Source organism: Devosia sp. Z6_126 (genome assembly GCF_058133495.1).
In genome coordinates, this window is record NZ_JBYUNO010000001.1 from 1,066,596 (window position 1) to 1,123,737 (window position 57,142).

A 57,142-nucleotide genomic window follows, 5' to 3' on the forward strand; every position below is an offset into this window, starting at 1 on the left:
TCTGGAGCTCACCAAGGTCATCAGCGAACACTATGAACGCGAGATCCAGGCGGTTTCAGCCCCCGGCGCCACGGCGGGCGCGCGGCTGGCATTCCTCGCGCTTGAGGGCATGCGCTCGCTCGAATGGTTTGGCACCCATAGCTGGCCCGATGGCGAGCGGCAGGAGCTGCTCGCCGAGATCGGCAAGCTGGCGCAGCTGGACGATCTCGACCCCCACTGAACCCCATCCACCACCATCATCTGACCAATCAGGACTACAACTCCCGTGAACTTTGTGAAACGCGTATCCGGGGCCGCCTTGGCCATCGGGCTGGTAGCCGTTCTTGCCGCTTGCAGCGATGCTGATGGACAATCTGAAGCGGCGGCTCCGCCGGCGATGCCGCCGGCCGGGGTGAGCGTTTTGACGGTCAAGCCCGAGCGGGTGGCGCTGGTCAATGAGTTGCCCGGCCGCATCGTGCCCACCCGGATCGCCGAGGTGCGGCCGCGGGTGTCGGGGATTGTCGTCGAGCGGGTGTTCGAGCAGGGCAGCCAGGTGGAACGGGGCGATGTGCTGTACCGCATTGATCCAGCCAGCTTTGCGGCGCAGGTCGCGAGTGCCGAGGCCAACCTGGCCAGCGCCAAGGCGGGGCAGTTGCAGGCGAGCCAGCAGGCCGAGCGGCAAAATACGCTGCGCGAGCGAAATGTGGCCAGCCAGCAGGTGCTGGAAAGCGCAACGGCCGCGCTGGCGCAGGCCAATGCCAATGTTGCGGCGGCCGAAGCCAATCTGGCGGGTGCCCGGCTTAATCTCGAATATACCGAAGTGCGTGCGCCGATCAGCGGGCGCATCGGGCGGGCCTTGATCACCGAAGGGGCGCTGGTCACGGCCAATAGCCCCGAGAGCCTCGCGACCATCCAGCAGTTCGATCCGGTTTATGCCGATTTCACCCAGTCCTCGGGCGAACTCATCGCCCTGCGCCGTGCGCTGGAAGATGGCACGCTGGTCAGCGCCGGCGAGGACGCAGCCAGGGTCACGCTCAAGCTCGATGATGGCAGCCAATATCCCCATGAGGGCAAGCTGCTGTTCCAGGAAGCGGCGGTGGATGCCAGCACTGGCCAGGTGACGATGCGGGCCGAGATACCCAATCCCGATGGCGATCTGTTGCCCGGGCTTTATGTGCGCGTGCTGATCGAACAGGCGTTCGACCAGGATGCGATCACCGTGCCGCAGCAATCGCTGCTGCGCGATGCCGGTGGCAATTCGCAGGTTTACGTGGTGGGCGAAGACAATGTTGCGCAGCTGCGGGTGGTGCAGGTCGGCCGCTCGCTCGGCAACCGCTACCTCATCGCGCAGGGTCTTGAGGTCGGCGACAAGGTCGTGGTGGAGGGCTTCCAGAAGATCGGGCCGGGCGCGACGGTCAACCCGCAAGAATGGCAAGCGCCGGTGGCTGACGCCGCCAAGGCGAACTGAGGACTGATATGGCTGGGTTTTTTATTGAGCGGCCGGTTTTCGCCTGGGTCGTCGCGATTTTCATCGTGGTGGCCGGCGTGCTCGCCATCCCCAATCTGCCAGTGGCGCAATATCCCAATGTGGCGCCGCCCCAGGTCTCGGTTTACGCCACCTATCCCGGCGCTTCGCCCGAAGAAATCTACCAGAGCGTAACGCGCCCGCTCGAGGACGAGCTCAATGGCGTCGAGGGGCTGATCTATTTTGAATCGACGTCCGATGCGTCGGGCATGATCACGATCAATGCCACTTTCGAGACCGGCACCGAGCTGGCCAACGCGTCGATTGACGTGCAGAACGCGGTGAGGCGGGTGGAATCCCGGCTGCCCCAGATCGTGACCCGGCTGGGCGTGCAGGTGCAGGAAGCCAGTTCGGGCTTTTTGATGATGGTGGCGCTCGTGTCCACCGACGGCAAGATGGATGCCGTGGGGCTGGGCGATTATCTCAGCCGCAATGTGACCAGCGAAATCGCCCGCATCGAAGGCGTTGGCCGGGCGCAGGTGTTTGCTTCGCAGCGCGCCATGCGCGTTTGGCTCGACCCCGACAAGATGCTGGGGTTGAACCTGACCTCGGCCGATGTGACCGCGGCGATTGCCAGCCAGAACGCCCAGGTGGCCGCCGGCCGGATCGGGGCGCAGCCCAATCCGCTGACGCAGCAGATTTCCGCCAGCGTCCTGGTGAGCGGGCAATTGTCGACGCCCGAGGCTTTTGGCTCGATCGTGTTGCGCGCCAATCCTGATGGCTCTTCGGTGCGGCTGCGCGATGTGGCGCGGATCGAGATCGGGGCGGAAAGCTATGGCTTTTCCACCCGTATCAACGGCCAACAGGCGGCGGCCTTTGCCGTGCAGTTGGCACCCAGCGGCAATGCCATGGCGACCGCCGAAGCGGTGGAACACAAGATGGAAGAACTCGCCCAGTTCTTCCCCCCGGGGGTCGAATACCGCATCCCCTACAACACCGCGCCCTTCGTTGAAGTCTCGATCGAAAAGGTGATCCACACCCTGATCGAGGCCATGGCGCTGGTCTTTGTGGTGATGTTCATTTTCCTGCAAAGCTTCCGCTACACGCTGATTCCGACCCTGGTGGTGCCGGTGGCGCTGGCGGGCACCTGCGCGGTGATGCTGGCGGCGGGTTTTTCCATCAATGTGCTGACCATGTTTGCCATGGTGCTCGCCATCGGCATTCTCGTGGACGACGCGATCGTCGTGGTGGAAAATGTCGAGCGCATCATGGCCGAGGAAGGGCTGCCGCCCCTCCAGGCCACGCGCAAGGCGATGAAGCAGATCTCGGGTGCCATTATCGGCATCACGCTGGTGCTGTCGGCCGTGTTCGTGCCGCTGGCGTTTACGTCGGGCGCGGTGGGCGTGATCTACCAGCAGTTCAGCCTGACCATGGTGATCTCGATCATCTTTTCGGGCATTCTGGCCTTGTCGCTGACCCCGGCGCTGTGCGCGACGCTGCTCAAGCCGATCAAGCCGGGGCACCACGAAAAGCGCGGGCCCTTTGGCTGGTTCAATCGCACCTTCAACCGCGCGACGGGCGGTTATTCCAAGGGCGTGGGTTGGATGGTGCGGCGCACCGGCCGGTTCATGGTGATCTACCTGGCGCTGATTGTCGGGCTGGGCTGGGCCTATATGCAATTGCCCACCTCGTTTTTGCCCAGTGAAGACCAGGGCTTTTTGATCGCCGACATGCAGGCGCCTCCAGGGGCCAGCAATAACCGCATGGCCGAGATCACCAAGCAGGTGGAAGGCATTTTCCTCGCCGAAGACGCGGTGGAAGACATTATTGCCATCAACGGCTTCAGCTTTTCGGGCGCCGGCGACAATGCGGGCCTGGCTTTCATCACGCTCAAGGATTGGAAGGAGCGCGACGAAAACAACTCCGCCGACGCCATCGCCAATCGGGTCAATGGCCAGTTGTTCGGCCTGCGCGACTCCATCTCGTTTGCGCTGTCGCCCCCGCCCATTGCCGGGCTCGGGACCTCAAACGGGTTCACCTTCCGCTTGCAGGATCGTGGATCGCAGGGACAGGCGGCGCTTGCCGCCGCCGGTCAGCAGTTGATGGGGCTGGCGTCGCAAAGCCCGGTGCTGCGGGGATTGCGCGTCGAGGGCATGCCCAACACGGCGCAGATCAATTTGATCGTGGATCGTGAAAAGGCCAATACCTTTGGCGTCAGCTTTGCCGATATCAGCTCGACCATCTCCACCAATCTGGGGTCGGCCTATGTGAACGACTTCCCCAATGCGGGGCGCATGCAGCGCGTGACGGTGCAGGCCGATGCCGGGCAGCGCATGGATGTGAGCGATCTGCTCAACCTCACCGTGCGCAATTCCAACGGGGGCATGGTGCCGCTGTCGACCTTTGCCAAGGCCGATTGGCGGCTGGGGCCGGCGCAGATCGTGGGCTATAATGGCTATCCGGCGGTGCGCATCGCGGGCTCGGCGGCCCCGGGCTTTACCTCGGGCGATGCCATTGCCGAGATGGAGCGGCTTGCCGCCCAGTTGCCGGCCGGCTTTGGTTTTGAATGGACGGGCCAGACCCTCCAGGAAATCCAGTCGGGCTCGCAAAGCATGTTCCTGATGGCCCTGACCGTGGCCTTTGTGTTCCTGCTGCTGGCCGCACTCTATGAGAGCTGGTCGATCCCGCTGTCGGTGATGCTGGTGGTGCCGCTGGGGGTGATCGGGTCGGTGCTTGCCGTGATGCTGCGCGGCATGGCGAGCGACGTGTATTTCACCGTGGGCCTCATCACCATTATCGGCCTTTCCGCCAAGAACGCGATCCTGATCATCGAGTTCGCCAAGGATAGCTGGGCCGAGGGCAAGCCGTTGCTGGAGGCCACGATCGAGGCGGCCCATCTGCGGTTCCGGCCGATCATCATGACCTCGCTGGCCTTTACCCTTGGCGTGGTGCCGCTGGCGATCGCCACGGGCGCCAGCTCCTCGAGCCAAAACGCCATCGGCACGACGGTGCTGGGCGGCATGATCGCCGCCACGCTGCTGGCAGTGCTGTTTGTGCCGGTGCTGTTCGTGTTCATCATGAAACTGGTGCGGGCCAAGCCCAAGCGCATCGGGGTTGATGAGCCCATTGCGCCAGCGGCGGCCAGCGCGCCGGCTGTTGCGGCCGAATAAGACAGGAAGGGGCAGGCAAGACCTGCCCCTTTGTTGTTGCGATGGGCTGCTAGGGCTGGTTGCGCAGCTCGCGGAAGGTGAGGGAAAACCGGGTTTGCTCCACGGGTGGAATGGAGTGCTCCCATTCGGTCCGGGCCGCGCCCGAGAGCAGATAGGCCGAGCCGGGCTCGGCGGTGATCGAGACGCGCTCCCATTTGGCGCCCGCCCTGCGCCGGAGCCTGAAGGTGCAGGCCGACAGCAACGATACCCCCACGATCGATCCGAAGACGGCCTTGTCCTTGTGCCAGCCGATGGGTGCACCCGGCCCATATTCGGTGACGAGAACCTGTTGCAGCCGGTCCGGCTCGATGCCGGCAAAGGCCGCCGCCTGATCGCGCAGCGGCAAAAGGAAAGGGGGAATAGGGTCAGTCCGCGCCAGCCGCTCGGTCGAGAAATCATAGCGCCAGCCAAAGGAAACCACCCGGCGCTTGCCCTCAAAGCCATGGAAGTCGAAGGCCTGGAACTGCAGTTGCCGCACCTGCCCGAGGACCTCCTCCTGCATGGCAGGCGGGATGGCCTCGGGGAAATAGCGGAAGCCCTCAGGGAGCATCGGCCCAGGCGAGCCGAAAAGGTCGGGTTGCGAGATCATGGGCGGAGGCTACCCGTAACGGCGGTGTGCGTCCATTGCAGCCACAATGAGGGCGGGCGAGCAAGCCCCGCGCCCAGCTCGCGGTGAAGGACCTCAACTGCTGGGGATCGAAGCTGGCGCCTCGGGGGTTCAGTACGCACGCTCTTGGCAGCAGCTGCGGAAGGCGAACCGAAAAGGGCTCCATCGATGTCGAGACAAGGCATTCAAAACATCAGCTTCGTGGCCTTGGTGGTCGCGATCACTGCAGCCTTTGTTTGGCTGCTCCTGCCCTATTACAGCGCCATTTTGTGGGCGGTGATCCTGGCCATCCTGTTTAATCCGCTGCAGCGGCGCTTGAGCGTTTGGTTCGGTGGCCGGCGCAGCCTTGCGGCCGTGGTCAGCGTACTGGCCTGTATATGCGTGGTTTTGATCCCGGCCAGCCTGGTCATTGCGTCCTTCTCGATTGAAGTCTCGTCCTTGATCCGGCGGCTCCAAGAAAGCGATTTTAGCCTCGCCGATGCCTTGGCGCAGGTACAAGCGGTTTTGCCTGATTTTGCCAACAAGGCCCTGGCCGACATGAATCTGGGCAATCTGCGCGAGATCCAGGACGGTGTGCTTTCAGCCCTTTCCAACACCGGCCAAACCATTGCAAGCGGCGCCCTTGGCATCGGGCAAGGCACGCTGCAGTTCGTTATTGGCCTGGCGATTATGCTTTACCTGTTGTTCTTTTTGTTCCGGGATGGCCGGTCCCTGGTGCTGATGATCCGCAACTCAGTTCCCCTTGACCGCACCCGGACCGACGACATTGCCGCCAAGTTCGTTTCGGTGGTCAAGGCGACGGTGCGGGGCAATGTGCTGATCGCCCTTGCCCAGGGTGGGATTGGTGGGGTTACGTTCTGGTTGCTTGGCATCGAAGCGCCGCTTCTTTGGGGCGTGGTGATGGCGGTGCTGTCGCTGCTGCCGGCGGTTGGCGCCTTTCTGGTTTGGGCGCCGTTTGCTGTTTATCTCGGCCTGACCGGCGAGATCACCAAGGCAATCATCCTCGTCCTTGTTGGTGCGCTGGTGATCAGCATGATCGACAACTTCCTGCGGCCCGTGCTTGTGGGCCGCGAAACCAGGCTGCCTGACTATGTGGTGCTGATTTCCACCATCGGGGGTTTGTCCTTGTTTGGGGCAAACGGCTTTGTGCTGGGGCCACTGGTTGCGGCGCTGTTTATGGCGGTGTGGTCGCAGTTCACCGATGATCGGCTGAGCGAGAGCAGCGAGGACACAGCCGAGACGGTTTGAGCGGTGGCGACATGGGCGACCCTGCCGGGGTTGCCGCCCTTAGCTACCGAGCTTGTGGAAGGAACGATCCCAATGGACCAGCGCGGCGGCGGGAGTGGTTGTGCTGGCGAGCACGCGGCCGATCACCAGCATATGGCGACCGAAACGCCGCGCAACAGCAGGACATTCTTGCCCTCGGCCTTACAGCCCGCCTGCAACGGCTGGGCCCCGTCCGGTTGCTGTTCCGGCTGGGCTATCGCGCCATGGCGACGGATAAACCCACTGCGCGCTTGCGGACGCTTACCTGCCGGGGTGTGCCTACCATGTCGATGATCTATGACCGGCAGCCCATTATTGACTCGTTCCGGAGGGTCACCCCTGACCTCCTGCTCGGTATGATGGATTGCCGGGGCTTTGAGCCGCTGTTTTTTGCGTTGCACCGGGACAAGGGCGGCAGGGTCGGGGCCCGGTAAAACCGGGGTTACCCCGTTACCTCCTCGATAGGCCACACCCCATGTGCAACTCGCGCAGGGTCAGGCGGAACTTGCACTCGAGCGGTCGTAGGTTGCTTCGAGTTCCATGGAGCTTGCTAAGTGCCTGACGTAATAGGGCACGCGCTCCGCGGCCATCGGCCTTGCCAACAAATATCCCTGAGCAACATCACAGCTGTTGGTGCGCAGGATGTCCCAGTGCTCAGTCGTTTCCACGCCTTCGGCAACGACCTTGATGCCAAGCGCATGGGCCAAGCCGATGACTGCCTTGACGATGGCCGTTGCGTTGGAATCCACGCCGAGATTTTTGACAAAGGACTGGTCGATCTTGAGCCAGCTCACCGGGAACTTGTTGAGATGGGTCAGGGACGCGTATCCGGTGCCGAAATCGTCCAGAGAAATGCTCACGCCGCCTTCCTGCAGACGCTGCAGGGAACGAGCGACGGTCCCCGAGTCGTCCTCGAGGAACACCGTTTCGGTCACTTCAATCTCAAAGAAACTCGCCGGAAGTCCAGCTGTCTGGAGCGATTTCAGAATGGTGGTCGCCAGGTCCATCCGGAAGAATTGTTGGGCCGAAACATTGATGGCGACGCTGCCAAAATCGATGCCTTGATCCCGCCAAAGCTTCATATCGGCAACGACCCGGTGCAGCATCCGCTTGCCCAAGGCGACCGAAAGCAGCGGATCGTCGAAGGCTTCCTTGATCAGGCCCGGTGGCTGGACGCCGTGGCGGGGCGAACTCCAGCGCAGCAGCGCTTCAAACCCGCACAACTCGCCGGTACTCAGCGAAACCTTGGGTTGATAAAAAGGGAAGACGGCGTCGCGCTCAAGCGCGTCTCGGGCGCATGACAGCGCCGACACACGCCGTTGGAGCCGGTGCCTGGCGGCTGGGTTGAAAAAAGCCAGGCGGTTGCCGCCGGAATTTTTCGCGTCATACAAAGCCATGTCGGCGTTCTTCATCAGCTCGGCCGGCTGCGGGTCGCTCTGGGGATACATTGCAATGCCGAAGCTGGCTTTGCATGACAGTTCGGCCCCCAGGTAGGAAACGGGCTCTGCCAGCACGTCCCGCATCCTCAAGGTCAACTCAGCCAGGGTAGTCTCGCTGACATCGGCGGTTTGCAGAACGGCAAATTCGTCCCCACCAATACGAGCCACGCATCCCGGAACAACGGCTTCAAGCCGTTTGGCGACGGTCGTGAGCAGAGCGTCGCCCGCGGCATGCCCAAGGGTGTCGTTGATGTCCTTGAAGTCGTCGAGATCAAGATAAACCACAGCCACGCTTCCGCCGTTGCGGACAGCAGCATCAAGGTCGCGGTCGAGGCGCTGCAGGAAATGCGCCCGGTTCGACAATCCAGTGAGGGCGTCGTGGTGGGCGAGATGGGCGATCCTGTCTCTCGCCGTCCTCACCTCGGTGATGTCCCGGAAGAATATCGACAGCCCGTCCCCATAGGGGCTGACATAGACCTCGAACCAGACATTGAGCCCTGGAACGAAGGTCTCGAATTCCGCCGGCTGTCTGATCTCGGCTACGGCTTGCAGGCGCTCGCGAAACTCGCTGTCGGGATCAAGCGTAAGCGCCTTCCACAGGGTTTGGCCGAGCCGCAAGTTTTCCGGTTTACCCGTGGCATTGAGCGCCCGCTGGTTGCGATAGGTCACGCGCCAGTTCTCGTCGACAACGACCACGCAGTTGCCGGTACTTTCAAGCAATGCTGCGAGACGTGCTTCGCTCTCCTTGAGTGCGCTGGCCGCAGCCTTGTAGGCCTGGACATCTTCGGCGGTACCATACCAGCGCACCACGTGACCTTCCGAGTCGCGCCGAGGGGCAGCCCGGACGCGGATCCAGGTGTGGTTGCCATCGCGGCGGCGGACGCGATACTCGATGTCGAGCGGTTGCCCTGAGGTTACTGCGGACTGCCAGGATGCCACCGCTGCGTCCACGTCGTCAGGGTGAAGTGCCCTGGACCAGCCTTTCCCCAGCGTTTCTTCGCGGGTCATGCCAATGAGTCTGGGCCAGCGGGGGCCGATTTCCAGCAGGTTGCCTTCAACGTCGGCGGTCCAGGGGATTTGCGGGCTCAGTTCAATCGCATGGCGGTAATGGTCCTCGCTTTCGCGCAGGGCAGCCTCGGCGATCACCCGGGCAGTGACGTCCTGGCAGATCCCCTTGACCTCGATGACCTCTCCGTTGGTGCCCAGGACAGGTTGGGTCCTGGACCACAAGTGCAGGAACTGACCGTCACCCAGAACAACCCGTGCCTGGGTGCTGTGCGGCTGCCGTTTGTCGATTGTTGCCCGCAGGTTCTCCCGGACGGCCTCCCGGTCATCGGGATGGATGCACTCCAAACTGCTTTGCAGCGTGACCTGGAACGTGGCGGGGTCACGTCCCAGCAGGTGAAAAACCTCCTCCGAGCAGGAGAACTTGCCGGTGTGAGGCTCCCAGGACCAAAAGCCCAGCTTGGCCATCCTTTGTGCTTCGGCAATTTCGGACAGCTCAGCGTTCAACTCAGTCGACATGGTCATCGCCTATAGGGGAGGTGCCGTTTCCAATCGGAGACTGCTGTCCCAGTAGGCTCCATGTACGAACAAAACGTACATATTATCGGTAATTTTGTTGATTGCCCGTGTCACCTTGTTGCTGTTTCACGTGAACAATTCAGGACCAACACTGCTGATACAGGTGCTGATGTCCGCAACAGGGAACCATGCCGGGAAGCCGCCGGACGGCTTGGGCCTATCAAGGAAGCAAGTATCCGGCAATCGAGTAGATTTGCTTGCCGGCGATTATGAGTGGTCAAACGGCACGGGCGTAATGAACCGGCTCCATCTGTGTGGAGGCCAGCATGTGCACGCGGTTTGTTTATCTGGGGGGAGACGATCAGGTCGTGACCGGACGCTCCATGGACTGGAAAACCGATATCGCCACCGATCTTTGGGCGTTCCCGCAGGCAATGCAGCGCTCGGGCCAGGCAGGGCCCAATTCGATCCAGTGGACCTCCCGCTATGGCAGCGTTGTCGCTTCGGCCCATGACAACTCGACTACGGACGGGATGAACGAGGCGGGCCTCGTTGCCAATCTGCTGTGGCTGGCCGAATCCACCTATCCCGATTATGACGGCACGCGGCCAGGCCTGACTATCGCCGCCTGGACGCAGTATGTGCTCGACAATTTTGCGTCGGTGCAGTTAGCGGTCGAGGCGCTGGCGCAAGAGCCCTTTGTCATCGTGACGGACAAAGTGCCGGGCGACGACAGGATGGCCACCCTGCACCTGGCCTTGTCGGATGCCAGTGGAGACAGCGCGATCATCGAATATGTCGGTGGCAAGCAGGTCATCCACCACAGCCGCGATTATCAGGTGATGACCAATTCACCGATCTTCGAAAAGCAGCTGGCGATGGAGGAATATTGGGAGCAGATCGGCGGCACCGTGTTTCTGCCCGGCACGAACCGGGCGTCGGACCGCTTCGCGCGCGCTTCCTTTTACGTGCAGGCCATTCCCAAGACCGACGATCCGGTGCAAACCATCGCGGCTGCCTTCAGCGTGATCCGCAATGTGTCGGTGCCCTTTGGCATCAGCACGCCCGATCAGCCCAATATTTCCTCGACGCGCTGGCGCACGGTTTCGGACCACAAGCGCAAGCGCTACTTCTTTGAATCGGCAATGACGCCCAATATCTTCTGGGTCGATATAGCCAAGCTCGATCTTTCAGCCAGTGGTAAGGTGATGAAGCTTGATCTGGGCCCCAACGAGATGAACATCTATTCGGACAGGGCCAACAATCAATTCCAGCCCGCCGAACCGTTTCAGTTCGCTGGCCTTCCCTAGCCCCTTGCGAGGGGGCTGGGTACAGGGCGCCTGATCAGTCTGCGGCCGGCGAGTCGATGACCCAGGTGACACCAAAGCGATCCATCGTCATGCCAAAGCCCGGTGACCATGGCTGCGGCTCGAAGGGCATGAGCGACGTTCCTCCCTCGGACAGCGCCATAAAGATGCGGCGGGCTTGCTCGACGGAATCGGCGGCAATGGTGACGCTGTAGCCGCTGCGGCCTGAAAAATCCTGCATGTCCTGGCCCATCAGAGCCTGATCGCCGATATCGATCCATGCATGCACGATCCGGTCAAGACGGTCCTCGGAGATGCCCGGCGCAAGTTCGGGCATGTCGCGGTGACTGATCATGGCGCGGATCTCGCCACCAAGAATGCTCGCATAGGCGGTGAAGGCTTCTCGGCAATTCCCGTCGAAATCAATGTTGGCAACGACTTTCATGGCATGTTCCTCCTTTCGGTGACGGCCTTAGCAAAGCCATCTGAACACGGATATGACTGTGCTGTCCGCGATGGTCTGCTCATGCAATCGATGACGAACGAGGCCGGCCAGTTACTACGGGCAAGGAACGGGATGCAGTTTCACTTGTTAGTGTGGGACCCCAAGGAGAATAATATGCAGTTGCCCCATGGCACGATTGTTGCCGTTGCTGACGGCGAAAAACTGAACCTGTTCCGGAACACAGGAGATGAAGGCCGCCTGCAGCTGGCCGCCGAGCCAAAGGCGTCCGTGGATGCAAGCGGCTCCGGCTCAGGTGGACATCAAAGCAGCTCGTCCAACCCAGACAACGGTCAGCAGGCAGAAGACGGATTTTCCGCTGGCGTTGTCGACGTGCTCAACGGCATGGCGCTGAGTGGCGCCGCCAAAAACATGGTTATTGTTGCGGCTCCCCGTTCCCTGGGCGAGTTCCGCAAGCGATACCACAAGTCCCTGTCAGCCATCCTGCTCGGCGAGCTCGACAAGGACCTGACCGGACACAGTCTGGCAGAAGTAGAAGCGGCTGTGGGCGCTCACTAGACCCCAGGACGCCTGGTTCAGCTTCGGCATTAATCGTTGGCGGGCGAGCCGAAGTTGGACGGAGTGGCGGGAGCGGAGTTCTTTGAGGCTCCTGAAGGGGTGCGTGCCGAGGTGCGCGCCCCATGTGCTCGCCGTCAACGCCGGGCTCGTTGCCCGATTGGCTTAGGGTGAAAATGCAACGGCCGGGCGGACGCTGCAGACGAGTTTTTCCATTGAGTGTATCCATGGAGCAGGTCCACAAGCTCCTCCGGAGCTAGCGGCCGACGTCGAGGACCTCAACTCTGCCGATTGGTCATGGAGTCTCATGCCCCTTCAGAACCGCGTTACGCCCTATGGTGAAATCGTCGATGATCCATCAAGGGGTGCTTTGATGGGAAACCGTGGAATACTGCACAAGGACGGCAGGGAACTCGGGACTGCACGATGGCGTCACCCCAATTGGGTCACCTGTGTGCTTTGCTTTGGCACTCGGCGCCGTCAGCTGATGGCCCCCGACAGCTATACCGAGCTCTTTTTCCTGGATGAGGCGACCGCCTTGTCGGCCGGGCATCGACCTTGTGCGCAATGCCGCAACAAAGACTATAAGCGCTTCCTTGCAGCTTGGGCGAAGGGGCATGGCCTTGACCAGCCGCCTACCGCAAAGGAACTGGACGCCAAACTCCATGCCGAACGGGTTTCGCCCAAGCGGCAAAAGCTTACACGCAGGGCGCCGGCTGCGTCACTGCCGCAAGGAACAATGATAACCCTCGAGGGGCAGCCGTTCCTGATCTGGGGTGCCGGAATGAAATCCTGGTCTTTTCTGGGCTACGGCGACACCCAAAGCCTGCCTCGCGACAACGTCGAGGTCTTGACGCCATGGGGGACCGTGCTTGCCTTGGCCGCTGGGTTTGTTCCCATGGTTGATGAGAGCGCCGGTCACAGAGGGGACGAGCTTGGCAGCAGTCCTCCCCGAGACTGGGGAGACGACGAGTTTGCGGGCAAGCAAGGTCACCCTCCTGGCCGGTTTTGACGAGCCGATCTCATTCTGCCGGGATTTCGGGCCTGGACCGGAACGGCCCCAGATACGCAGGCGGACTGGCTTGCTTGGACCAGCCACCCCGGGGTGTCGGTCAGTTCTTGTTTGCGCGCCAATCACGCAGGCGATCGACGCCGGCGAGGATGGTTTGCGGCGTCTTGGCAAAGCACAGGCGCAAGAGGCCGCTGGAGCGGCCGTCGCCGCGAAAGGCGGATAGCGGGATGGCGGCAACGCCGGCTTCCCGCACCAGCCGTTGCGCAAAGGCGGCATCGTCCCTGGCGGGATCATAGGCCGAAATATCGATGTTGAGGAAATAGGTGCCCTGAGCATCCAGCACGCTGAAACCGGCTTGCCGGAGCGATCCTGCCATCAGGTCGCGCCGCTGCTGCAGCTTGCTACGCAATCCGTCGAAATAGTCGGCGTCCAATCGCAGGCCGTATGCGACGGCTGTTTGCAAAGCGGGCGGGGTGGTGAAGGTCAGGTATTGATGGGCGTTGGCAATGGGGCCGAGCAGGCGAGCATCGGCGGTGACATAGCCGACCTTCCAGCCGGTGACGGAAAACGACTTGCCGGCCGAGCCGATGCGCACGCAACGCGCACGGGCCTCGGGCAGGCTCATCAGGGGAATGTGCGGGCGGCCATCAAAGGTCAGGTGCTCGTAGACCTCGTCACAGATCGCAACCAAATCGTGCCGGTTGATCAGCTCGCTGATGAATTGGAGGTCATCGAGCCCCATGAGGTGGCCAGTCGGGTTCATCGGCGTGTTGAGCACAATGGCGCGGGTTTTGGCGGTTATGGCGGCTTCAAGCGCCTCGCGCGGCAAGGTCCAGTGCGGCGCTTCGAGGGTGACCGGCACCACATTGGCGCCGGCGCGCTGCACCAGCGGGCGGTAGGAGTCATAGGCCGGCTCCAGGAGGATCACTTCGTCACCCGGGTTGAGCAGCGCAAGAAAGGCGGCGGCGAGGGCCTCGGTGGCGCCTGAAGTGACGATCACCTCGGTTTGCCAATCTACCTCGAGCCCGAAGTGGCGCTGAGCGTTCTCGGCCACGGCCTGGCGCAGCGCCGGGAGCCCCCGCATGGGCGGGTATTGGTGCGGGCCGGCCAGCATGGCCTGGGCGGCGGCCTCGACCACCTCGCGCGGCTCCAGGTCTTCGGGAAAGCCTTGCCCGAGATTGATCGCGTCATGCTCGGCCGCTAGGCGCGACATGGTCTCGAAAATGGAGACGCCGAGTTGGGAGAAGACTTCGTTCATGAACGGGATCCGGATGCCGGGTGCGGCGGCTGTTAAGGGGCGCTACGCACCCCTGCCATGGACCCCGGCTTGGTCGCAAGGGGAAGAGGCCGTCGCCGAGCAAGCCCGGCGACAGCCCTTTGTTCGGCTTACCAGCTCGCCAGGACGGCGCCGTTGAAGGTGGTGTCGACGAACTCTTTAATCTCATCGGAGTGGTAGGCTTCAACCAGCGCCTTGACCCATTCGGCGTCCTTGTCCTCGCTGCGGACAGCAATGATGTTGACGTAAGGGCCCTTGGGGCTTTCGCGCAGGATGGCGCCGTTCACTGGATCAAGCCCGGCCTGTTCGGCATAGTTGGTGTTGATGCCGGCCGCATCGACGTCGGGCAGGGTCCGGGGCAGTTGGGCGGCGTCGATCTCGAGGATTTCGAGGTTCTTGGGATTGTCGACGATGTCAGCGACGCTTGCTGCGGTACCGACGCCGTCCTTGAGCTTGATCACCCCGTTTTCCTGCAGCAGCAGCAGCACGCGGCCGCCATTGGTGGGATCGTTGGGAATGGCGATCGAGCCGCCTTCGGGCAAATCCTCGATGGAGTCGATCTTTTCGGAATAGATGCCGATGGGGAAGTTCACGGTGGTGGCGACCGAGACGATGTCGTAGCCCCGATCCTTGATCTGGTTGTCCAGATAGGGCTGGTGCTGGAACGAATTGGCATCCAGTTCACCCGAGGCCAGGGCCTCGTTGGGCACGACGTAGTCGGAGAACTCGGTGATCTCGAGTTCAATGCCCTTGGGAGCCAGCACTTCCTGAACTGCTTCGAGGATCTGGGCGTGCGGCCCCGGCGTGACGCCGATCTTGTAGGTTTCGGCAAAGGCTGGCGCAGCTGCAAGCGTCAGGGCAAGCGCCAGGGCAGGCAGGAAGGTCTTGGTCATAGAGGCATCCTTGTTGAAAGTCAGAAGCGGGCGCGCTTGTCGAGGCGGCGCGCGAGGAAGTCGCCAAGGCTTTGCACGCCCTGGACGAGAACGATGAGCACCAGCACCACGACGAGCATGACGTCGGGCATGAAGCGCTGGTAGCCAAAGCGAATGCCGAGATCCCCGAGGCCGCCACCCCCCACAGCCCCGACCATGGCCGAGTAGCCGATCAGGCTGACCACCGTCAGCGTCAGGGCCGAAACAATGGCGGGCAGCGCCTCGGGCAGCAGCACCTTTTGCACGATCTGAAGCGGGGTCGCGCCCATGGCGCGGGCGGCCTCGATCAAGCCTTGGTCCACGCCGCGAATGGCCGCTTCGATGACGCGGGCAATAAAGGGCGCGGCAGCAATGGTCAGCGGCACGATGGCGGCGCTGGTGCCGATGGAGGTGCCGGCAATCAGCCGTGTCAGGGGAACGATAGCGACCACGAGGATGATGAACGGGGTGGAACGGGCCGCATTGACCACAAGGCCGATCGCGTTGTTGATCGCGGGGGCGGCAAAGAGTTCGCCACGCCGGCTGGTGGCGAGAAACACCCCGAGCGGCAGGCCGATCAGCGTGCCGATCAGCCCCGCCACGCCGACCATGTAAAGGGTCTGGCGAATCGAGGACAACAGCAGCTTGAGGATCTGGGGGGAAAACACTTCAGGCCACATAGCCAAGCACCTCCACATCCAGACCCAGCTTTTGCGCCGCCTCGCTCAGCGCCGCGACCTGGGTGGGAACGGCCGGGACTCCCACGATCAAGGTGCCAAAGGGTTGCCCCGCGATGTGATCGACCTTGGCCTGGATGATCCCCAGATCCAGATCGAGTTGCCGGGTCAATACGGACAGAAAGGGCTGTGCCGCGTCGCCACCGGTAAAGGTCAGGCGCACCAGCGCCTGCGACGCGCCCGCGGGATCTGAGGCCAGCTTGCTAGCGAGATGGGCCGGCAGTTCGGTGCCCGTGAGACTGGCGACAAAGTTGCGCGTTGTTGGGTGCCTTGGCCGGGTAAAGAGGTCAAAGGTCGACCTTTCCTCCACGATCCGGCCGCCATCGATCACCGCCACTCGGTCCGTGACAGACTTGATGACCGACATTTCATGGGTGATCAGCAGCACGGTCAGGGACAGTTCGGCATTGACGCGGCGCAGCAGCGCCAGGATTTGTTCGGTGGTTTCGGGGTCGAGCGCCGAGGTCGCTTCGTCGGACAGCAGCACTTTGGGGTTGGTGGCGAGGGCGCGGGCAATGCCGACGCGCTGCTTTTGGCCGCCCGACAGTTCGGCGGGATAGCGCTGCGCCTTGTCGGCCAGCCCGACAAGGTCGAGCAGGGGCGTGATCCGCGCCTTGATCTGGGATGAGGGGAGGCCAGCAATCTCGAGGGGCAGCGCAATATTGTCATAGGCGGTGCGGCGCGCCAGCAGGTTGAAATGCTGGAAGATCATGCCGATGGAGCGGCGCTGCTCGCGCAGGGCATGTTCGGGCAGGGCGGAAATCTCGACACCATCCACCACGACCCGGCCACTGCTTGGCCGTTCGAGCCCATTGACCAGCCGGATCAATGTCGATTTGCCGGCCCCCGAGCGCCCGATAACGCCCAAGATGGAGCCTTTGGGAACATCAAGCGTAATGGCTTCCAAGGCACTGACGGCGCCCCCGCCGGAGCGCGCCGGATAGGTCTTTTCGACGTCCCGCAGCGCGATAAGGGGCGGTGCGTTGTCAGTCGCCGTTGGAGCGGGAATGGGATGTAGATGAAGGTTCACTGGGTATCCTGGTAATCAGGGCGTAGATTGGCGACTCGGCACCTCAGAGTCGAGCCAAGGCTTGCTTTGCATCGAGCCGGCAGGAAAACTTCGTTGGCACCACGCCCTAATTCTTAGTTCGGCATTCCTGCGGCTATGTCCAGCTCTGGTGCATATAGCGCTGGGCAGGCTTGTGCCAACCAGAGTTTGCCCCCGTGCTTGCATAACCACGGTGCCGCAGGCGATCACGCCGGCGGAATGCGTCGGCCTAACTGGGTATCAAAGGCGGTTTGCGGAGCCTAATCGATGGCTAAAGCTGAGCCAGCCTGGATGGACTTCATGCCGGGTCTGCTGCTCGGCCGAACGGCGCAGAATGCGGTCCGCCACCTTTGGGACAGCGTAGGAAGTTCGGAACCCCAACCTTGCCGTGTGGGTTTGGACAAGCACCGGCGATACCAGCAGTTGACAGCGGAGCATTTCGGTCGCCTGGCTGATCGCGTTCCTTGTTCCGCTCCTTGGGACAGCAACGGCTTAACCGACCAATCCGCTAGCGCAGCTTGAAGAAAGAGGGGTGCGAAGGTCACTTCGCACCGCCATTGCTTGTGCTGGGGAGTTGCACCCGACCTGAATTCGACCTTTCATGATGGAGAAGATTATGGCCAAAACGGCATTGGTGGTTGGCGCAAGCGGTATCGTGGGAAGCGCGACAACCGCTCTGCTGGTTTCGGAGGGTTGGACAGTCTACGGGCTGGCCCGGCGTCCCCTTGCACAGGCGGGGGTTACACCCGTTACTGCGGATCTGCAGGACGCCGGAGGGACGGCGGCAACCTTGAAAGACCTCAAAGTGGATGCGGTTTTCATCACCACGTGGCTGCGCCAAGACAGCGAGGCGGAGAATATCCGCGTCAATTCAGCCATGGTGCGCAATCTGCTGGACGGATTGCGGTCAAGCAACAGTACCCGCCATGTGGCGCTCGTCACCGGGCTCAAGCACTATCTTGGCCCTTTTGAGTCGTATGGCAAAGGTGTGCTGCCACAAACCCCGTTCCGGGAAGATCAAGGCAGGCTGGACGTCGCTAATTTTTATTATGCACAGGAAGATGAAGTGTTTGCCGCCGCCGCGCGCGACGGCTTCACCTGGAGCGTTCATCGCCCGCATACCGTCATCGGCAAAGCTGTCGGTAATGCCATGAACATGGGAACGACCCTGGCTGTTTACGCCTCGCTCTACCGCGAACTCGGACGTCCTTTCCGCTTCCCGGGATCAGCGGCGCAATGGAACGGACTGACGGACATGACGGATGCGCGCCAGCTCGCGCACCAGCTGCTGTGGGCCGCAACCACCCCGGCCGCCGCCAATCAGGCGTTCAACATTGTCAATGGTGACGTGTTCCGGTGGAGCTGGATGTGGGCTCGGATTGCTGAGTGGTTCGGCCTAGAGCCCGCGCCGTTCGACGGCACAGTGTTGACGCTGGAGCAGCAGATGCAAGGCGACGCCCCCATCTGGAAGCAGCTTGCCGAGCGCCACGGCTTGGTCGAGCCGGAGCTTTCGCGCCTGGCTTCACCCTGGCATACCGACGCTGATTTGGGGCGCCCGATCGAGGTCGTCACCGACATGGGCAAGAGCCGCAGTTTGGGCTTTACCCGCTATCAGCCAACCGATCAGGCCTTTTATGACCTGTTCACCCAGTTGCGCGCTGATCGCCTGATCCCATAGGTGGCACCGGACCAATTTGCTGTTTTGGGGTCAGCCAAGGAGCAGAAGCATGTCTCCCCACCTGCTCTCGACCCTGAACTGATGCATGAAGCGCTTGCCGAGCCGGGCATGCTTACCGCAGGGCAAGGATTGTGGCCTAGCGCGAGCTCCCGGCGACTGCCGGACATTTCGGTCGAGAGGCATCTTGCGCCGGCCGATCAGCGCAGGAAATGAGCGACCCGGAAGGGCCACAGTCCCTGGTGCTGAAAATGGATACTGGGGCTAATTCTACGGGGTACGCAAATGGGGTACGTGTTGGGGTACGCGACTGATTTTGCGGGGCCGCTACTCCCTGAAGTTGCAGGGCTTTCATGCGTCGCCGGAAAATGGTGGAGCTGAGCGGGCGCGCTCGAGGCAAGGATTTTCCTAGTTGTTCTTTAACTAGATGCCCGTTTTCCGGACGCTTGCGGGTACCCTATTGGGGTACGTACAGGGGTACGCGAGAGGCATTATCATGGCCCGCACCGCCGCAGGCGACAAGCGATTTCTGGAACTCCATCACGGCAAGTACCGCGTCGTCATGACGGTACCCAAGGCCCTGCGTAAGGCCATGGGAACGACCAAGCTCAAGCGCCAGCTCGGCACCGACAGCCTGGCTGTCGCAAACGAGACGAAGTGGGCGGTCGTCAAAGACCTCAAGGAGGAAATCCTCGCTTTCGAGCGCCAGACCTTCGGAGCGGGTCGCGCCGACCGGCAAGCCGTCCTGCAGCAGGCTGCGGAATTGGCGAAGACGCTGTCCGACTACGGTCCCGAAGAACGCGGCAGCCTTGCGCGCCCTATCATCGAGGACACGGTCCAAGGCATCCTGGGCAAGCCTGTGGGCTATCGGGAGGTCTCGCCATGGATGGTTCGTACAGGCGAGGCCGGCGATGCCGGAACGCGCATTCCGGTCTACGATCCCCACCGTGAGCGCCTGGCGGACGATTTCGTCAACGTGGCAATGAACGGCGGCCTTCCCATCGCCAATGCCGACGCCGCCTACAAGGAGAAGCGCCTCAGGGTTTCCCCGCGCACCGCAGACGACCATGACCGGGCACTCCGGATGCTGGCGGCCTTCTGCATCCGCCAAGGATTGGGCGACGACGCGGCCAAGGTCGACGAGTACGTGGTAGCCGATTTCGTTGCGCACCTGGAGAACGAACATGGCATGGCGGCGCGTACGATCAAGAAGTACGTGTCCCGGCTCAAACTCTATTTCGACTACCTGAAATCCTTGCGGCAGATCACCGCCAATCCTTGGAAGGAGGCGGTGGTCTATATGCCCACGGCCAAGAACAACGAGTTGGAGCGCCCGTTCACCGAGCAGGAGGTCGTCACGCTGCTGACGGGCAAATGCAAGCAGGCATTGCGCGACGTGATGATGATGGGTGCGCTCACCGGCGCGCGCCTCGATGCCGTGGTCGACCTTAAAGCGGGGGACGTCATCGACAACAAGGCGTTCCGCTTCAAACCGCAGAAGCGCGAAAAGGGCGAACGCTACGTGCCGATCCATTCGGATCTGATGGAAATCGTAGCGCGCCGGACCAAAGGCAAGGGGCGGGGAGACGACCTCTTTCCGGAATATCCGCGGGATCCCGACAAGCCCAAGGTGGAGCGGAGCTTCCGCGCCAGCAAGCATTTCACCACCTATAGGCGCTCTCTGGGGGTCGATGACATGGTGGCCGGCAAGCGGCGGTCCCGCGTGAACTTCCACTCCTTCCGGCGCTGGTTCATCACCAAGGCCGAGCGTAGCGGATCGCCGGAGCCACTGATCGCGGCGATCGTGGGCCATACCCGCAAGGGGATGACGCTCGGTCACTATTCCGAAGGACCGGAGATGATCGCGGCACGGGAGGCGGTGGAGAGGATCAAGCTGCCGCCGCTTGATGGTTCACCAGTCATCCAGCCGGAGGCGATCACGCCGCGGTCATGAACTCTACGAGCTCCGAAAAAAGCTCATCCGACCGACCGGTCGGGTCGCTGATCCGGAAAATGCTCGTTCCCTCCGAGATTCCGTAAGGAAGCAGCGACGCAGAAGCCGCCGAACCCGAAAACCAGCTATATGCCGGCCGCTAACGACCCCATTCCTACCATTCCAGAAAGGCTCTACGGTGGAGAGAAGCGGACTTTCGAACAGGCCAAGATGACGCGCAACTCGAAACAGAAAATCGCCCTACTAGCATTTGTTCTCTGTCCAGCAACCATGATGTCTGCCTCAGGTTCAGAGGCAGACCTGTATGATGAGCTCAGCCAACATCTGACAACGGTGGCGGTTAAGCGCGGGCATGGCCTTCTTCCAGACGTCTCAGCCGAGGTTTGCCCCTTGGTAACCAGCGAGAACCTCGAGCTTCTACGCAACGCCCGCCCAGCGGATGTGAAGCTTAATGTCGGTTTAGCGCACGCAACGGGTTTCCCTCCTGGCACCACTCACTGGATCGTCAGAGGTCATTGGCTAGATATTTGGGAGCGAATGTCTCTCGCCATCAACCTAAACGATGCTGGGTTTTGTCAGGCATTTGCCGGTCCCCTGACCGTGGAAGAGCCCAATTTTGATTTTAATCGCGAGGGTATTTAAGGCCTCTGCGGAACGTCAGACTAACTTCATCTGGCTCCCAAACCGGACAGTCTCCTACCCACCCAAAGGGGCGGTCCGGAGCCGAGCCGGAATGCCGCTCTCATCGCCGCAGGCGCTTGGCTGCGGCACCGTCGTCGCAAATGTGCAAGCGAACCTCCACCAGCTTGCTTCCAGCAAACAGAAACTGCTCGGCCAAATGGATTGTCCCGGCAGAACCGACCAGACCTGCGCGAATGGTGGCGAACACGATATCCCCATCACCGTACACTCCAAGCAGCTCAAAGCGCTCGAAGTCATAGAACGCCCGCACCGCGGGATAGAACTTCTGAAACTCACCTAATCCCCGATATGTCCCCCCGAAGGGCAGGGACGCTGGTTCATGCATGATCAGGTCATCGTCGAAACGATCGGGGTAGTCCTCGAGGCGCCTCTTTGAACTGATCATTTCCTGGATGAACGCCTTGTTCTCGTCGGTTAAGCTCATATGGCAGCACTCCCGATTTCCGCCATCTCTGGCCGCTGTGTCGGCAAACTGTGTGATGCGGCGGGCACGAACAAGTACGCACAAGTTTGGCTGCGAGTACCATTCTTGAAAGTAATGCGATGCGCTGGAAGCGGTCTGAGCAGAGAACGGGATGCCCGATAGAGGCAACCCTTTCCGTTGTGGGCGGGGTGTGGAAGCCACTGATTTTCTATGCACTGCTGAGCGGACGACGTCGCTTTGGCGCACTTCACCATCTGGTCCCCGGATCGACACCGAGGATGCTGACGCTGCAGCTGCGAGAGTTGGAGCAGGACGGAGTCGTCGTCAGGACCGTCTTCGCCGAAGTTCCTTCCAGGGTCGAATACGAACTAAGCCCGCTGGGCCATTCCCTGGAGCCCGTCCTCGCCGGGCTGCATGAATGGGGGATCCTGTATCGTCGGCAACTGCAACCCCCGGAGGAGTAGCATCCATTTGCCAGGACCTGGCCGCCCGTTGTGCGGCTGGTCGGCGTATTGGGCTCGTGTGGGCACAGCAATGAGCTGTACCAGCGCCGCCGACAGTGACAGGAAAGTGCGTCTGAGCATTATGCCCTCCTCTTGCCTGATGAACGACTATCCGTGTCGTGAGCTGACCATGCGCGCCATGACGCCGGCGAAGCGAGGGTCAGCGTCCTGCCCGGTCCATGCACGGCGGCGAACAGCAAGCCGGCCATGAATGTGAGATGGTTGATGAAAAACCCCACCTGCATCGGGTTCCCCTGCCAAGAGGGGGCCCGTAGAATGCAAAGCCGAGGAACAGAACATAAAGGCCTGCCAACGCCGCCGCCTCCCGGAAAAAGGCACCTGTCAAGAAACCGAGGACAAGACCAAGCTGACGAGCAGGGCTTTTCCAAGCAGGGACAAAAATGGAGTGCAGAGCAGAGACTTCCGCCTGTGCTAGCGCACGTCTCACAAGGCCCGAGTATGCCGGGCCTTCTCATAGAGCGGCAGCTTCTGAAACGTGGCCCCCGGAATCTGCCAGTCCGCTACCCACCCCGACTTTGCCGTTAGTATGGTCTGTCGACGATGGCAGCTTTCTGGAAAGCTAAGACGTGGGTAGCGCGACCATGCGTTGGAGCGTGCTCCTGCTCGGGCCGATCCAGAGTGATGATAGCGTGGCGGGGCGCCTGAGCTTTGGCGCCATCACGAGTTGCGCAAGTTGCGCTCCACGCTTTGCAGGTGTTGGCGCATGACGGCAGCAGCGCGGCTGGTATCGCGATCGGCGATGGCGTCGACGAGTTGCTGATGCTCTACAAAGCTGTGGTGATCGCGGGCGGGGCGGTCTGGGCCCCGCAATCGGCCCCAGGTTACTTCGCGTCGCACGGCATTGAGCGTATCGAGAAGCCCAAGTAGCAGACTGTTTTGAGTCGACTCGCCGATCAAGCGATGCAGGCGATTGTCCCATAACTCGTATTGTCGCCACGACGCGGCCTCAAGGGTGCGGGCAATGCAGTTGCGCATCTCGGCAACTTGCGCTGGCGTCGCATTAAGCGCGGCGGCCCGGGCGATTTCAGGTTCAAACACGCTGCGGGCGCCCATTACCTCGATCGGGTTGCTGCGCTTCGCCATCGCCGACACATCCGCGAAGTTGTCGAAGGGGCGGCTGCCCCAAAAGGTGCCCTTGCCAACCTGGCGCCAGATGTGACCCTCGGCCTGCAGCACGGCAAGGCCTTTGCGCAAGGCGGACCGCCCTACACCGAGGGCTTCGGCTAGCTCTCGCTCGGGTGGCAGGCGCCGGTCCCCCGATAACTCGGTTTCGGCAAGAAGCGCTCTGAGCCTCTCGCACACCTCCGCCGCCCCCTTGCCGATCCCTACCTTGCCGGTTGTGGGTTCCAGCGATCTGTTCCCAGTGCACCGCATTTATCATCGTTTTACCCCCACAAGGACCCGACATCGGCTGAATTCCTCCATGAGACACGTAGCAAGCCCGCGATCGAGAGCCTAATCTCCAGGCCGGTCCGAACGAGGCGACAATGTCGATCCTGTCATCTCTGCCTTAACTGCCGGTGCTGCTGCAGCTCAATCGCCACTTACGCCGCGTGCCTTTTGGAGGAACACTGATACCTGCGTTAACAGCTCGGGAGCATCGAATTCGGGGGTGGCGTGACCAGCATTTTCGACCAGCCGGAGCTGGATTTGCTCCTTGCCCGCAATCCTTGAAATCCGGTGGGCCAGCATGACTGAATGCTGGACCGGCACAATGGGGTCGCCCGGCGCATGGAGCAAAAAACTCGGCGGACAATGGGCGGTGACCCAAGTCTCTGGATTCGCGGCAATGACCATTCCCGGCACCGCCGACGGCGCCCCGCCCAACAGCCTGCCTTCGGGGCTCTGCGCCTCGTCATGGTCAGGCTCGCCGGCGCAGGTCTGGTGCAGGTAAAGGTCCATATCATCCAGTTTGGTCGGCCCGTAAAAGCTCACCAGCGCCTGGGTAGCGGAGGACGTGGCGTCGTTGCCCATCGAGAGGTCGTCAAACAGGGGAACGCCGTTAGTCATCGCGGCAAGAGCCGCTAGGTGACCACCTGCGGAGCAGCCCCAAATGGCAAAGAATGATCGGTCCAGACGATAGGGACCGGCGTTTGCCCGCAAATGCCGAATGGCTGCCTTGACGTCGTAGATCTGCGCCGGGAAGAAAGCTTCGCCTGAAAGTCGGTAGTTGATGGAAGCGATCGCAAAGCCATGGTCGCGCAAAGTCAGGGGCGCTGACACTTGGACATCTGACTTGTCGCACATCATCCACGCGCCGCCGTGGACGAATACGATCAGCGGCCAGCCGCCCGTCGGCGCGCTGCCGTCGGGCAGGTAGAGATCTAGCTTCTGGAAAGCGCTCGCATTCGCGTAGGCAATATCCATTTGTCGATTGGTGATGTGGGCTACATCCGCAGGCGGGAGGACAAATATTCCCTTTTCGTTATCAGGAGAATTGGGGTCGGGCATGGCTCAGGCTCCGCAATCTATCTTGTTGTTGTGTGGCGACAGCACCAATGTTCGGCAAGGCTCGATCTCGGCAGGGCGCGTACCCGCGCCCTATGCCGTTCGCCTATTGCGAGACCCGGCATTCATTAGTTCGAGCAAGGCAGGTGCAGTCAGGTCGGGCCCCGACAGCTCGCCGCAAATCGCACCGCGGTAGAAGACGAGGACGCGGTCGCACCCTTGGGCCAATTCTTCGAGGTCGGTAGAAAGATAGAGGGAGATTGTCCCCCGTGAGGCTGCTGCGCGCAGCAGAGCGTTTATCTCCTGGCGCGCGCCGATATCGACCCCCCGCGTCGGGTCGTCGAGCAGCAAGATGGTTGGATGAGAATCCATCCACTTGGCCAGGACCACCTTCTGCTGGTTCCCGCCCGACAGCGACCCAGCGCTCAGATGAACAGACGAAGTCCGCACCCCAAGCTCGCGTGCCAAGGCGGCGGCACGGTCCTGGAGCAATCTGCTATTCAGGAGCAGTCCGTCGCGGGCCATGCCGATCGACTGGACCTGGACAACATTCTCCCAGATCGGCTTGTCGAGCATCAGGCCCAGCTTGCGCCTATCGCCCGAGACATAGGCAACGCCACGATCAATGGCCTGCCGGAAGGACTGCGGCTTCGGGTGCCCGCCTGGCAGCTTTATGTCACCGCTGGTGATCTGGGTGAGCCCGGCAATTGTCGCCAATATCTGTTCTGGACCCGAACCGGCCAGTCCTGCCAGGCCGACAATCTCTCCCGCCGTGACCCGAAAACTAACATTCTTCAGACCACCCCGCGTGGTCAGGTCGGAAACGACAAGCGCTGGCGCATTGTGCGGCGCGCCGTTTCTTGGCACAGCACTGTGAGCGGGGGGGCTGGCCTTGGGTGTTGCCTCCTTGCCTGCCGTTTCCATCTTATCGCGGCCAAGCATCGTGGCGACGATAGTGTCAATAGTCAGGTCGACGAGCTTCCCACCGGCCAGAATGACGTGACCGTCACGCAGGATGGTCACCTCGTCACACAGGTTCATCACCTCTTCGAGGATGTGGGACACATAAACCACCGCGACGTGACGCTCGCGCAGAACACGAAGCACCTGGAGCAGCCTATCACTTGCCCCGGTTTCCAGTGCCGAGGTCGGCTCGTCGAGCAACACGACCCGGGGCTTGGAGACGAGCGCCTTGCCGATTTCGACCAGCTGCCTTTCGGCGAGCGAAAGGTCGGCGACCAGGGTATGAATTGGGCGCTCGAACCCCAATTCATCAAGAACCGGAATCGCCAGGTCACGCATCTTCGCACGATCTATGAAGGGGCCCCGACAGGGTTCGCGCATCGGGAAAAGATTGCTGAGAATGTCGAGATGCGGGAACAGACTGAGTTCCTGCGCAACCACGGCGACGCCGCTTGATACGGCGTCGGCCGTGCTGGTGAACTTCACTGCGCTTCCGTTGAGGTGCAAGGTACCCGCGTCGGGACGGATGGCACCGGTCATGATCTTGACCAGTGTCGATTTGCCGGCACCGTTCTCCCCAAGCAGAGCATGAACGCTGCCCGGCTTGACGGAGAAGTCGGCCCCATGGAGAGCGACGACGCCCCCATAGGTCTTGCGGATGCCTTTTGCCTCAAGCGCAATCATGTTCAACTGTCTCCGAGGATCATTGCGGCGGCCACGGACCCACGATGTACTTGTCCGTATTGGCAAGGATGTCATTGCCGACGGGTGCCAGAGCGGCGGCGACGCTGGCTTCGCTCTTCTGACGGGCAATGATCTCGTCGACGTTCTCGGCGCTCACCAATTCGCCCGGCACCAGCAGGAGCCCCTGGATCAGGTCTTCTCCGCTCAGTGCTGCATTGGCCAGTGCGCGGGTGGCGATATAGCCGCTGAGCCAGTGTCCCGGCGACATGATATAGTCTACCGCACCACTCTGGACCGCCTGCAGGTTGCCGGCCTCAAGATCGAATCCACCCGAGGGCAGGTCGAAATCGGCGCGCTGAGCAAGTAGACCCCATGCCGTCGCATCCTGCGCGCTGGGCGCAAGCACCGCCACGGCATCCGGATTGTTGTTCAGCAACCCCTGCCAGGCCGCATAGACCTCGGCTGAGGAGGCACTCACGCCATTGGTCGCAATCGGTCCTACGATCGTCAGATCTGGCCGCAGTTCCGTGATCTTGTCGATCATGCCTTGGGCGCGCATGTCGAGCGGAGGCACACCCACGCCGGTATTACCAATAATTACAGTACCCTTGGCGTCCGCCGGTACGAGCGCGAGCACCTTCTCGGCAAGTTGGGCGCCAATGCCCACATTATCGGCCGTGATGAATAGGCCAATGCCGGACCCATCAGGTGGCGGCGCATCGATGGCCACCATGGGGATGCCGGAACTGACCGCGTCCGTCGCCGGTCGCGTGACCGGCCCGGGGACCAGGCTCTGCAGCACGATGCCGTCAACCTGGGTCTGTGCGATTGGGCCGAACAGAGCCGACTGCCGCTGCGGATCACCCGTGTCCGGAGCAGCCGTCAATACGTTGATTACGGGATCGAGCCGGCCAACCGCCCGGCCGCCATTAGCCATCTGAACGAAGGCATCGGTCTTGGTTTCCCAATAGACGAAGCCGAGTTCAACCTGCTTGTCCTGAGCGAGCACTGCTCCGCTGGTGGCCATCGCCAGAGCCAGGCTCCCCGCCATGATGGTGGCTCGCCCAGCCGAGGCCCTCGTGATGCTCCTTGAGACTTGATTGTATGTCATTCCAACTCCTCCCTTTCCTTACCAGATGTGACGGCCGCCAGATCTTATGCCGGCAGACCGCGATGCTTCGTGTCGTACTGGTTACTAGCGTGCGATAGCGCGCCGTCGTTGCCGTTGAACCAGGCCGTCCACCGACACCGCGCCTAGGATGACGGCCCCAGTCGCGAACTGGGCCCAGGTCGCCGGGATCTGGAAATAGACGAGGCCGATAGACACCGCGGTCAGCAGGATTGCCCCAATCATCGCGCCAAAGACCGTGGCCTTGCCGCCCGCCAGCGGCGTACCGCCGATCACCGCGCCGGCGACGGCGAACAACTCAATGCCGCCGCCGCTTTGCGGGTCGCCAACGGTGAAAAATGTAAGGGCAATGATGCCCGCGATGCCCGCCATCAGCGCGGCAAGGACGAAGCCTATGGTCTTGGTGGTGCGGATGGGAATGCCGGAAAAGGCGGCCGCGTCCTCATTGGAGCCGATCTGGCGCAAACGGTAGCCGAAGGGCGTGCTGCGCATCACCACCGTGAGGACAATGCAGGCCGCGACCAGGAAAAGCACCGAGACGGGAATTCCGGCTAACTTGCCGCCGCCTAAAACCTCAAACAGCGGGTCTGACATGGGCAGGCCAGTCACCTGGGTACCGTTGGCGAGGGCCAGCGCCAAGCCGCGCAACATCCAGCCCATGGCCAGGGTGCCGATCAAAGACGGAATGCCGATAACCTGGCTGGTAAAGGCGTTGATCAGGCCGACGAGCATGGCCACCAAAAGCGATACGCCCACCGCCAGCCAGGGGTTTAGCCCGGCCCGCATCAACAGGGCTGCGACGATGCCCGTGAGGATGTAGTTGCCACCCACGGATAGATCGATTTCGTTCTGAGGGATAAGAAAAACTAGGCCGGCGGCGATCAGGGCCGCATAGACCGAACTTTGGACGACGTTGACCAGCTGGCCGGGCGCCAGAAAATTCGGATGAAAGAACCCGACGATCGCCACCACGGCCACCAGGGCGAATACGGCGCTGGACCAATCGGCCGTTGCCAAGCGCTGGATCGACCATGGTTGCCGCGCCGCCAGTTTGACCCGGATGCTCGACTGTTCCTGTGGCTCGACGGCCATGTATCCTCCTTGAGCCGCTGCACGCCATGTTGCCAGAAGCGGTAGCGTCCTCCGCCCGAGCGCCCGTATACCTCACCGAGTGCCCAGCGCGCGCTTGCCTGCGCCATAGTGTTCTGCGATCTTAACCGTCACTTTTAGTTCCATATGGAACCAAACAGCAGCACAGAAGCACAGTCAATCTATATTGTGATCCAAATGAAACATTATGAACTGAGCAAGAACGAGCAGCTGATCTTGCGTCTTCTCCGCGTTCAGGGCGCCCAGACCGCCTCGGATCTTGCCCGCAAGAGCGGTCTGGGGAAGGCGACGATTTCGCGGGTGGTGGCTCGGCTGCGCGAGGGCGGGATTGTAGAGGATTTCGGTCTGGCTTTGCAGAAGGGCGGGCGGGGTCGTGCCGGAACGCCGCTACATATTCGTTTGGAAAGCGAGCTATACCTAGGGCTGCACCTGCGTTCCAATGGGATCGAGGCGGTACTGACCAATGTTGCCCGCGAAGTATTGCATCACGGGAGCTTCGATACGAGCTATCCCCCAGACCGGCAGGCCCGGTTGGCGCTGTTGGTCGATGCCTGCCATGAGACGATCGAGAACGCGGGTCGAAGCCGGTCGCGCCTCTGCGGCGTCGGCATCGCCTTACCTGCCCCCGTGCACCCCGTCACCCAGGAAATCGGTTATTCCGTCCGCACTCCCCAATGGCAGGGCGCGGGTTTCGCCGATGAAATCGCCGGTATGCTGGGCGTCCCTGTCGTTGTGGAAAATGACTCAAATTGCGCGGCAATGTTCGAGATTGCAGTGAGCAATCAACAGCACGGCAAGAGCTTTGCCTATATCCACCTTGATCGTGGCGTCGGCGGCGCGCTGGTTCTCAATGGTGCCGTCTGGCGCGGTTCGACCGGCAGGGCGGGTAATTTTGGCCATATGCCCTACGACCCGGAGGGGGACTTCTGCCGGTGCGGTGGACGCGGCTGTTACGAGAAATATGTCTCACTACCTGCACTATTGGCTCGAGTGGAGCCCGTCTGTGGCACCATCGACTTCCGGCAACTGCTCAGCCGACTCAAGCAGGGTGACCACGCCGTATCCCGGGTGGTGGAGGAAACCGGGCTCATTCTTGGCACGCTAATGGCCAGTCTATCGCGCTCGATTGATCCGCCTGCCTTTGTGCTCGGGGGGAGACTGGCCGAAGCGGGCAGCCCTCTGCTGGATGCGGCTCGGACGAGATTAAGCTCTCTCAATAGGTCTGCAGGCAGCGTTCACTGCAGCTCTGTGGCCCCCGAGCAGGCCTCCAAAACCACCGCAATCGGGGCCGCAACAATGCTCCTACAAGGCGACCTGCAGTAAGTTACACTTCCAACAGCATTTCAGTCGGCTCCTTCTCTTCACGCCGTGCGGTACACCGTCGCTGACCGACTTCCGCCGCTCGTTGGAGGGACTCTGGAACCGCAAGTCTGCAGCAGGCGCTAACAAGGTCGGCGGTCTCTTGAGGGCGTTAGTTCCCATTCTGCTAAGCTCTGGCAGAGAAGGCAAAGCATCATTGTGGATACTCAAATTTCTCTTGATAGTTGCTCTATTTGATTTTCGCGCGGAAAAACTAGGCCATCAAATAGTTTACGGGCCGTGCGTATATTGCCAGCTCCAAGAACGACGTTGCCGGCGCCCATCTCCAGGAAGACTTCAACGGCGCCAGTCGGGTGTTCTACTTGGAAACGGCCGTCTGCAGGAGTTGTCGCTAGAGGCCGGGATACACTCCCCTCCAGCAGGCAGGAAGTGGCGACTGTCACTGCTGCAAACACGCCTATGCCAGCATGAACCCGGTGTGGGATAAGGCTACGAGTATTGATCGCCCCACCCGCCGCCGGTGCTGAAACAAGGGTCATCTTCGGAACCGACGCCTCTTTGACGTCGCCGAGGTTCATCAAGGGACCCGCCGCTAAGCGGATAGCCTCCAGCCTTGCCTTGAGTAACGTATTGGACTCGAGCTCTTGGCGGGTTTCTGTGCCCGTCAGCCCGAAGTCTGCCGCTCGCATGATCACGCATGGCATGCCGTTGTCGATGAGCGTGCACTCGGTTCCTTCAACGACATCGAGAGGTCGGCCGGTGGGGAGAAGGTCTCCGCACATCGAGCCGGCGATGTTCTGGAACATTAGCGGTACGGCGGCGTGCGAGCCGGGGACCCCGTCGATCGTTGCTGCGCCCCGGTAGGCAACCCGGCCTGCAGGTGTGGCTATATTGGCGACAGCAATTTCGCCAGAATTGAGCATGTGGATACGCACTCGGGTCATATCCCCCGAGACGGTGACCAAACCCCGCTCGATCGCTGCAGGGCCGACAGCTGCAAGAATATTCCCGCATCCCTGTGCATCCGATACTACAGCCTGGTCAACGAACACTTGCAGAAACAGGTAGTCGACGTCAGCGTCAGGACGGCTCGATGGCGAGAGGACGGCCACTTTGGAGGTCAACGGGTCCGCCCCACCGATGCCATCGATCTGGCGCGGATCTGGACTGCCCATAATGCGCAGGAGCAGTCCGTCGCGGGCTGCGGGGTCGCGGGGCAGGTCCGAAGCAAGGAAGTATGCCCCCTTAGAGGTGCCGCCTCGCATCCAAAGGCATGGAATACCCTCCTCAGACATATTTAAGCCCTTTGCCAGCGAGGCTGTCTCGCATGCCGTAGATGTCGAGCCCCAGTTCACCGGCGGCCAGGCGCTGGCGCTTGCTATCCTCGTTGACCAAGCGCTTGTTGGCAGCAGCGAGCACCGCGTCGGCTTCTTCGCGGCGGACGACGACGACACCATCATCATCGGCGACCACAACATCGCCGGCTTCTATATACGCACCCGCGCACACAACCGGCACGTTTACCGAACCCGGACTTTCCTTGACCGTACCTTGGGCAGAGATCGCCTTAGACCAAACTGGAAAGCCCATGCGCGTCAAATCGCGTATGTCGCGCACGCCGGCGTCGATGATCAGGCCGCAACAGCCACGCGCCATCGCTGATGTGGCAAGAAGATCGCCAAAATAGCCGTTGTCGCATGGAGAAGTAGGCGCGAGCACCAGTAGATCGCCGCTCTTAAGCTGCTCAATGGCCACATGCAGCATCCAGTTGTCGCCCGGAGGCGCCGAGATTGTAACCGCGGATCCGGCAATCTGAGCACCAGAATAGATTGGGCGCATATAGCTGGCGAGCATACCCTTGCGGCCCTGGGCCTCGTGCACTGTTGCAACCCCCGCAGCAGCCAGTCCCGCAACAGTTTTAGCCGACGGGCGGGTGATATTCTGAATGACGATAGCCATGGTCAGTGTCCTTTCTGCGACACAGGTGGCGTGCCATGCGTGTGGAAGGTTTCAATGGTCTTTAGGCCCCAAGCCTGGCCCTTCTTGCGTTCCGCTTCAGTCCAGACCACAGGCTCCCAATCAGGTGCCAGGATGAGACGAGCGCCGGAGTTTGCCAGTTCCACTCGGTTGCCCGCCGGCTCCCAGATGTACAGAAAGAACGTGCCCTGGATGGCGTGTTTGTGCGGACCGGTTTCGATAAAAATGCCGTTCTCGAGAAATATGTCGGCGGCGCGTAAAATGTCCTCACGGGTATCTGTGGCATAGGTCACGTGGTGGAACCGTCCGTGACCACCGCCATGTTCTTCAGTGCAGGCTAGATCGTAGGTCTTGTTGTTGACGGTGAACCAGCAGCCGCCGGTCCGGCCATTGTCCAACTGGATCATCTCGGTCACCCGGCTGCCGAGGCAGGTCTGCATAAAACGGCGGAACTCGTTAACATCGGCAGCAAGCAGGTTGAGATGGTCCAGCCGGCGGGGGCTGGCGCCCCGTCCATGGTAGCGCTGTGCCAGGTTCTTGAGCTTTGGGCGCTCTTGCTCGAGCGGGACATAGCGCACGCTGTCCCAATAGACTTCGAATATGTGACCAAAGGAGTCCTCAAAGCGGAAAGCCCTCCCATGACCGAGGTCTCCCTCCACCCAGCCCAGAACCTTGAAGTCGCTGGCCTCAACCGCGGCGACCCTACGCAATAGCGCCGCTTCCGAACTAGCGCGGTAGGCGATATGACCGACACCTGTAGTGTGATGGCGTGTAAGCTTAAGGGTGTGGAACTCGTAGTCGTCCCAGGCCCGCAGATAGGCGCAGTTCTCATCCTGTGCTGAAACAGAGAGCCCATATACGTGGGTGAAGAACTGCAGGCTCTCCTCGTATTTGTCACTGTAGAGTTCAACATGCGCAAGATGCGCGATATCAAAGCAGGGCTCCATCAAAGTTCATCCACGGTACGAGGGAAGACGGACTGATACCCTTCGGCATATTGGGCTGCCCGTCCACCCGATTGACCGCCGGAATTGCGCTGAAAGTGGTTGGCGCGATTCTGTGCGACCCGGGTATAGAACTCCCAGAGATGTTCCTGGCCTTCCATGCATTCGATAGCGGCACGCTTCTTGTCCCAGACTTCGGTGATGTCCAGAAACACGTCTGGCTTCCAGCCCATCTGCTCGGTCTGATGCGGCTCGAAGAGGTAAAGCTGAGGCGCCCCGAGCACCTTGTCGCCCGGCTTGTGGCCCCAGGCCTGCGCGATCATGCGGGTTTCGAGGGTTACCTGCGTCGCATACATGTGATCGGTGTTGTAGGGGTCATATAGAGAATGGCTCAGCATAAACGCGGGCTGTACCCCTCGGATCACGTCGACGAGGCGGAACTTGTCGTCATCGCTCAGGCGTAGCGGGTAGTCACCAAGATCGAAGCTGACGAGGTCGTGCACTCCAAGGGCCACAGCAGCGCGCTCTGCTTCATTCCGGCGGGCAAATTTGACGCCCTCCAGCGTCGTCCCTGCCTGTTTCCAAAGCTTGGCCGATTCGCCACGTTCCCCAAAGGAAAGGCAAACGACGGTAACCTCGTAACCTTTTGCTGCGTGCAACGCGATCGCACCCCCGCAGCGCCAAACGAAGTCAGCTGCATGCGCACTGATTACAAGTGCAGATTTGCGGTCGCTCACAATTGCCTCCAAGCCGGGATGAACTGCCTTTGTCTCGGGCTTTTCCCTGCCAAATCCAAATCCAAAGAGTAGCAAATCGATAAGGCCGGGCTATAGTGGCGTTGGCTCATCATCTTGAGCGGCGTTCCGAGCCAAGTATAAGCCCACGTTATCAGGCCGGTGCCGTTCGGATTTGTGCGGGCAAGAAAACGCGTGTTTGCTGATGGCCCGAAGGGGGTAATTATGGTCACAGTTGCAGTGGTTGGGTTTGGGGAGGCGGGGCAGGCCTTTACTCGGGGCTGGCAACTCGGCCCCTCCCGGGTGCGAGTCTATGACATCAAAACGCGCGACCCGGCCTACGCCGCAGACATATTGGACGCATACGGGCGCTGCTCGGTTCAAGGCGGGTCAGAGCCGGATGCGGTTTTAAAGGGAGCGGAAACCATATTTTGCCTGGTTCCCACGGACCAGGCCGCTTTGGCCGCCGAGGAGTTGGGACGTCACCTAGACCGCGGGGCTCTGTGGATCGATGGCTCTTCAAGCGCACCAAGCACAAAACGGGCGGCGGCCGACAAGATTACCGGCTGGGGGGCGCGTTATGTTGATATGGCAATCATGGCCCCAGTGCTGCCGAAGCTGCATCGCACTCCAGTTCTGCTGTCCGGCGAGGCCGCAAACGAAGCCGCTGGACGACTGCAGACCTTGGGCATGGATGCGACGGTGGTGGGTAGTGATATCGGCCATGCATCCTCAGTGAAGATGCTACGCTCCATAATGATTAAGGGCATGGAGGCGCTCACCGCCGAATGCTTTCTCGCCGCTCGCAAAGCGGGCGTCGAGCACCTGGTGCTGGAGTCGCTGACCAAGTCTGGCGAGATCGCCGATTGGCGCGAGCGCACATCCTACAATCTTAAAAGAATGCTTGAACACGGCGCCCGTCGTGCGGCCGAAATGCGCGAGGTCGCTGTAACATTGCAGGACATGGAGATGCCCCACTGGATGGCTTCGGCGACGGCGCAGTGGCAGGATCTGCTGGGCGGGCTTGAAAATCCAGGTGCCCATGATTTCGAGCGCATCGTCGACGAGTTGCTGGCTAACATGAAGTGAGGGCAAACCTTCGTCATCTCCGCGCCTTTCTGGCCGTTGCAGACCACGGATCGATAACTAGGGCCGCCGAGCTTTGTTTTGTATCCCAGCCCGCGGTTACGCAGACTATTCGCAAGCTTGAATTACTGGCTGGCATGCCATTGTTCTTGCGTACCCAGCAGGGCCTGTTCGTAACAAAGGCGGGTGAAGTACTGGCGGCGCGGGTTCGTCGAGCCTTTGGTATGCTTGATCCTGCGCTAGACGAGCTGTCTTCACGGATCACATCAACTGCTACGGCAGCACAGCTCGTGGCCTTGGTCGCGGTGGTGGAAACTCAGAATTTCACCTTGGCCGCCCGCCGCTTGCATCTGGCTCAGCCAACAGTTCATCGGGCCGTCACTGATCTCGAGCAAGGAGCAGGCCGCCGATTGTTCGAGCGCACCGCGCAGGGGATGGTAGCCACCCGAGTTGCCGAAGCCCTGGCACGCGCTGCTCAGCTGGCGTTTGCCGAATTGGACCAAGGAGAGGCTGATCTGGCCGATCTGCTTGGCAAGGAAGTGGGGCGGATTGTGATCGGCGCAATGCCCTTGTCCAGGGCCTATATTCTTGCGCGCGCCATCGCACGATTTCGGAAGCGGTGGCCGACGCTGCCGATAAGGGCTGTTGAAGGTCCCTATGACGATCTGATAGCCGGATTACGACGGGGCGAAGTGGACTTCCTAGTTGGAGCATTGAGGCAGCCGGCCCCCATCGGTGACATCGTTCAGGAAGAACTTTTCGAGGACGAGTTGGTGGTTGTCTGCGGCACGCATCACCCGCTGCTACAGGCAAGTGACCGTGCACTCGAAAAGCTCGCCGCGTTTCCGTGGATTGTTGCCCCGGCCAGCACGCCGACGCGACAGCAGTTCGAGCGTATATTCGAGAAACTAGGTACGCCAGGCCCGAAAAGTCTTGTCGAGACGGGATCGATGGTTCTGATGCGCGAGCTGCTGACGATTTCCAACCACTTGGGCTTCATCTCTGGACTGCAGATTGAGTCAGACCTGAAACTTGGCGCAGTCGCACGCCTCCCGGTCCGGATTGAGGGTACCGCACGACCCATCGGGCTGAGCATGCGTGAAGGGTGGCTGCCAACACGGGCCCAGCGAGAGTTCATTGAGGACCTTAGGGCCGCCGTCGCCCTATAGTTGCGGACTATTTCGGCGTTCCCAGCAAAAAACCGTCAAGTGGAGGCGTGCTGTCTCGCCATGCATCGAAGGCCCGCTCTCGGCTCGCGCTACTACCTGCTTCATTGCTGCTGGATGAATGACCGGAACGGACACTAGGCCGCGTGCCACCTGGGTCTCTGAAGCGGACGGTTGTCGCCGCGGTGTTCCCGAGCGAGATGGTGCTGCTATCTGCGGTATAGCCTTCACTTATGGGGAGGCGCAGCCTTATGAATTGCTCGCCATAGAATTTGTGAGCACTGTTACCAAGGCCGGCCGGTAACAGCGAACGGCGTAATAGCACCTCAAACTATGAACAAGCTCTATGTAAGGCGGTCTACGTTGGACGGGCAAATCGAGCAGGACTATAATTCCGTTTATCTTAGCCGGGTCTTCCTCGACGCTAGAACGCACTACTCGTTCCAGCAGCGAGACGTTCCTGATGCGCTGCTGCGGGAGATATACAACATCGCCAAATATGCCCCGACCAGCGGCAATGGCAACCCGATGCGTGTGGTGTTTGTCAAGTCAGCGGCGGGTAAGGAACGCCTGTTGCGCGGTGTTAAGCCGGGCAACGTCGTCAAGGTGGAATCGGCCCCGGTAACTGCCGTTCTCGGTTTCGATAGGGCGTTCTACGAGCACTTCGACCTGCTGGCGCCTCATGCATTGGACAAGCAGGCAGGCTATATCAACGATCCGGATCTAGCCTACCGAGCGGCATTCCGGAACGGAACACTGCAGGGTGCCTACTTGATTTTGGCTGCCCGTGCATGCGGGCTCGACTGCGGCCCAATGTCCGGGTTCTTCCACGACATCGTGGACGAGGAATTCTTTCCCGATGGGCGGGTGAAGTCCAACTTCCTGATAAACCTCGGATATGGCGACATGAGCAAATTGCGCCCGCGCGGCGCCCGGTTCCTGTTCGAACAGGTTTGCCAGATCGTCTAGCGGCAACGTAATTCGGAGACAAGTACATGAACGAGATGCATAGCCCTGTGCTCAGCGATGGGATGGGAGCCGCCAAGGCGGTTTTCCCCGCCAACCGATCGCTGTTTGTGGCTGGGGCCTGGCGTAATTCAACTTCGAAACGGGTGATTGAAGTTAGTAACCCAGCCACGGGGGACTCGCTCGGAAACGTGCCCGACGCCAGCGTCGAGGACGTCGACAATGCAGTTCGGGAAGCGGCTGCGGCATACCAGCGTTGGCGCAGGGTGCCGCCAGCTGACCGTGCCAAGCTGCTGCGCCGAATTGCCGTTATCATCAGGCAGAACGCAGACGACCTAGCCCTCTTGGATGCCATCGACGGCGGCATGCCAGTGCATGAGGCGATGCGAGACGTGCAGAATGCGGCCGCGCAGTTTGAGTTCTTCGCCGGCCTCGTAACCGAGATGAAGGGCGGGTCAGTTCCCATGGGTCCGGACTCCGTGAACTTCTCGGTGCGTGAGCCTCGAGGCGTGGTGGGACGAATTATTCCGTTCAATCATCCCTTCATGTTCGCCGCAGCCAAGTCTGCCGCGCCCTTAGCGGCTGGCAACACTGTGATCGTGAAGCCGCCTGAGCAGGCCCCGCTCAGTGCGCTGCGCTTTGCTGAACTCATTGCGGATGTATTGCCGCCGGGTTGTTTCAGTGTAGTGACCGGCGGTCGCGACACGGGTGCTGCGCTCTCAACGCATCCGGAAGTCGCGATGATTTCACTGATTGGTAGTGTCGCTGCAGGACGGGCCGTTATGCGCGCTGCATCGAACAGCCTCAAGCCGGTTCTGCTTGAACTAGGTGGCAAAAACGCCCTTATCGCCATGCCTGACGCCGATCCCGAAGAAGTCGCTTCCGCTATGGTCGCGGGCATGAACTTCACTTGGTGCGGACAGTCATGCGGGTCGACTAGCCGCGCCTTTTTGCATGAAGCAATCCACGACGAAGTAGTTCGCATTGCCAAGCAAAAGATTGCTGCATTCACCCCCGGAGATCCCACCGATCCGGCCACCACCATGGGGGCGATGATAACTGCCGAGCACATGCAGCGGTCGCTTGACTTTATCGCGTCAGCGCACAGCGAAGGCGCGATCCTTGCTTGTGGCGGCTCGCGCCCGAGCGACCCTGCACTGGCCGGCGGAAACTTCCTCCAACCCACCATGTTCACCGGTGTCACGCAGGCAATGCGCCTGGCGTCCGAGGAGGTGTTTGGGCCCGTGCTCGCCGTTCTTCAATGGTCCGACGAGGCGGCCATGTTAGCGGACGTCAATCGCTTGGAATATGGCCTCACCTGCTCCATCTGGACGAACGACGTTCGTCATGCCCACCGTCTCGCAGCGGATGTGCAGGCCGGTTACGTCTGGATCAACGAAGTATCCCGCCACCTGCTGGGCACGCCCTTCGGAGGCTACAAGCAATCAGGGGTGGGTCGTGAGGAGTGTATAGAAGAGCTAATCAGCTACACCCAAGAAAAGCATATCCACGTCAATCTAAAACGACCCGCGCGATAGGGTGAATTTATCAAACAACAACTAAGTGGGAGGAAATTATATGAACGTGTTGCATCGCAGGTTGATTAGCGGGAGTGGCGTGGCGGTTATGGCCCTGGCACTGATGTCTGGCGTGGCCTTGGGGCAGGGCGCCTATCCGGATCGGCAAGTTACCATCGTAGTCGGATTTGCCGCAGGCGGCTTCGCCGACTCCTACACGCGTATCTTGGGGGAGGAACTTGCCAAGCGCTGGGGGGTGCCTGTGGTGATCGAAAACACGGCGGGTGCAGGCGGTAACACTGCCGCTTCATTCGTGCGCAGCCAGGAAGCGGATGGCTATACTATTTTAGCCACTACCACTGCTATCGCTATAAACCAGTCGTTGTATGACAATCTCGACTACACGACGGAGGATTTCAAGGCGGTGGCGGTTCCGGCTTCTTCCCCTGAGTCCATCGCCGTCCATCCGTCTAAACCGGGCACGCTGCAGGCGTTCCTGGACGAGTTCAAGGATCGCGAGTTCACCTTCGCTACGGCCGGTGTAGGGTCTGGATCCCACATTGCGACCGAATACTTCTTCAAAGTGTTGGCAGGCGCCAAGCCAGTGCATGTCCCATTCCGCGGCGGTGCTCTTTCGGTTCAGGCGGCGTTGGGCAATCAGGTTGACGTGGTTGCCTCGTCCTTCGGAGTGACACCTCAAGTTGTTGAAGGCGCGCTTGTAGGGCTCGCAGTAGCCAGCAAGGACCGGAACCCGATGATGGCGGATGTGCCCACCTACACAGAGTCGGGCTTCCCTTACGAAGCAGAGTCCTGGGTGGGGTTCTTTGTTCCCTCAGACGTGCCGGATGACGTGGCAGAAACGCTCAACACCGCGATCAACGACATCCAGGCCGATCCAGCCATGACAGAACGCCTGTCCGGCCTTGGTTTTGTTCTTCATGCCCGTGATGCTGTCGAAGCGCAGACCTATGTTGGCGAGGAAGTCAAGAAATGGGCAGCCATGGTCGAGGCTATCGGCGTTACTGTCGAGTAAGGCCCTCTGTTTGGGACGGACATCAGTCCGTCCCATAATCTCAGGAAGTTCAATGAGCTTAGCCCAAATTAGAGGACCCCGTAATTTCGTCGGGGGCTTGTGCATTGCTGCGTTTTCGGCGGTTGCCCTTGTAGCGCTTGGCAATCTGCAAATGGGATCAATGCTCATGATCGGGCCGGCGATGATCCCGCGCACGGTGGCCATAATGATCGGAATGGGTGGGCTTGCTCTGATGGCCGCAGGGCTGCTGCGTGACGGAGCTAGTCTCGATCGCTGGCAAATGCGCGGTCCCTTATTGATGACGGCGGCGGTGCTGATCTTCGCAGCCACTATCCGCATGCCCGGATTTCTGATTGGAGCGCCGCTCTCCATCATCGTCGCGGGCTACAGTTCGCCCGAGAACAAGCTCAGAGAGCTAATTCTTTTCGCCGTGCTGATGACGATCTTCTGCATCCTGCTCTTCAAGGTGCTTCTGGGTCAGCCCTTGGTGGTCCTGTATGTCCCCGGCACGTCCATAAGGATTTAGTTTTGTTTGACGTATTCGGAAATCTGGGGCTGGGCTTCAGTGTCGCCGCCTCCATGCAGAACCTGCTGCTGTGCCTCGTGGGTTGCCTCGTGGGCACGCTCATCGGGGTTCTGCCTGGTATTGGCCCCATAGCCACCATCTCTATCCTTTTACCGCTGACCTACGGGCTCGAGCCTACTTCCGCTCTGATCATGCTGGCCGGCATTTATTACGGTGCTCAGTATGGCGGCTCCACGGCGTCGATCCTCCTCAATATCCCTGGCGAGTCCAGCGCCGTGGTCGCCGCACTCGATGGCCATGCCATGGCGCGCGACGGTCGGGCCGGCGTGGCGCTTGGCATTGCCGCCATTGGATCATTTTTCGCGGGTTCGTTTGCGACACTGCTTATGTCCACGATCGCGGTGCCTCTCGCTGCTGTCGCCCTCATTTTCGGCCCTGCAGAGTACTTTTCGCTGATGGTGATGGGGCTCGCCTTTGCGATTCTTCTCGCCCGCGGATCCGTGTTCAAGGCAATTCTTATGGTGCTATGCGGGCTTCTGCTCTCAACGATCGGACCGGACCTCACAACAGGGCAACTGCGCATGACATTTGGCCTGCCCTGGCTCTCTGACGGCATCGAGATTGCGCTGCTTGGTATGGGCCTGTTTGGGATCGCCGAAGTTTATCGCAGCCTGGAGCATGGCGAGGTGCGGACGCGCCACGTGGCCAAGATCGGCCGGCTCATGCCAAACTGGTCCGAATTGCGCCAGTCGGCCCCTTCAATCTGCCGGGGCACGGCACTCGGATCCATTCTTGGGCTTCTGCCAGGCAATGGCGCGGTGCTGGCGCCCTTTGCTTCCTACGCTATTGAAAAACGCATTTCCAAGACTCCGGCCCGTTTTGGGAAAGGCGCGATCGAGGGGTTGGCCGGCCCGGAAAGCGCTAACAATGCCGGGGCGCAGACCTCGTTTGTGCCGCTGCTCACGCTCGGCATTCCGCCCAACGCTGTCATGGCAGTAATGGTGGGTGCCATGATGGTGCATGGCATCGTGCCCGGCCCGCAGATCATTACCCGAACTCCAGACCTGTTCTGGGGTTTGATCGCTTCGATGTGGATCGGCAACTTGATGCTGCTGGTGATCAACCTCCCGGCTGTGGGTCTATGGGTCAAGTTGTTGCAGGTGCCGTACCGCTTCATGTTCATCGGCATTTTGCTTTTCTGCTGCATCGGCGTTTATTCTATCCGCCGGGAGCCGATGGATCTCGTTGTCCTCGCAGCGCTCGCCATGGTGGGCTACGGCCTCGTAAAGCTGGATTTTGAACCCGCACCCTTGACCTTGGGCTTTGTGCTCGGTCGGATGATGGAAGAAAATCTCCGGCAGGCGCTGATCATCTCGCGTGGTAATGCCCTCACCTTTGTTGAGCGGCCCTTGAGCGCTACCTTTTTGGTGCTGGCCGTCGCCATGCTCGCGATCGGCATCCTCCCTTCCATCTCGCGCCGCCGCGAGGAAGTATTCACGGAATAAGGGCCTGCCTTCCTGCTCCAAACCCCGTTTTAGTGGAAAGTCAAAACGATGAACATCCGTGCCGAAGCTCCTGACCTGGGTCCCCCCGAATGGGGCAGTGACGTCATTGCCGACGTGGTGGCGGCTCTGGGTTACCGCTACATCGCCCTCGTGCCAGGCTCGAGTTTCCGCGGGTTTCAGGACAGTCTGGTCAATCGCCTTGGGGCCCATGGACCCACAATGCTCGTCTGTCTGCATGAAGAACACGCTGTCTCCATCGCCGATGGATTTTCACGCGTGGCCCACGAGCCCATGGCGGTGGCCTTGCATGCCAATGTAGGGCTGATGCATGCCTCAATGACGATTTTCAACGCCTGGTGCGATCGGCGGCCCATGCTGATTATCGGCGCCACCGGTCCGGTGGACGCCAGCAAGCGCCGGCCCTGGATCGACTGGATCCACACATCCAAGGATCAGGGCGCATTGGTGCGCCATTTCGTGAAGTGGGATGATCAGCCGGCCTCGGCTTCTGCCGCTGTGGAGGCGGTCGTACGGGCAGACATGATCACCCGCACCGCCCCATCGGCTCCTGTCTATATATGCCTCGATGTGGAAATGCAGGAAAGCAGGATCCAGCCTAGCGCAACCATTCCAGCGCTTTCGAGGTACGCCTTGCCGGAGGCGCCGGTTGCATCTGCGTCAACCTTGCAGCACATCAGCGAAGAACTCGTCACCGCTCAGAACCCCGTTTTCCTATTCGGGCGCGGTTCGCGCACGCAAGAGGCTTGGGACAATCGAGTGCGCCTCGCCGAGAGCCATGGTGCAACCGTGCTAACCACCTTGCACAATGCTTCCGTGTTTCCAACGGAGCACGAGTTGCACATGTTGGCGCCAGTCGGCGAGCGGCCGGCGACAACAGAAGCCGCTGTGCTGGAAGGCGCCGACCTAATCGTGTCGTTTGACTGGCACGATCTTGGTGGCTTTCTCCACTCACGCCTGAGCCGTGGGTTCGTAGGCGGCAAGGTCATTCATTGTTCGCTCGATGAGACTTTGTCCAACGGCTGGAGCATGGACCATCAGCAGTTGGCCCCGGCGGACATCCGCGTGCTGTCACACCCCGATGCGCTCGTCGCGCAGCTGCTGCCCCTGAGCCGGGAGCGACTCGCCGACCGCCCGAGCCAGCGAGGTCACTGGACGCGAGAGGCACCGGCGGGCCCGGAAGCTGGGGCGCCATTCAACTCGGAGCAGATGGCTTTCACGCTGATGCAGTTCGCCCAGGACCGCAATGTGACCTTTGCGCGGTTGCCCTTCGGGTGGCCGCGCTCTGCTAGCCGCTTCCGCTCGCCTTTGGACTTTCTGGGCAAGGACGGCGGAGGTGCCGTGGGCACCGGGCCGGGCCACACCATTGGCGCGGCATTGGCCCTTCAGGGCAGCGGCCGGTTGCCCGTCGGCGTGATGGGTGATGGCGATTTCCTGATGGGCGGCAATGCCCTTTGGACGGCATCAAACCAGAATATCCCCATGTTAATCGTGGTCGCCAATAACCGATCTTACTTCAACGATGAGGTTCACCAGGAGCGAGTTGCACGGCAACGAGGCCGCTCCGTCGAGAACAAGCACATCGGCCAGCGGTTGACCGAACCCTGTGTCGATATAATCGCGATGGCCGCCTCTCAAGGCTTTCAGGGAAGAGCCTCGGTTCGCAACGTGGATGACCTCCGGGCGGAACTTCTCCATGGCGAGGAGATCGTTGCCAATGGTGGCCGGTTCATCATCGATGCGCAGATCGAACCTGGCTACTCGGATCGGTAGAGGCCCATGAAACTCACTGTTGCTTGCGGCGCCTATGACCGCACGTGGCCCCTTATCGCCTCCCTCGTGACGGTGCCGGGTTATCCATTGGACTGGAAGCTCTATCCGACGGAAGAAATATTCCTGCGGGGCATGATACACGGCGAGTTCGACATAGCTGAAATGTCTCTGAGCACCTATTTGTTGCAGCAATCTCGAGGCGAATGCCGGTACCGGGCGCTGCCGGTATTCGTGTCCAAAAAGTTTAGGCACGGTTCGATCTACATCCGCTCGAACAGTGGCATTGATCGCCCAGAACAACTGCGCGGCGCTCGCATTGGCCTTCCCGAGTACCAATTGACCGGCAATGTCTGGGCGCGCGGCATGCTGTCGGACGAGTACGGCGTGGCCGCCAGCGACGTGCACTGGCACATCGGCGGGGTCGATGAGCCCGGGCGCGACGAGAAGGTGCCCGTCGTTCTGCCAACAGAGTTTTCCGTGAGCCGACTGGGCGCTGACGAAACCTTGTGGAATTTGTTGTGCGATGACCGCATTGACGGGATAATTGCGCCTCGTGCGCCAGCCGGCTTTACGGCCGGCGACCCTCGCATCCGGCGCCTCTTCAGCAATACCGTGCACGCCGAGCAGGCCTACTTCAAGAAAACCGGCCTGTTTCCCATCATGCACGTCCTGGGTGTTAAAAACGAGCTGGTGGACAGTGAGCCACTTTTGCCCGCGGCTTTGGTTGCTGCTTTCGACGCTTCACTGAAAATGGCCGGGCACAATCTCAAGCAAAGCAATGTTGATACAACGATGCTGCCTTGGCTAGCGGAAGGTTTACATCAGACGGTAACGCTGATGGGGGAGGATTATTGGCGCTACGGTCTCAGGAACAACCACAAGGAATTGTCGGCAATTCTTCGTTACGTTGTAGAACAGGGCATAGTCCCAGGCCCGCTTACACTCGAATCCTTGTTTGTGGGCGATTTTGAAGTTTGATGAATTTGCGGCGGCTGAATCTTCGTTCAGTGGTTTCATAATTCATGCGGACACTTGTGCGGGGCGCCGGCCGGTGCGCCTTGCTAAGCGTGAACTTCCACTCTTTCAGGCGCTGGATCATCACCACAGGAGAGCGTAGCCATTCGCCCTCGCCATTACCCGTCATGCGCGCACGGTCAGCGGACGGTCTGAAGGGCTTTATGCGACCTTTGCCGGCTCTTCCAATTGATCATCCATGAACCTGTCCAGCACCCCGTTGGCGTCGCCATCAGGCACACCTCTGGCATGTCGTCGCCGAATGTGCCGGTCTGGCTCAATACCGGCGATGCGGAGCTGTTGGCGCCTGATGGCCTCGGGCACGGAGCGACATGTTATGGGGGCCAGCTGGGCGATGTTCGCGTGGCGTCGTTGCCCCATCATGGCCGGACCCAATTCCGACGGCGATCTGCAGGCGTTGTTTTCGCCTGGCAGGGTGCTGACGGCACAGGCCAAGGGGCCGCCCAAAAGCATCCCGGCGGTGTCGTTTCGACGGCTGCGGGTGGCAAGCTTGCGACGGTGACCTGGAACGCGGGCCCTGCAAGACGCCGATGCATGCTGCGCATCGTCTCGGCCCCACCCAGTCAGGCAGCGAGCTGATTTCTCCGATTAACGGATTCACCGTTAAGCGGGTCGGAAAATAGTTTTGGGGCCTCCACCGAAAACGCCGATACTGGGCGTTTCGTAATCCTTCGCGGCCATTACGGGCGATTGCTGCAAGCACGACGGGCGGAGACGCCCGGTTTGCCTGGCTTTATCCAAATTTCATCGGAAACGTAACTTTACTTCCACGCGCGCGCACCCGCGTCCCGACCCCAAAAATCGCCCCGAAAAAATTCGGAGACGGCCAGTTTTACTGGGGTTTCGCGTGATCGCGGAAACTATAGGAATCTACGTCAAGGATAAGTAGCGCTAACCATCTATCGACGAAAAGTAATCCTTCATACGCTTTGCTTTCGTCATCTCCATGGCGGCAGGTGCAATCAACCCGCATTACTCTTGATCCTCTCCCCAAGGCCCTTGATGCTTTGTCGGAGACGCGTTTTCGATGTTCATTGGAGAGTAAAGTCATGAGAGTGAGACGAGGCAAAAATCACGGAGAATCCGTTTGGTGGGCTGTCTATTACGACCCCCAGCGCCACCAGAAACCGTTTCCCATCCCGGCCGATGCTGACGAGGCTGCGATCGACGCCATCAGGCAGCAAGCGCTCATCCATGCCCAGTGCTCGGACACAAGGGTCGATCCCGACCAGAGCTGGGCGGGCTTCCTGCGCTATTTCAGTGCCCATCTGCCTGACGACCTCGGCTACGACCGCACCTCGCGTTCACGCACCCGTCTGCTCAACTGCGCCCGCTTGGTTCCCGACGTGCCTTTGGTCCATGCCAGCGCCGATCACGTCGGGGCCTTCTATCTCGCCATGCTCAAGGCCAAATGCTACGGCGCGGGCACGATGCCCGCCATCATGCATCTCCTGGCCTGGGCGTTCGACCATGCCGTGCTGCAGGGCCGCATGCCAGTCAATCCGTTCGTCGCTTACTACATCAATCCCGACAACCGCCTCAAACGTGTCGAGCGCGATCTCGATCCCTCCCCCGTTCACTGCTTTTCGACCATCCGCCGCGGGTTCTCCTTTTATGGAAGGCTCGTATTCGTGCTTGTCAGCCGCGCGAGCCTGCATACGACCGAAGCCATTGCCCTGCGCTGGCCCGACATCGATTTTGAGGCGCGCACCATCACCGTGCGCGAAATGTTCCGGACCGGAGAAGGCATCGGGGTCGCCACCGCGAACAGGGAAAGGACAGTCACCGGTGTCTGTCCCTGGGTCATGTCACTGCTCGTCATAGCAAAGGCAGCCCACGAGCGTGTCGACAACCCCTATGTAATCAACGACCTGCAGCGGGGCGGAGCCCAGCGGACCCGATCCGGGCTGTTGCGCCACTTCAACCGCCAGATCCAGAAAGTTCAGCTCAAGGCGGGTATCAAGAGCATGGAAACGGGGCTCCCCTACAAGTCCAAGGACTTCCGCCATCGAGGCATCATCGACCGGCTCAACGCCAATCCCCGCGCCTTCCTAATGGTCAAGAGTGAGGCCGGCTACGCCAATCCCCGCTGGTTTCCTGATCGTTTCGAAAGCGAGCTCAAGCACGATGATAGTGCCGAGCAGCTGGCGCGTGCGGTCGCCGGGATGGAAGCGCTGCGCCAGTTCCAGCTGAGCTGGGCCGCCCCCACTCCCACCAGCATCGACTCCGACCGGCCTCCTGTGGCCGATCGTTCCCTGACATCGAAAAGCAAGGAGCCGGAATGATGTCCCGCACCGCAACCAAGCCCAAAATCCATCCTGCCGAGGTCGGCAATCGGCATGACGGTACGCGCCGACGCGTCTACAAGCGGTCCAAAACCGAAGCAAAGGCCGTCTCGATGGACGTCAAGGCCTATCAGGCCCGCATGGTCAAGGCGCTGGGCCGTAGCACCATCGCCGACGCCGCCAGGGCCCGGCTCGACAAGCTCAAGCTGGAAAACGAAACCCGTAAGGTCAAGTCGCTCGATACCGAAATGCGGTTGCGCATTCTGCCTGCGATCGGCGACCTGCAGTTGCGGCGATTGACGCTACAGGATCTGGTCGACTTTCGTGAGCACCTCCAGGGCCGCGGCCTGAGCGGGCCTTGCGTCAAGAACACGATGGTCATTCTCTGCCAGGTCGTGCGCGAGGGGTTCGGCAGTTGGCCGCCACCGGCGCGGTATCCCCGCGAAATCCCTGGTAAGCCGAAAGCTGCGCCCTGCGGCACCCAGGGATTGAGCTACAAGCAGAAGTTCGTTCCGGTGGGGAGCGATAATGACCGCAGGATCGCGGCTTCGAGCGGGTCGCTCAGGATCCTTCTGGTGCTTTTAATCCACTTCGGCCTGCGGATCGGGGAAGCGCTCGCGGTCCGAGTCTGTGACCTAAAGTTCGACGGCGAGCAGAACCTGTCCTGGCTCACGGTGCGCAAATCCCAGGGCGAAAAGGCAGCGCGCAAACGCACCAAAACCCCCAGGGGAAAACGCACGCTGCCGATGACGCCCTTCGCCGAGAAGGTGTTGCGTCAATGGATCGCCGATACCGGCGCGTCGCCGGAGCGGCAGCTGATCAGTGAAAGCGACGACGTGATCCTTCGCTGGGGTCGCATGGCGCGCCTACACAGAAAGCTCCTGGTCGAACTGGGCGGGCCGATCTTTACGTTTCACGGCTATCGGGCCGGTTATGTGACTGCAGCTTTGGTCGGCGGCATGGCCTTGCCGATGCTGATCAAGTGGATTGGCCACAAGCACATCTCCACCACGATCATCTACTATGTCGGCTCCATCGTTCTGGCCGAACAGCTCTGGCGCAAGGTTAAACCCAATAGTGCAGCGGACGAAGCGCCGCTTGCGCGCTTCGAAAAAGAGATGCCGGGCACCGCCGCACTTGAAGACCTGCGTGCGGCTGTCGTCGCATCCGAGGAAGCAGACGTAGTGCTTGCCGCCTAGCGGCATCGACCTAGTAGCCATGCCACACCGCATTGAGGTCAACAACGGTCGCCGGTCGCCCAAGGGCGGTCGGCTTTGGGTCGAAATCATACCGTCCGAGTTGGCGTGGGAAAGCAGTCGGCGGGCATGCTGATAAGTCCGGTTTCTGCGCATGCCGATACGCGTCGGTGCCGGCGGCATCATGCTTGTTGATTGGCACCGAGATCTGACCCTCTGAGGGCAGAAGTTTTCACTGAGATTTGACCCATGTTTTGATCGTCCCCGGGCTGTTGGTCGGGGGACATGGGAGTGATCGACATGGCGTTATTGAGCGTAATCCGGCGCTGGCATTTCCGTGAGGGGGTGTCGATCCGGGAGATCGTGCGGCGCACGGGATTGTCGCGCAACACGATCCGAAAGTACCTGCGGTCCGACACGGTGGAGCCGAAGTTCAAGCTTCCTGCTCGAGCGAGCAAGCTTGATCCGTTTGCCGAGAAGCTTTCGGACTGGCTGCGAGTGGAAGCTGGTAAGTCGCGCAAGCAGCGCCGGACGGCCAGGCAGATGCACCATGACCTTGTGGTCCTGGGCTATGAGGGCTCCTACGAGCGCGTCGCGGCGTTTGTGCGGAGCTGGAAGGCAGAGCGGCAGCGAGAGCAGCAGACCAGCGGGCGCGGCACCTTTGTTCCCTTGGTGTTCGGGCCGGGCGAGGCCTTCCAGTTCGACTGGAGTGAAGACTGGGCCATCCTGGGTGGCGAGCGCACCAAGCTTCAGGTCGCCCACACCAAGCTGTCTCATAGCCGGGCATTCATCGTGCGAGCCTATCTGCTGCAGAGCCACGAGATGCTGTTCGATGCATTGACCCAGGCGTTCCGGGTGCTCGGTGGCGTACCGCGCCGGGGCATCTTCGACAACATGAAGACCGCCGTTGATCGGATCGGCACCGGCAAGACCCGGCAGGTCAACGCCCGTTTCGCTGCCTTGGCCAGCCACTACCTGTTTGAGCCCGAGTTCTGCAATCCGGCATCCGGGTGGGAAAAGGGCCAGGTGGAAAAGAATGTCCAGGATGCTCGCCGGCGCCTATGGCAGCCCTTGCCCAGCTTCCCTGACCTCCAAGCCTTGAACACCTGGCTCGAGGAGCGATGCATCGCGCAATGGAGCCAGATCGTGCACGGCGGCCTTCCAGGCAGCGTCGCCGATGTGCATGCCGGAGAGGTTCCGAGCCTGATGGCATTGGGTCGCCCCTTTGATGGCTTTGTTGAGCAGACCAAGCGCGTATCCCCGACTTGCCTGGTGCACTTCGAGCGCAACCGCTACAGCGTGCCGGCCTCATTTGCCAACCGCCCGGTCAGCCTGCGCATCTACCCCGAGCGGATCGCCATTGCGGCCGAGGGGCAGATCCTGTGTGAGCATGAGCGGATCATCGAGCGGTCCCACCACCAGCCGGGACGCACGGTTTATGACTGGCGGCACTATCTGGCGGTGATCCAGCGCAAGCCGGGTGCCCTGCGCAATGGGGCTCCCTTCGTTGATCTGCCAGAGGCGTTCCGGCGACTGCAGGGTCATCTGCTCAAGCACCCCGGCGGTGACCGCGAGATGGTGGAGATCATGGCGCTGGTGCTGCACCACGATGAGCAGGCGGTTCTGTATGCCGTGGAGCTGGCGCTCGAAGCGGGCGTTCCCACCAAGACCCACATCCTCAACCTTTTGCATCGTCTGGTCGATGGCAAGGTCAGCCAGGTCGCGGCGATCGATGCCCCCCAGGCGCTGGTACTGCGCCAGGAGCCCAAGGCCAACGTTGCGCGCTACGACACGCTGCGCGGCAAGGATGTGCGCCATGCGTCATGACCCTGCCAGTGCCGCCGTCGTGGTCATGCTCCGCAGTCTCAAGATGTATGGCATGGCCCAGGCTGTCGGGGAGTTGGTCGAACAGGGTGCACCAGCGTTCGATACTGCTGTGCCGATCCTGTCCCAACTGCTCAAGGCCGAACTCGCCGAGCGGGAGGTCAGGTCCATTGCCTATCAGCTCAAGGCAGCCCGCTTCCCCGCCTACAAGGATCTGACCGGCTTCGACTTTGCTTCCAGTGAGATCAACGAGGCTTCGGTACAGCAACTTCATCGCGGCACCTTTATCGAAGGCGCTGATAATGTGGTGCTGATCGGTGGCCCCGGCACCGGCAAGACCCATATCGCCACCGCGCTTGGCATCCAGGCCGTTCGCCATCACCACAAGAAGGTCCGCTTCTTTGCGACCGTCGACCTGGTCAATGCACTCGAGCAGGAAAAAGCCGCCAACAAGGCTGGCCAGCTTGCCGATCGCCTGCTGCGCCTCGACCTGATCATCCTCGATGAACTGGGCTATCTGCCGTTCAGCCCGTCAGGCGGGGCGCTGCTGTTCCATCTGCTCAGCAAGCTCTACGAGCAGACCAGCGTCGTTATCACCACCAACCTCAGCTTCAGCGAATGGGCCGGCGTATTCGGCGACGCCAAGATGACAACCGCTCTGCTCGATCGGCTCACCCATCAATGCCACATCCTGGAAACCGGTAACGACAGCTTCCGGTTCAGAGCAAGTTCTGCAGAACCCAAAACGAGAAAGGAAAAACCCGCCACTTGACCATCCCCGCAGCGGGGGAAACTATCGTCCAACCGGGTCACTTCTCAATGACAATCCCGGGTCAGATCCGAGCGACAATCAACATCATGCTGTCAAATCACGCTCCCTATATAGTCGCTGAACAGTTCGGAATCCTGGAGTCTCTGTTTCCGGGGCGCATTGACCTGGGCTTGGGACGCGCTCCGGGCACCGACCAGTTGACATTGCGCGCCTTGCGGCGCGATCCCGCCAATTTCCCGCAGGACGTCTTGGAGTTGCAGGCCTTTCTCGCGCCAGCCGGACCAAACCAGCGGATTGAAGCCGTTCCTGGCTCAGGCAGCAATGTCCCGCTGTGGATTCTCGAATCGAGCCTTTTCGGCGCGCAATTGGCGGCTGAACTGGGTCTGCCCTACGGTCTCGCTTCGCATTTCGCGCCCCAAGCGCTTGATCAGGCTTTGACGATCTATCGCGATCGAGTCAAGCCATCCGAACAGGCCGCTGCCCCCTATGCGCTGGTCGGCGTCAATGTGATTGCTGCCGAGACGGACGAGGAGGCGCGTTTCCTTGCTACGTCGCAGCAGATGTCGTTCGCAGATATCTTCCGCGGACAGCGCCGGCTCATGCAGCCGCCAATCGAGGATATCGACACCTATTGGGGACACCGATGGAGAAGGCGCAGGCCGGGCAGATGCTGGATTTCAGCGTCATTGGCAGCAGGGAAACGGTCCGCCGCCGCCTGCAGCAGATCATCGCGCGCACGCAAGCCGATGAGCTAATGATCGTGTCGGATATGTATGATCCGCAAAAGCGCTTGCGCAGCCTTGAACTCACAATGGATGCCGCAACTTAAGGGCATACCGGCGAAATCACAGGTTTCTGGTGACCGGCAAGAGTAGCGTAAGGTCAATTCGGCCTTAGGTCAGGAAGGGCTGCTTCTGGGGATCTAGAGTGTGACTCCGAACGACTAATTAGGTCGACAGCTGCCGATAAGCAACGCGCCTCATTTGGGCCGTTGTGGCCGTCTTCGCGATTTCCTTGCAGCTGACGGTCCGCTCAATGTCGAGAACGGGGACTGTTGCCTAGCAGCTTCCTGGACCTCGGGAGGGTTAGACGGTCTTTCAACACAGATGGCGTTCGAGAAATGAAATGAGGTGGTCGTGGTGCTCGTTTTCGGCCGCACTTCCGGGAACATGATCTTGACCCTCGTAGTAGTGGACTTCTGGACTGCGCCCGTTCGAACTTAGCTTGACCGCTAAACGTCTAGTCATTTCGACGGACCAGACGCGATCTGCCGTACCGTGGCTGAGGAAAAGCGGGTTGCTGAACCGCTCGATCTCGATGGGGCTTGCAGACCTGCTGCCAAGCAAGAAGAACCGCGCCAAGACCATGCCCTTTGGGCGGGGTCCCACGGCTGCCAGCCCGGATCTCCGCTGTCGCGATAGCTTCGGGCGTCAAAAGCGCCGCATACGACATCTGGCGGGCTGTGCGCAGCAACGGCATCTGGCAGCCCGGCCAAGCCCTCGAGCGCCATAAGGGATGTAAGCAGCAGAGCATATGTTCAGCCCCGCGCGACACTCCGTAAAGCGCCACTCTATTGCTGGTGAACGAAAAGCCACGCAGCGCCGCGAGAGCGTCGAGGCTGCGGTCCAGTGGCACCTCCTCTATGCTTCCCGCATTCCACGCGTTCCCCCTTTGGAATAACTAAAGGGAAAGCCAGGAAGCCATGGGCGGCTAACAGAACAGCGTTCCGGTGGCTCCATCCGGACCAGGCTCCTTCCGAGCCGTGAAATATCATGACCGCAGGAAAAGGACCCTCACCTGCAGGTCCATAAGTGGTCCCCAATCCGGTATCAGTTTTCGAACATCCTTAGTCGCGAGACGATCTCCTGAATATGCGTCAGGTAAAATCAGCCTAGGCGACTGGATGCGCAATCAAAAGGCTCCTTTGTGGCTGTGCGCCAGCAAGACTGATCATTCGGGAATGGTGCAGGCGCAGACAGCATTGCGCCCCATGCACGAACCCGCTGCGCGGGAGGGGTGCATGCGGCTGGTTCAGCGTCATCGTTTAGGCCTTTGAGCAGCTGAGGTCTCAGTCGGAGCATGGAGTTCCCTTCAACGAGAGGAACTCCCCATGGTTACGTCATCGATCGATGCTCCCACCACGCCGCTCCGCCAACGCATGCAGCAGGACATGCTGATGCGTGGTTTGGCATCCACACCCAGCACGATTATGTCCGTCACGTCTGCCGCTTTGCCGTCTTTCTGGGGCAGAGCCCTGATACGGCCACGCCCGATAATATCCGCCGCTACCAGTTCCACCAGCATGAGAGCGGTGTCAGCCCCTCCACGGATCAATGGTGCAGTCTCGGCATTGCGCTTCCTGTTCGACGTGACGCTAAAGCGGCTCGATCTGTCTCGGGCCCTGGTGATCACCCGCTATCAGCGCCAGTTGCCTGACGTGCTCAGCATCGAGGAAGCGGCCCGGCTGCTCGAGGCCACGCCGGGCATCAAGTACAAGGCCGCACTTGGGGTCGCCTATGGCGGGGGCCTGCGCGTCTCCGAGGTGGCGCACCTTAAGGTCGACGATATCGACAGCGCCCGCATGCTGATCCGAATCGAACAGGGCAAAGGGCGCAAGGACCGCAACGCCATGCTCTCGCCTCAGCTGCTGGAGCTGCTGCGACTGTGGTGGCGCGAAGGCAAGCGGCGGGGCGTCGTACTGCCTCACGGCTGGCTGTTTCCGGGGCGCTCCCGCACCGATCCGATCTCATCGCGGCAATTGCATCGTGCGGTGCAGGAAGCGGCCGAGGTCGCCGGCATCCGCAAGAAGGTAAGCCCGCACACCCTGCGGCACAGCTTTGCCACCCACCTCCTCGAGCAGGATGTCGATATCCGGGTCATCCAGGTACTGCTTGGGGACTCCAAGCTCGAGACAACAGCGCTCTATACCAACGTCTCAACCCGCACGATCCAGGCGGTCGCCAGTCCGCTCGACCGGCTGATGGCCCTGATGGAGGACAAGCCCCCGCCCGCCTGATCCGGTGCGCGCCTCCATCTGGCACATGCTCAACTCCAGAGGCCGCAGATCGCGGTCGCCACTCGACTACGCCAACTCCGAAAATCCCATAGCGCAGCGCATGCGGACCGCAGGTTCCTGCATGGGCGGCTTTGCGACGCCAACAGCATCCCAAACCCTTCACCATGTCAGCCGTTCGAGCTACGCCGGCCAGTGCTTAAAAGCGGACAATGCCGCCGCGCGCAACGAGCTCGCTTAGCAATCATGGAAAAGGACAGCCGCCTACATGACAAACGAAGGATCGGCTTGCCGCTCTGCGCATCGAATTGCCGCCCTCCGCAAAGCCGGTGGCACGCTTTTCTGGGAGATCCCCGTAGTCGCGGGCACCCGATCGTTTCGTTTCTGCCGCCGCGTCACGGCTTGACTATAACTTCAAGACGATACTGCTTCGCGTGATAGATATGATGGCGAGCAATCAGTTCGGCCCCCGCCTTGTCCCGGCGCGCGATTGCATCGACAATGGCCTGGTGCTCATCGGCGACCGTAAGACGCCTGGCCCTGGAATTGGAGATGCGGCTTCTGACCAGCCCTAGATTATCCTCCAACGTGGAGACAGCCTCCTGAAGGTATTTATTGGCGCTTTCATCCAGTATCGAGTGATGAAACGTGATATTGGCCTTTGCAAGGACAGCGGGATTATCAATATTGTTTCTGTAGAACTCGGCATGTTGGTACATTCGGTCTATCGCTGCAGTTGATGCATGCTCTGCCGCAAGAGCCGCAGCCATCCCTTCCATTACCGCACGCATGTCGTAAAGCTCAATCACCTGGCGGCTACTGAGCTCCACGAGTTCCAGCCCCCGGCCGGGCACCGCCTGCAATAGGTGCCTGGCCTGAAGGCGCTTCAAGGCTTCGCGCACCGGTGTTCGGCTTACGCCTAGTTGTCCCGCCAGTTCCACTTCGGTCAGTCGCTCTCCAGGCTTGATTTCCCCGCTCCGGATGCGCTCCAGCAAAAGTGTGTATACAACGCCGCTCCGCAACTCGGCCGGAAATTTATCGCTAGGCATCGGAGGGAACTCCGCGGAAGTCATGCATAAAGCTCCCCTAGGGACCCGTTTGCGGTCGCACACTGCTCCCGACTTTGAGGGATTGTAGCTCGTTGCTGGATAGTAGCCAAGGTTCAAGCCGCGACCCGCAGCGAACATTACCATCAGGCCGGCGTGGAGCTGACTGTCAGTGTGCGTTTGACAATACCGGTAGGCTGTATACATTAATCCGCAGTGTGGCGGAGCCGTAGAGCTCCCTGCTCGGAGGATGGGCGTGCGTTTGAACGTAAAGAGTCGAGAGGACTTGTGGGCTGGAATCCTGTTCATAGGGCTTGGAATCCTGGCTACATACCTGTCCAGTGATTATCCGATGGGCTCGCCTCTTCGGATGGGGCCGGGATTTTTCCCGACGGTCCTCAGTATACTACTTGTCGTTTTCGGCAGCATCATTGTTGCGTTCTCGTTCCGACTGGAACTCGAAAACCCAGAGCACGTGCCCTGGGCATTCCGGCCTTGGCTGGTGCTCACCGGATCGCTCGTGCTGTTCGGCGTAATGATGCATTTCGAACTGGGATTCGTGCCGTCCCTAGTCGCGCTTATCGTGGGCAGTTCTCTGGCTCACAAAGACGTTCACATCCTCGAAACCGTGCTGCTGGCCATCCTGATCCCTGCCGCTTCGGTGGCCCTGTTCATCTACGGCCTGGGCCTGCCGTACCGTCTGTTTTGGTGGAGCTACTAGCTTGGACCTGCTTCAGAACCTCGTTTACGGCTTTTCGGTCGCGCTGACGATCGAGAACGTAATGTATTGTTTCATCGGCGTCTTTTTGGGCACGTTGATCGGTGTGTTGCCGGGGGTGGGGTCGCTGGCCACCATCGCCATGCTGCTGCCCCTCACCTTCGTGCTGCCACCCGTGTCGGCCATCATTATGCTGGCTGGTATTTATTATGGCTCCGATTACGGCGGGTCGACCACCTCGATCCTGGTCAATCTACCAGGGGAGGGCTCATCAGTCGTCACCTGCATCGATGGCCACCCCATGGCGCGCCAAGGCCGCGCCGGTCCGGCGCTCGCTATTGCGGCGAGCGCCTCCTTTTTCGCGGGCTGCGTCTGTACACTGCTCATTGCGGTTTTTGCTCCCATGCTCGCCAAGGTGGCGCTCCTTGTCCAGTCGCCAGAATATTTCGCGCTGATGATCATGGCCTTGTCCTGTGCTGCCGTGGTGGGAAGCGGTTCACTGATTAAGTCACTCGCCATGGTCACGCTCGGCCTGCTACTCGGCATTGTTGGTACGGACGTGAACACCGGCACGGCCCGCTTTACCTTCGGCACATGGTCGCTGGCGGAAGGCATCAGCATTGCGGTTGCCGCGATGGGCGTGTTCGGGTTGACCGAAATAATCAAGAATCTCGGTGACGACGAAATTCTACCCACGCTTCTGCAGAAGAAGATTACCGGGCTGATGCCCAAGCGGGCCGACATCAAGCAGTCCTTTCTGCCGATACTGCGCGGCACGGGCATCGGTGCCATCTTCGGACCGCTGCCAGGTCTCGGGGGCACGGCCAGTTCCTTCGCGTCGTACATGGTCGAGAAGCGGCTGGCCAAGGATCCCTCCCGCTTCGGAAAGGGCGCTATCGAAGGCGTGGCCGGGCCGGAGGCGGCCAATAACGCGAACGCGCAGACCTCGTTCATTCCCATGCTGACTCTGGGCCTGCCGGCGAGCGGGACGATGGCCCTCATGCTCGGGGCGATGACGCTGCATGGCATCACTCCGGGTCCCCAGGTGATGACAGCCCATCCGGATCTGTTCTGGGGGTTGGTGGCGAGTATGTGGCTTGGAAACGCCATGCTGCTAGTGCTGAACCTGCCGCTGATCGGGCTTTGGGTCCGCCTGATCAAGGTGCCTTACCGGCTGCTTTTCCCGGTCATCATTACCATGATGGGGATCGGCATTTACAGCATCAACAGCAATCCCGTCGATGTCTTGCTGATGGCCTTTTTCGGCTGTGCCGGCTATGTCCTGCTCAAGGTCCGGGCGTCCTTCCCGCCCTTGATCCTTGGATTGGTGTTGGGCCCGATGCTGGAAGAAAATCTGCGGCGCTCGCTGCTGATTTCACGCGGCGATCCCAGCATCTTTTTCACGCGACCGATCAGTCTGACATTCCTGCTGATCACGGCCGCGGTGCTTCTGCTGTTCCTCATACCCATGCTCAAGCGGCTTTTTGGCGGTGGCCAGGAAGGCGAGCAACCGAGTGGAACGGCAATGAACCGGAACACACCCGACAGGGTGCTGTAGGCACGGGCGCAGCGCCTGCTGCCTGAGGTCGCTCTTCATCGCGGCCTTCAAATCGAAATGGAGGAGTTAGATTATGTTGAGACGTTCGCTGATAACCGGCTTGGCTGCCGGCGTGAGCCTGATGGCCGTGGGTATGGCCTTTGCCCAAGACTATCCGAGCCAGCCGGTGCGCATCATCACCGCTGCTGCAGGCGCGACAAACGACCTGACCGCGCGCAGCATCCAGCAGGGACTAACCGAGTTGCTGGGTCAGCCTGTGGTCATCGAGAACCGTGGTGGCAGCGGCGTCATTCCCATCGAGGCGGTCGTCAGGGCCGAGCCGGACGGCCACACTTTGCTGCTGTTCGGTGCCGGCGTTTGGCAGCTCCCCTTCATGCAGTCGGTGCCCTACGACGCCGCCACCGACCTAGTGCCGGTGACCATGGTGACCACAGCGCCGGTCGTGCTGGTGGTCAATCCGACCTTGCAGGTGGAGTCGCTTGAGGATTTGATCGCGATGGCCAAGGCCGAGCCAGGCAAGTTCCTGTACGGTTCCGGCGCTTCGGGTGGCATCACCCATTTGTCGGCCGAGCTGTTCAAAGAAATGGCCGGCGTCGAGATCGAACGCATCGCCTATGAAGGCGCATCCCAAGCCGCCACCGCGGTCTTGAGCGGTGAAGTGCAGATGGCGTTCGTTGGGGTCAACACTGCCCGCCCGCATGTGGAAGCCGGCGCCCTAA

General features: G+C 60.8%; 47 protein-coding genes and 4 pseudogenes (2 of these 51 only partly in view). 31 read left to right on the forward strand and 20 right to left on the reverse strand.

Features of this window, described 5'->3' with window-relative positions; translation table 11 throughout:
- The 3 genes in view from AC3YOG_RS05225 to AC3YOG_RS05235 are tightly spaced (at most 45 nt apart) and all read left to right on the forward strand, a layout consistent with a single transcriptional unit that may run on beyond the window.
- Positions 1–220: the 3' portion of a TetR/AcrR family transcriptional regulator gene (locus AC3YOG_RS05225; RefSeq protein WP_127754854.1), read on the forward strand. Its footprint begins 344 nt before the window's first position; the window shows 220 of its 564 coding nt (coding positions 345–564); the start codon falls outside the window, past its left edge; its stop codon occupies positions 218–220.
- A 45-nt stretch (positions 221–265) separates the two neighbouring features.
- Positions 266–1,447 carry an efflux RND transporter periplasmic adaptor subunit gene (locus AC3YOG_RS05230; protein WP_489934327.1) on the forward strand — a complete coding sequence of 394 codons (1,182 nt, stop codon included), beginning with the start codon at positions 266–268 and terminating at the stop codon, positions 1,445–1,447.
- An 8-nt stretch (positions 1,448–1,455) separates the two neighbouring features.
- Positions 1,456–4,614: a multidrug efflux RND transporter permease subunit gene (locus tag AC3YOG_RS05235; RefSeq protein ID WP_489889611.1), complete on the forward strand. Its 3,159-nt coding sequence runs from the start codon at positions 1,456–1,458 to the stop codon at positions 4,612–4,614.
- A 49-nt stretch (positions 4,615–4,663) separates the two neighbouring features.
- On the opposite strand, the gene AC3YOG_RS05240 is transcribed toward AC3YOG_RS05235, so the two are convergent.
- On the reverse strand, positions 4,664–5,242 hold the full coding sequence (locus tag AC3YOG_RS05240) for an alpha-ketoglutarate-dependent dioxygenase AlkB (RefSeq protein ID WP_489934328.1): 579 nt from the start codon (positions 5,240–5,242) through the stop codon (positions 4,664–4,666).
- Positions 5,243–5,428: 186 nt separating this feature from the next.
- Here AC3YOG_RS05240 and AC3YOG_RS05245 point away from each other — a divergent pair, with 186 nt between their 5' ends.
- The gene (locus AC3YOG_RS05245; protein ID WP_489934329.1) at positions 5,429–6,508 is read left to right on the forward strand and encodes an AI-2E family transporter; all 1,080 of its coding nucleotides are present in this window, start codon (positions 5,429–5,431) and stop codon (positions 6,506–6,508) included.
- 242 nt (positions 6,509–6,750) lie between these two features.
- Positions 6,751–6,960 carry a DUF4334 domain-containing protein gene (locus AC3YOG_RS05250; RefSeq protein WP_489934330.1) on the forward strand — a complete coding sequence of 70 codons (210 nt, stop codon included), beginning with the start codon at positions 6,751–6,753 and terminating at the stop codon, positions 6,958–6,960.
- A gap of 60 nt (positions 6,961–7,020) precedes the next feature.
- Here the strand turns inward: AC3YOG_RS05250 and AC3YOG_RS05255 are convergent, their stop codons facing one another.
- The gene (locus AC3YOG_RS05255; RefSeq protein WP_489934331.1) at positions 7,021–9,438 is read right to left on the reverse strand and encodes a sensor domain-containing protein; all 2,418 of its coding nucleotides are present in this window, start codon (positions 9,436–9,438) and stop codon (positions 7,021–7,023) included.
- A gap of 371 nt (positions 9,439–9,809) precedes the next feature.
- Here AC3YOG_RS05255 and AC3YOG_RS05260 point away from each other — a divergent pair.
- A pseudogene (locus tag AC3YOG_RS05260) lies at positions 9,810–10,799 on the forward strand (linear amide C-N hydrolase); the annotation flags it as partial.
- A gap of 34 nt (positions 10,800–10,833) precedes the next feature.
- Here AC3YOG_RS05260 and AC3YOG_RS05265 read toward each other — a convergent pair.
- Positions 10,834–11,241 carry a VOC family protein gene (locus AC3YOG_RS05265; RefSeq protein ID WP_489934332.1) on the reverse strand — a complete coding sequence of 136 codons (408 nt, stop codon included), beginning with the start codon at positions 11,239–11,241 and terminating at the stop codon, positions 10,834–10,836.
- A gap of 3 nt (positions 11,242–11,244) precedes the next feature.
- On the opposite strand from AC3YOG_RS05265, the gene AC3YOG_RS05270 reads away from it, so the two are divergent.
- Positions 11,245–11,817, forward strand: a complete 573-nt coding sequence (locus AC3YOG_RS05270; RefSeq protein WP_489934333.1) for a baeRF12 domain-containing protein — start codon at positions 11,245–11,247, stop codon at positions 11,815–11,817.
- 304 nt (positions 11,818–12,121) lie between these two features.
- Positions 12,122–12,826: a hypothetical protein gene (locus AC3YOG_RS05275; RefSeq protein WP_489934334.1), complete on the forward strand. Its 705-nt coding sequence runs from the start codon at positions 12,122–12,124 to the stop codon at positions 12,824–12,826.
- A 100-nt stretch (positions 12,827–12,926) separates the two neighbouring features.
- On the opposite strand, the gene AC3YOG_RS05280 is transcribed toward AC3YOG_RS05275, so the two are convergent.
- From AC3YOG_RS05280 to AC3YOG_RS05295, 4 genes are all read right to left on the reverse strand, one after another.
- A complete protein-coding gene (locus tag AC3YOG_RS05280; protein WP_489934335.1) occupies positions 12,927–14,084 on the reverse strand; it encodes an aminotransferase in 1,158 nt (385 codons plus the stop codon).
- Positions 14,085–14,212: 128 nt separating this feature from the next.
- Positions 14,213–14,995 (reverse strand): MetQ/NlpA family ABC transporter substrate-binding protein, encoded by a 783-nt coding sequence (locus tag AC3YOG_RS05285; protein ID WP_489934336.1) that lies wholly within the window; start codon positions 14,993–14,995, stop codon positions 14,213–14,215.
- 20 nt (positions 14,996–15,015) lie between these two features.
- Positions 15,016–15,693, reverse strand: coding sequence for a methionine ABC transporter permease (locus AC3YOG_RS05290; RefSeq protein ID WP_489934554.1), 678 nt, complete (start codon positions 15,691–15,693; stop codon positions 15,016–15,018).
- Positions 15,683–16,780 carry a methionine ABC transporter ATP-binding protein gene (locus tag AC3YOG_RS05295; protein WP_489934337.1) on the reverse strand — a complete coding sequence of 366 codons (1,098 nt, stop codon included), beginning with the start codon at positions 16,778–16,780 and terminating at the stop codon, positions 15,683–15,685. The genes AC3YOG_RS05290 and AC3YOG_RS05295 overlap by 11 nt, the downstream gene beginning before the upstream one ends.
- A gap of 634 nt (positions 16,781–17,414) precedes the next feature.
- Between AC3YOG_RS05295 and AC3YOG_RS05300 the strand changes: the two genes are divergently transcribed.
- The 3 genes from AC3YOG_RS05300 (at position 17,415) to AC3YOG_RS05310 (ending at position 21,069) form a co-directional block, all read left to right on the forward strand.
- Positions 17,415–18,476 carry an SDR family oxidoreductase gene (locus AC3YOG_RS05300; RefSeq protein ID WP_489934338.1) on the forward strand — a complete coding sequence of 354 codons (1,062 nt, stop codon included), beginning with the start codon at positions 17,415–17,417 and terminating at the stop codon, positions 18,474–18,476.
- A 493-nt stretch (positions 18,477–18,969) separates the two neighbouring features.
- Entirely contained in the window at positions 18,970–20,427 is a 1,458-nt protein-coding gene (locus tag AC3YOG_RS05305) for a tyrosine-type recombinase/integrase (protein WP_489934339.1), read from the forward strand.
- A 129-nt stretch (positions 20,428–20,556) separates the two neighbouring features.
- Complete coding sequence (locus AC3YOG_RS05310) at positions 20,557–21,069, forward strand: hypothetical protein (protein WP_489934340.1); 513 nt, start codon at positions 20,557–20,559, stop codon at positions 21,067–21,069.
- A gap of 100 nt (positions 21,070–21,169) precedes the next feature.
- On the opposite strand, the gene AC3YOG_RS05315 is transcribed toward AC3YOG_RS05310, so the two are convergent.
- Positions 21,170–21,553, reverse strand: a complete 384-nt coding sequence (locus tag AC3YOG_RS05315; RefSeq protein WP_127754465.1) for a nuclear transport factor 2 family protein — start codon at positions 21,551–21,553, stop codon at positions 21,170–21,172.
- A gap of 119 nt (positions 21,554–21,672) precedes the next feature.
- Between AC3YOG_RS05315 and AC3YOG_RS05320 the strand changes: the two genes are divergently transcribed.
- Entirely contained in the window at positions 21,673–22,017 is a 345-nt protein-coding gene (locus tag AC3YOG_RS05320) for a winged helix-turn-helix transcriptional regulator (RefSeq protein WP_127755232.1), read from the forward strand.
- Positions 22,018–22,136: 119 nt separating this feature from the next.
- Here AC3YOG_RS05320 and AC3YOG_RS05325 read toward each other — a convergent pair.
- The 6 genes and pseudogenes from AC3YOG_RS05325 to AC3YOG_RS05350 all read right to left on the reverse strand — a co-directional run.
- Positions 22,137–22,423 (reverse strand): annotated as a pseudogene (locus AC3YOG_RS05325) (hypothetical protein); the annotation flags it as partial.
- A gap of 311 nt (positions 22,424–22,734) precedes the next feature.
- Positions 22,735–23,451: a FadR/GntR family transcriptional regulator gene (locus tag AC3YOG_RS05330; protein WP_489934341.1), complete on the reverse strand. Its 717-nt coding sequence runs from the start codon at positions 23,449–23,451 to the stop codon at positions 22,735–22,737.
- A 159-nt stretch (positions 23,452–23,610) separates the two neighbouring features.
- Positions 23,611–24,528 (reverse strand): alpha/beta fold hydrolase, encoded by a 918-nt coding sequence (locus tag AC3YOG_RS05335; RefSeq protein WP_489934342.1) that lies wholly within the window; start codon positions 24,526–24,528, stop codon positions 23,611–23,613.
- A gap of 90 nt (positions 24,529–24,618) precedes the next feature.
- Positions 24,619–26,172: a sugar ABC transporter ATP-binding protein gene (locus AC3YOG_RS05340; RefSeq protein WP_489934343.1), complete on the reverse strand. Its 1,554-nt coding sequence runs from the start codon at positions 26,170–26,172 to the stop codon at positions 24,619–24,621.
- A 19-nt stretch (positions 26,173–26,191) separates the two neighbouring features.
- Positions 26,192–27,283 (reverse strand): sugar ABC transporter substrate-binding protein, encoded by a 1,092-nt coding sequence (locus AC3YOG_RS05345; protein WP_489934344.1) that lies wholly within the window; start codon positions 27,281–27,283, stop codon positions 26,192–26,194.
- An 84-nt stretch (positions 27,284–27,367) separates the two neighbouring features.
- On the reverse strand, positions 27,368–28,393 hold the full coding sequence (locus tag AC3YOG_RS05350; RefSeq protein WP_489934345.1) for an ABC transporter permease: 1,026 nt from the start codon (positions 28,391–28,393) through the stop codon (positions 27,368–27,370).
- Positions 28,394–28,588: 195 nt separating this feature from the next.
- On the opposite strand from AC3YOG_RS05350, the gene AC3YOG_RS05355 reads away from it, so the two are divergent.
- Positions 28,589–29,734 carry an ROK family transcriptional regulator gene (locus AC3YOG_RS05355; protein WP_489934346.1) on the forward strand — a complete coding sequence of 382 codons (1,146 nt, stop codon included), beginning with the start codon at positions 28,589–28,591 and terminating at the stop codon, positions 29,732–29,734.
- Positions 29,735–29,937: 203 nt separating this feature from the next.
- Here the strand turns inward: AC3YOG_RS05355 and AC3YOG_RS05360 are convergent, their stop codons facing one another.
- The 4 genes from AC3YOG_RS05360 to AC3YOG_RS05375 are packed head-to-tail and all read right to left on the reverse strand — an operon-like array spanning position 29,938 to position 33,389.
- Positions 29,938–31,026, reverse strand: a complete 1,089-nt coding sequence (locus AC3YOG_RS05360; protein WP_489934347.1) for a 4-oxalomesaconate tautomerase — start codon at positions 31,024–31,026, stop codon at positions 29,938–29,940.
- Positions 31,019–31,690: a 4-carboxy-4-hydroxy-2-oxoadipate aldolase/oxaloacetate decarboxylase gene (locus AC3YOG_RS05365; RefSeq protein WP_489934348.1), complete on the reverse strand. Its 672-nt coding sequence runs from the start codon at positions 31,688–31,690 to the stop codon at positions 31,019–31,021. The genes AC3YOG_RS05360 and AC3YOG_RS05365 overlap by 8 nt, the downstream gene beginning before the upstream one ends.
- Before the next feature lie 2 nt (positions 31,691–31,692).
- Positions 31,693–32,655, reverse strand: a complete 963-nt coding sequence (locus tag AC3YOG_RS05370; RefSeq protein ID WP_489934349.1) for a VOC family protein — start codon at positions 32,653–32,655, stop codon at positions 31,693–31,695.
- Positions 32,655–33,389, reverse strand: a complete 735-nt coding sequence (locus tag AC3YOG_RS05375) for a PIG-L deacetylase family protein (RefSeq protein WP_489934350.1) — start codon at positions 33,387–33,389, stop codon at positions 32,655–32,657. The genes AC3YOG_RS05370 and AC3YOG_RS05375 overlap by 1 nt, the downstream gene beginning before the upstream one ends.
- A 222-nt stretch (positions 33,390–33,611) precedes the next feature.
- Between AC3YOG_RS05375 and AC3YOG_RS05380 the strand changes: the two genes are divergently transcribed.
- From AC3YOG_RS05380 to AC3YOG_RS05445, 14 genes and pseudogenes are all read left to right on the forward strand, one after another.
- Entirely contained in the window at positions 33,612–34,475 is an 864-nt protein-coding gene (locus tag AC3YOG_RS05380) for an NAD(P)-dependent oxidoreductase (RefSeq protein ID WP_489934351.1), read from the forward strand.
- Positions 34,472–35,641 (forward strand): LysR family transcriptional regulator, encoded by a 1,170-nt coding sequence (locus AC3YOG_RS05385; RefSeq protein ID WP_489934352.1) that lies wholly within the window; start codon positions 34,472–34,474, stop codon positions 35,639–35,641. The genes AC3YOG_RS05380 and AC3YOG_RS05385 overlap by 4 nt, the downstream gene beginning before the upstream one ends.
- A gap of 330 nt (positions 35,642–35,971) precedes the next feature.
- Complete coding sequence (locus tag AC3YOG_RS05390; protein ID WP_489934353.1) at positions 35,972–36,607, forward strand: malonic semialdehyde reductase; 636 nt, start codon at positions 35,972–35,974, stop codon at positions 36,605–36,607.
- A 26-nt stretch (positions 36,608–36,633) separates the two neighbouring features.
- Positions 36,634–38,142 carry an aldehyde dehydrogenase family protein gene (locus tag AC3YOG_RS05395; protein ID WP_489934354.1) on the forward strand — a complete coding sequence of 503 codons (1,509 nt, stop codon included), beginning with the start codon at positions 36,634–36,636 and terminating at the stop codon, positions 38,140–38,142.
- A 40-nt stretch (positions 38,143–38,182) separates the two neighbouring features.
- Entirely contained in the window at positions 38,183–39,154 is a 972-nt protein-coding gene (locus AC3YOG_RS05400) for a Bug family tripartite tricarboxylate transporter substrate binding protein (RefSeq protein WP_489934355.1), read from the forward strand.
- A 52-nt stretch (positions 39,155–39,206) separates the two neighbouring features.
- Entirely contained in the window at positions 39,207–39,680 is a 474-nt protein-coding gene (locus tag AC3YOG_RS05405; RefSeq protein WP_489934356.1) for a tripartite tricarboxylate transporter TctB family protein, read from the forward strand.
- Between the two features lie 2 nt (positions 39,681–39,682).
- Positions 39,683–41,185, forward strand: coding sequence for a tripartite tricarboxylate transporter permease (locus AC3YOG_RS05410; RefSeq protein WP_489934357.1), 1,503 nt, complete (start codon positions 39,683–39,685; stop codon positions 41,183–41,185).
- Between the two features lie 48 nt (positions 41,186–41,233).
- Positions 41,234–42,976, forward strand: coding sequence for a thiamine pyrophosphate-binding protein (locus AC3YOG_RS05415; protein WP_489934358.1), 1,743 nt, complete (start codon positions 41,234–41,236; stop codon positions 42,974–42,976).
- A gap of 6 nt (positions 42,977–42,982) precedes the next feature.
- A complete protein-coding gene (locus tag AC3YOG_RS05420) occupies positions 42,983–43,954 on the forward strand; it encodes a PhnD/SsuA/transferrin family substrate-binding protein (protein WP_489934359.1) in 972 nt (323 codons plus the stop codon).
- A 1,106-nt stretch (positions 43,955–45,060) separates the two neighbouring features.
- Positions 45,061–46,296 carry a hypothetical protein gene (locus tag AC3YOG_RS05425; RefSeq protein ID WP_489934360.1) on the forward strand — a complete coding sequence of 412 codons (1,236 nt, stop codon included), beginning with the start codon at positions 45,061–45,063 and terminating at the stop codon, positions 46,294–46,296.
- 113 nt (positions 46,297–46,409) lie between these two features.
- A complete protein-coding gene (locus AC3YOG_RS05430) occupies positions 46,410–47,495 on the forward strand; it encodes a tyrosine-type recombinase/integrase (RefSeq protein WP_489934361.1) in 1,086 nt (361 codons plus the stop codon).
- A 297-nt stretch (positions 47,496–47,792) separates the two neighbouring features.
- On the forward strand, positions 47,793–49,319 hold the full coding sequence (istA, locus tag AC3YOG_RS05435; RefSeq protein ID WP_489934362.1) for an IS21 family transposase: 1,527 nt from the start codon (positions 47,793–47,795) through the stop codon (positions 49,317–49,319).
- Positions 49,309–50,088, forward strand: a complete 780-nt coding sequence (istB, locus tag AC3YOG_RS05440) for an IS21-like element helper ATPase IstB (protein ID WP_489934363.1) — start codon at positions 49,309–49,311, stop codon at positions 50,086–50,088. Before istA ends, istB begins: the two co-directional genes overlap by 11 nt.
- An 83-nt stretch (positions 50,089–50,171) precedes the next feature.
- Positions 50,172–50,917, forward strand: a pseudogene (locus AC3YOG_RS05445) (LLM class flavin-dependent oxidoreductase); the annotation flags it as partial.
- Between the two features lie 268 nt (positions 50,918–51,185).
- On the opposite strand, the gene AC3YOG_RS05450 reads toward AC3YOG_RS05445, so the two are convergent.
- Positions 51,186–51,455: an alpha/beta hydrolase family protein gene (locus AC3YOG_RS05450; RefSeq protein ID WP_489934364.1), complete on the reverse strand. Its 270-nt coding sequence runs from the start codon at positions 51,453–51,455 to the stop codon at positions 51,186–51,188.
- 743 nt (positions 51,456–52,198) lie between these two features.
- Here AC3YOG_RS05450 and AC3YOG_RS05455 point away from each other — a divergent pair.
- Positions 52,199–53,104, forward strand: a pseudogene (locus AC3YOG_RS05455) (tyrosine-type recombinase/integrase).
- A gap of 392 nt (positions 53,105–53,496) precedes the next feature.
- On the opposite strand, the gene AC3YOG_RS05460 reads toward AC3YOG_RS05455, so the two are convergent.
- Positions 53,497–54,150, reverse strand: coding sequence for a GntR family transcriptional regulator (locus AC3YOG_RS05460; protein ID WP_489934365.1), 654 nt, complete (start codon positions 54,148–54,150; stop codon positions 53,497–53,499).
- A gap of 253 nt (positions 54,151–54,403) precedes the next feature.
- On the opposite strand from AC3YOG_RS05460, the gene AC3YOG_RS05465 reads away from it, so the two are divergent.
- From AC3YOG_RS05465 to AC3YOG_RS05475, 3 genes are all read left to right on the forward strand, one after another.
- Positions 54,404–54,868, forward strand: a complete 465-nt coding sequence (locus AC3YOG_RS05465; protein WP_489934366.1) for a tripartite tricarboxylate transporter TctB family protein — start codon at positions 54,404–54,406, stop codon at positions 54,866–54,868.
- A 1-nt stretch (position 54,869) separates the two neighbouring features.
- Positions 54,870–56,423, forward strand: coding sequence for a tripartite tricarboxylate transporter permease (locus AC3YOG_RS05470; protein ID WP_489934367.1), 1,554 nt, complete (start codon positions 54,870–54,872; stop codon positions 56,421–56,423).
- 73 nt (positions 56,424–56,496) lie between these two features.
- Positions 56,497–57,142, forward strand: the 5' portion of a protein-coding gene (locus AC3YOG_RS05475; protein WP_489934368.1) for a Bug family tripartite tricarboxylate transporter substrate binding protein. 314 nt of this gene lie beyond the right edge of the window; the window shows 646 of its 960 coding nt (coding positions 1–646); the start codon lies at positions 56,497–56,499; the stop codon falls past the right edge of the window.

What these genes read in the sequence shown, in the direction of transcription:
- AC3YOG_RS05430 (WP_489934361.1), top strand. Translation starts at nt 46,410, where the DNA reads ATGGACGTCAAGGCCTATCAGGCCCGCATGGTCAAGGCGCTGGGCCGT.
- AC3YOG_RS05330 (WP_489934341.1), bottom strand. Translation starts at nt 23,451, where the DNA reads ATGCGGTGCACTGGGAACAGATCGCTGGAACCCACAACCGGCAAGGTA.
- AC3YOG_RS05420 (WP_489934359.1), top strand. Translation starts at nt 42,983, where the DNA reads ATGAAACTCACTGTTGCTTGCGGCGCCTATGACCGCACGTGGCCCCTT.
- AC3YOG_RS05250 (WP_489934330.1), top strand. Translation starts at nt 6,751, where the DNA reads ATGGCGACGGATAAACCCACTGCGCGCTTGCGGACGCTTACCTGCCGG.
- AC3YOG_RS05390 (WP_489934353.1), top strand. Translation starts at nt 35,972, where the DNA reads ATGAACAAGCTCTATGTAAGGCGGTCTACGTTGGACGGGCAAATCGAG.
- AC3YOG_RS05415 (WP_489934358.1), top strand. Translation starts at nt 41,234, where the DNA reads ATGAACATCCGTGCCGAAGCTCCTGACCTGGGTCCCCCCGAATGGGGC.
- AC3YOG_RS05310 (WP_489934340.1), top strand. Translation starts at nt 20,557, where the DNA reads ATGCCGGCCGCTAACGACCCCATTCCTACCATTCCAGAAAGGCTCTAC.
- AC3YOG_RS05340 (WP_489934343.1), bottom strand. Translation starts at nt 26,172, where the DNA reads ATGATTGCGCTTGAGGCAAAAGGCATCCGCAAGACCTATGGGGGCGTC.
- AC3YOG_RS05365 (WP_489934348.1), bottom strand. Translation starts at nt 31,690, where the DNA reads ATGGCTATCGTCATTCAGAATATCACCCGCCCGTCGGCTAAAACTGTT.
- AC3YOG_RS05290 (WP_489934554.1), bottom strand. Translation starts at nt 15,693, where the DNA reads ATGTGGCCTGAAGTGTTTTCCCCCCAGATCCTCAAGCTGCTGTTGTCC.
- AC3YOG_RS05305 (WP_489934339.1), top strand. Translation starts at nt 18,970, where the DNA reads ATGGCCCGCACCGCCGCAGGCGACAAGCGATTTCTGGAACTCCATCAC.
- AC3YOG_RS05240 (WP_489934328.1), bottom strand. Translation starts at nt 5,242, where the DNA reads ATGATCTCGCAACCCGACCTTTTCGGCTCGCCTGGGCCGATGCTCCCT.
- AC3YOG_RS05380 (WP_489934351.1), top strand. Translation starts at nt 33,612, where the DNA reads ATGGTCACAGTTGCAGTGGTTGGGTTTGGGGAGGCGGGGCAGGCCTTT.
- AC3YOG_RS05360 (WP_489934347.1), bottom strand. Translation starts at nt 31,026, where the DNA reads ATGTCTGAGGAGGGTATTCCATGCCTTTGGATGCGAGGCGGCACCTCT.
- AC3YOG_RS05395 (WP_489934354.1), top strand. Translation starts at nt 36,634, where the DNA reads ATGAACGAGATGCATAGCCCTGTGCTCAGCGATGGGATGGGAGCCGCC.
- AC3YOG_RS05255 (WP_489934331.1), bottom strand. Translation starts at nt 9,438, where the DNA reads ATGGCCAAGCTGGGCTTTTGGTCCTGGGAGCCTCACACCGGCAAGTTC.
- AC3YOG_RS05350 (WP_489934345.1), bottom strand. Translation starts at nt 28,393, where the DNA reads ATGGCCGTCGAGCCACAGGAACAGTCGAGCATCCGGGTCAAACTGGCG.
- AC3YOG_RS05270 (WP_489934333.1), top strand. Translation starts at nt 11,245, where the DNA reads ATGTTCCTCCTTTCGGTGACGGCCTTAGCAAAGCCATCTGAACACGGA.
- AC3YOG_RS05285 (WP_489934336.1), bottom strand. Translation starts at nt 14,995, where the DNA reads ATGACCAAGACCTTCCTGCCTGCCCTGGCGCTTGCCCTGACGCTTGCA.
- AC3YOG_RS05315 (WP_127754465.1), bottom strand. Translation starts at nt 21,553, where the DNA reads ATGAGCTTAACCGACGAGAACAAGGCGTTCATCCAGGAAATGATCAGT.
- AC3YOG_RS05300 (WP_489934338.1), top strand. Translation starts at nt 17,415, where the DNA reads ATGGCCAAAACGGCATTGGTGGTTGGCGCAAGCGGTATCGTGGGAAGC.
- AC3YOG_RS05355 (WP_489934346.1), top strand. Translation starts at nt 28,589, where the DNA reads ATGAAACATTATGAACTGAGCAAGAACGAGCAGCTGATCTTGCGTCTT.
- AC3YOG_RS05370 (WP_489934349.1), bottom strand. Translation starts at nt 32,655, where the DNA reads ATGGAGCCCTGCTTTGATATCGCGCATCTTGCGCATGTTGAACTCTAC.
- AC3YOG_RS05345 (WP_489934344.1), bottom strand. Translation starts at nt 27,283, where the DNA reads ATGACATACAATCAAGTCTCAAGGAGCATCACGAGGGCCTCGGCTGGG.
- AC3YOG_RS05400 (WP_489934355.1), top strand. Translation starts at nt 38,183, where the DNA reads ATGAACGTGTTGCATCGCAGGTTGATTAGCGGGAGTGGCGTGGCGGTT.
- istA (WP_489934362.1), top strand. Translation starts at nt 47,793, where the DNA reads ATGGCGTTATTGAGCGTAATCCGGCGCTGGCATTTCCGTGAGGGGGTG.
- AC3YOG_RS05265 (WP_489934332.1), bottom strand. Translation starts at nt 11,241, where the DNA reads ATGAAAGTCGTTGCCAACATTGATTTCGACGGGAATTGCCGAGAAGCC.
- AC3YOG_RS05275 (WP_489934334.1), top strand. Translation starts at nt 12,122, where the DNA reads ATGCCCCTTCAGAACCGCGTTACGCCCTATGGTGAAATCGTCGATGAT.
- AC3YOG_RS05335 (WP_489934342.1), bottom strand. Translation starts at nt 24,528, where the DNA reads ATGCCCGACCCCAATTCTCCTGATAACGAAAAGGGAATATTTGTCCTC.
- AC3YOG_RS05425 (WP_489934360.1), top strand. Translation starts at nt 45,061, where the DNA reads ATGAGAGTGAGACGAGGCAAAAATCACGGAGAATCCGTTTGGTGGGCT.
- AC3YOG_RS05235 (WP_489889611.1), top strand. Translation starts at nt 1,456, where the DNA reads ATGGCTGGGTTTTTTATTGAGCGGCCGGTTTTCGCCTGGGTCGTCGCG.
- AC3YOG_RS05320 (WP_127755232.1), top strand. Translation starts at nt 21,673, where the DNA reads ATGCGCTGGAAGCGGTCTGAGCAGAGAACGGGATGCCCGATAGAGGCA.
- AC3YOG_RS05245 (WP_489934329.1), top strand. Translation starts at nt 5,429, where the DNA reads ATGTCGAGACAAGGCATTCAAAACATCAGCTTCGTGGCCTTGGTGGTC.
- AC3YOG_RS05460 (WP_489934365.1), bottom strand. Translation starts at nt 54,150, where the DNA reads ATGCCTAGCGATAAATTTCCGGCCGAGTTGCGGAGCGGCGTTGTATAC.
- istB (WP_489934363.1), top strand. Translation starts at nt 49,309, where the DNA reads ATGCGTCATGACCCTGCCAGTGCCGCCGTCGTGGTCATGCTCCGCAGT.
- AC3YOG_RS05280 (WP_489934335.1), bottom strand. Translation starts at nt 14,084, where the DNA reads ATGAACGAAGTCTTCTCCCAACTCGGCGTCTCCATTTTCGAGACCATG.
- AC3YOG_RS05405 (WP_489934356.1), top strand. Translation starts at nt 39,207, where the DNA reads ATGAGCTTAGCCCAAATTAGAGGACCCCGTAATTTCGTCGGGGGCTTG.
- AC3YOG_RS05450 (WP_489934364.1), bottom strand. Translation starts at nt 51,455, where the DNA reads ATGGTCTTGGCGCGGTTCTTCTTGCTTGGCAGCAGGTCTGCAAGCCCC.